The sequence below is a fragment of the Fretibacterium sp. OH1220_COT-178 genome, from assembly GCF_003860125.1.
Lineage (GTDB): Bacteria > Synergistota > Synergistia > Synergistales > Aminobacteriaceae > CAJPSE01.
On sequence record NZ_RQYL01000010.1, the window covers coordinates 1 to 57,671 of the forward strand.

Annotated in this window: 45 protein-coding genes, 2 tRNA genes and 2 CRISPR repeat arrays (1 of these 49 running past the window's edge); of the genes, 28 read left to right on the forward strand and 19 right to left on the reverse strand. The window is 62.4% G+C overall.

Features of this window, described 5'->3' with window-relative positions; genetic code table 11:
• Nucleotides 1–137: 137 nt before the first annotated feature.
• A CRISPR array of direct repeats spans nt 138–566; the repeat unit is 30 nt; unit sequence CTTTGAAACCTTCCTTTGAGGGATGGAAAC.
• Nucleotides 567–686: 120 nt separating this feature from the next.
• From EII26_RS05485 to EII26_RS05500, 4 genes are all read left to right on the forward strand, one after another.
• A protein-coding gene (locus EII26_RS05485) for an IS3 family transposase (protein WP_446718752.1) occupies nt 687–1,827 on the forward strand; the annotation gives its coding sequence in 2 pieces (ribosomal slippage) (nt 687–968 and nt 970–1,827; 1,140 coding nt in all).
• A gap of 65 nt (nt 1,828–1,892) precedes the next feature.
• Nucleotides 1,893–2,458: direct repeats of the CRISPR family, unit length 30 nt; unit sequence CTTTGAAACCTTCCTTTGAGGGATGGAAAC.
• Nucleotides 2,459–2,631: 173 nt separating this feature from the next.
• Complete coding sequence (miaA, locus tag EII26_RS05490; RefSeq protein WP_124888146.1) at nt 2,632–3,633, forward strand: tRNA (adenosine(37)-N6)-dimethylallyltransferase MiaA; 1,002 nt, start codon at nt 2,632–2,634, stop codon at nt 3,631–3,633.
• Between the two features lie 28 nt (nt 3,634–3,661).
• Nucleotides 3,662–4,504 (forward strand): 4-hydroxy-3-methylbut-2-enyl diphosphate reductase, encoded by an 843-nt coding sequence (ispH, locus tag EII26_RS05495; protein WP_233572621.1) that lies wholly within the window; start codon nt 3,662–3,664, stop codon nt 4,502–4,504.
• 21 nt (nt 4,505–4,525) lie between these two features.
• Nucleotides 4,526–6,052 carry a S1 RNA-binding domain-containing protein gene (locus EII26_RS05500; protein WP_124888147.1) on the forward strand — a complete coding sequence of 509 codons (1,527 nt, stop codon included), beginning with the start codon at nt 4,526–4,528 and terminating at the stop codon, nt 6,050–6,052.
• A gap of 117 nt (nt 6,053–6,169) precedes the next feature.
• Here the strand turns inward: EII26_RS05500 and glgC are convergent, their stop codons facing one another.
• The 5 genes from glgC to EII26_RS05525 form a co-directional block, all read right to left on the reverse strand.
• Nucleotides 6,170–7,501 (reverse strand): glucose-1-phosphate adenylyltransferase, encoded by a 1,332-nt coding sequence (gene glgC / locus EII26_RS05505; protein WP_342447300.1) that lies wholly within the window; start codon nt 7,499–7,501, stop codon nt 6,170–6,172.
• Nucleotides 7,502–7,685: 184 nt separating this feature from the next.
• Nucleotides 7,686–9,143, reverse strand: a complete 1,458-nt coding sequence (locus tag EII26_RS05510) for a glycogen synthase (RefSeq protein WP_124888148.1) — start codon at nt 9,141–9,143, stop codon at nt 7,686–7,688.
• A 4-nt stretch (nt 9,144–9,147) separates the two neighbouring features.
• Nucleotides 9,148–10,893 (reverse strand): alpha-glucan family phosphorylase, encoded by a 1,746-nt coding sequence (gene glgP / locus EII26_RS05515; RefSeq protein WP_124888149.1) that lies wholly within the window; start codon nt 10,891–10,893, stop codon nt 9,148–9,150.
• Nucleotides 10,894–11,010: 117 nt separating this feature from the next.
• The gene (malQ, locus tag EII26_RS05520; protein WP_124888150.1) at nt 11,011–12,501 is read right to left on the reverse strand and encodes a 4-alpha-glucanotransferase; all 1,491 of its coding nucleotides are present in this window, start codon (nt 12,499–12,501) and stop codon (nt 11,011–11,013) included.
• A 102-nt stretch (nt 12,502–12,603) separates the two neighbouring features.
• Nucleotides 12,604–14,220 carry an amidohydrolase gene (locus tag EII26_RS05525; RefSeq protein WP_124888151.1) on the reverse strand — a complete coding sequence of 539 codons (1,617 nt, stop codon included), beginning with the start codon at nt 14,218–14,220 and terminating at the stop codon, nt 12,604–12,606.
• A gap of 386 nt (nt 14,221–14,606) precedes the next feature.
• Here EII26_RS05525 and ileS point away from each other — a divergent pair, with 386 nt between their 5' ends.
• Nucleotides 14,607–17,411, forward strand: coding sequence for an isoleucine--tRNA ligase (ileS, locus tag EII26_RS05530; RefSeq protein WP_124888152.1), 2,805 nt, complete (start codon nt 14,607–14,609; stop codon nt 17,409–17,411).
• 69 nt (nt 17,412–17,480) lie between these two features.
• On the forward strand, nt 17,481–18,437 hold the full coding sequence (locus EII26_RS05535; RefSeq protein WP_124888153.1) for an RluA family pseudouridine synthase: 957 nt from the start codon (nt 17,481–17,483) through the stop codon (nt 18,435–18,437).
• A 77-nt stretch (nt 18,438–18,514) separates the two neighbouring features.
• Here the strand turns inward: EII26_RS05535 and EII26_RS05540 are convergent.
• From EII26_RS05540 to lepB, 11 genes are all read right to left on the reverse strand, one after another.
• A tRNA-Gly gene (locus EII26_RS05540) sits at nt 18,515–18,590 on the reverse strand.
• Nucleotides 18,591–18,680: 90 nt separating this feature from the next.
• Nucleotides 18,681–18,755 (reverse strand) — tRNA-His (locus EII26_RS05545).
• Between the two features lie 61 nt (nt 18,756–18,816).
• The gene (locus EII26_RS05550; protein ID WP_124888154.1) at nt 18,817–20,313 is read right to left on the reverse strand and encodes a YifB family Mg chelatase-like AAA ATPase; all 1,497 of its coding nucleotides are present in this window, start codon (nt 20,311–20,313) and stop codon (nt 18,817–18,819) included.
• Entirely contained in the window at nt 20,310–20,813 is a 504-nt protein-coding gene (locus tag EII26_RS05555) for a Fic family protein (protein WP_124888155.1), read from the reverse strand. Before EII26_RS05555 ends, EII26_RS05550 begins: the two co-directional genes overlap by 4 nt.
• Complete coding sequence (locus EII26_RS05560) at nt 20,814–21,794, reverse strand: hypothetical protein (RefSeq protein WP_199735083.1); 981 nt, start codon at nt 21,792–21,794, stop codon at nt 20,814–20,816.
• Nucleotides 21,795–21,920: 126 nt separating this feature from the next.
• Nucleotides 21,921–22,307, reverse strand: coding sequence for a YraN family protein (locus tag EII26_RS05565; RefSeq protein WP_124888157.1), 387 nt, complete (start codon nt 22,305–22,307; stop codon nt 21,921–21,923).
• Nucleotides 22,304–22,576, reverse strand: a complete 273-nt coding sequence (locus EII26_RS05570) for an EscU/YscU/HrcU family type III secretion system export apparatus switch protein (RefSeq protein WP_124888158.1) — start codon at nt 22,574–22,576, stop codon at nt 22,304–22,306. The genes EII26_RS05565 and EII26_RS05570 overlap by 4 nt, the downstream gene beginning before the upstream one ends.
• Entirely contained in the window at nt 22,576–23,664 is a 1,089-nt protein-coding gene (locus EII26_RS05575; RefSeq protein ID WP_124888159.1) for a hypothetical protein, read from the reverse strand. Before EII26_RS05575 ends, EII26_RS05570 begins: the two co-directional genes overlap by 1 nt.
• 4 nt (nt 23,665–23,668) lie before the next feature.
• The gene (locus EII26_RS05580) at nt 23,669–24,385 is read right to left on the reverse strand and encodes a ribonuclease HII (protein WP_342447301.1); all 717 of its coding nucleotides are present in this window, start codon (nt 24,383–24,385) and stop codon (nt 23,669–23,671) included.
• Between the two features lie 8 nt (nt 24,386–24,393).
• Nucleotides 24,394–25,236: a YlqF/YawG family GTPase gene (locus tag EII26_RS05585; RefSeq protein WP_233572622.1), complete on the reverse strand. Its 843-nt coding sequence runs from the start codon at nt 25,234–25,236 to the stop codon at nt 24,394–24,396.
• Nucleotide 25,237: 1 nt separating this feature from the next.
• Nucleotides 25,238–25,771, reverse strand: a complete 534-nt coding sequence (lepB, locus tag EII26_RS05590) for a signal peptidase I (protein ID WP_255415935.1) — start codon at nt 25,769–25,771, stop codon at nt 25,238–25,240.
• Between the two features lie 431 nt (nt 25,772–26,202).
• Between lepB and moaA the strand changes: the two genes are divergently transcribed.
• The 10 genes from moaA to EII26_RS05640 all read left to right on the forward strand — a co-directional run bounded on the left by moaA (nt 26,203) and on the right by EII26_RS05640 (nt 35,066).
• Nucleotides 26,203–27,144 carry a GTP 3',8-cyclase MoaA gene (gene moaA, locus EII26_RS05595; RefSeq protein WP_124888200.1) on the forward strand — a complete coding sequence of 314 codons (942 nt, stop codon included), beginning with the start codon at nt 26,203–26,205 and terminating at the stop codon, nt 27,142–27,144.
• Nucleotide 27,145: 1 nt separating this feature from the next.
• Nucleotides 27,146–27,652 (forward strand): cyclic pyranopterin monophosphate synthase MoaC, encoded by a 507-nt coding sequence (gene moaC / locus EII26_RS05600; protein WP_124888162.1) that lies wholly within the window; start codon nt 27,146–27,148, stop codon nt 27,650–27,652.
• Nucleotides 27,640–28,107, forward strand: coding sequence for an MOSC domain-containing protein (locus EII26_RS05605; protein WP_124888163.1), 468 nt, complete (start codon nt 27,640–27,642; stop codon nt 28,105–28,107). Before moaC ends, EII26_RS05605 begins: the two co-directional genes overlap by 13 nt.
• The gene (locus tag EII26_RS05610; RefSeq protein ID WP_124888164.1) at nt 28,094–29,089 is read left to right on the forward strand and encodes a molybdopterin-binding protein; all 996 of its coding nucleotides are present in this window, start codon (nt 28,094–28,096) and stop codon (nt 29,087–29,089) included. The genes EII26_RS05605 and EII26_RS05610 overlap by 14 nt, the downstream gene beginning before the upstream one ends.
• A 79-nt stretch (nt 29,090–29,168) precedes the next feature.
• Entirely contained in the window at nt 29,169–29,960 is a 792-nt protein-coding gene (gene modA / locus EII26_RS05615; protein WP_124888165.1) for a molybdate ABC transporter substrate-binding protein, read from the forward strand.
• 85 nt (nt 29,961–30,045) lie between these two features.
• Nucleotides 30,046–30,714, forward strand: a complete 669-nt coding sequence (gene modB, locus EII26_RS05620; protein ID WP_124888166.1) for a molybdate ABC transporter permease subunit — start codon at nt 30,046–30,048, stop codon at nt 30,712–30,714.
• Nucleotides 30,715–30,818: 104 nt separating this feature from the next.
• Nucleotides 30,819–31,874 (forward strand): sulfate/molybdate ABC transporter ATP-binding protein, encoded by a 1,056-nt coding sequence (locus tag EII26_RS05625; protein WP_124888167.1) that lies wholly within the window; start codon nt 30,819–30,821, stop codon nt 31,872–31,874.
• Nucleotides 31,875–31,904: 30 nt separating this feature from the next.
• Nucleotides 31,905–32,423: a MogA/MoaB family molybdenum cofactor biosynthesis protein gene (locus EII26_RS05630; protein WP_124888168.1), complete on the forward strand. Its 519-nt coding sequence runs from the start codon at nt 31,905–31,907 to the stop codon at nt 32,421–32,423.
• Between the two features lie 279 nt (nt 32,424–32,702).
• Complete coding sequence (locus EII26_RS05635; protein WP_124888169.1) at nt 32,703–32,942, forward strand: hypothetical protein; 240 nt, start codon at nt 32,703–32,705, stop codon at nt 32,940–32,942.
• 324 nt (nt 32,943–33,266) lie between these two features.
• The gene (locus tag EII26_RS05640) at nt 33,267–35,066 is read left to right on the forward strand and encodes an alpha-amylase family glycosyl hydrolase (protein ID WP_199735084.1); all 1,800 of its coding nucleotides are present in this window, start codon (nt 33,267–33,269) and stop codon (nt 35,064–35,066) included.
• Nucleotides 35,067–35,106: 40 nt separating this feature from the next.
• On the opposite strand, the gene EII26_RS05645 is transcribed toward EII26_RS05640, so the two are convergent.
• Nucleotides 35,107–36,036: an AEC family transporter gene (locus tag EII26_RS05645; protein ID WP_158612177.1), complete on the reverse strand. Its 930-nt coding sequence runs from the start codon at nt 36,034–36,036 to the stop codon at nt 35,107–35,109.
• Between EII26_RS05645 and EII26_RS13110 the strand changes: the two genes are divergently transcribed.
• Nucleotides 36,031–36,354, forward strand: a complete 324-nt coding sequence (locus EII26_RS13110; protein WP_158612178.1) for a hypothetical protein — start codon at nt 36,031–36,033, stop codon at nt 36,352–36,354. The genes EII26_RS05645 and EII26_RS13110 overlap by 6 nt on opposite strands.
• A gap of 59 nt (nt 36,355–36,413) precedes the next feature.
• On the opposite strand, the gene rd is transcribed toward EII26_RS13110, so the two are convergent.
• A complete protein-coding gene (rd, locus tag EII26_RS05650) occupies nt 36,414–36,572 on the reverse strand; it encodes a rubredoxin (RefSeq protein ID WP_124888171.1) in 159 nt (52 codons plus the stop codon).
• A 220-nt stretch (nt 36,573–36,792) separates the two neighbouring features.
• On the opposite strand from rd, the gene dnaX reads away from it, so the two are divergent.
• The 7 genes from dnaX (at nt 36,793) to galU (ending at nt 48,403) form a co-directional block, all read left to right on the forward strand.
• Nucleotides 36,793–38,592, forward strand: a complete 1,800-nt coding sequence (gene dnaX, locus EII26_RS05655; protein WP_158612179.1) for a DNA polymerase III subunit gamma/tau — start codon at nt 36,793–36,795, stop codon at nt 38,590–38,592.
• A 1-nt stretch (nt 38,593) separates the two neighbouring features.
• Nucleotides 38,594–42,052, forward strand: a complete 3,459-nt coding sequence (gene dnaE, locus EII26_RS05660; RefSeq protein ID WP_124888173.1) for a DNA polymerase III subunit alpha — start codon at nt 38,594–38,596, stop codon at nt 42,050–42,052.
• Nucleotides 42,053–42,180: 128 nt separating this feature from the next.
• Nucleotides 42,181–43,935, forward strand: coding sequence for a pyruvate kinase (gene pyk / locus EII26_RS05665; RefSeq protein WP_124888174.1), 1,755 nt, complete (start codon nt 42,181–42,183; stop codon nt 43,933–43,935).
• 56 nt (nt 43,936–43,991) lie between these two features.
• On the forward strand, nt 43,992–44,798 hold the full coding sequence (gene cdaA / locus EII26_RS05670; RefSeq protein ID WP_342447302.1) for a diadenylate cyclase CdaA: 807 nt from the start codon (nt 43,992–43,994) through the stop codon (nt 44,796–44,798).
• A 58-nt stretch (nt 44,799–44,856) separates the two neighbouring features.
• Entirely contained in the window at nt 44,857–46,098 is a 1,242-nt protein-coding gene (locus EII26_RS05675) for a CdaR family protein (RefSeq protein ID WP_124888176.1), read from the forward strand.
• 7 nt (nt 46,099–46,105) lie between these two features.
• The gene (gene glmM / locus EII26_RS05680; protein ID WP_124888177.1) at nt 46,106–47,455 is read left to right on the forward strand and encodes a phosphoglucosamine mutase; all 1,350 of its coding nucleotides are present in this window, start codon (nt 46,106–46,108) and stop codon (nt 47,453–47,455) included.
• A gap of 75 nt (nt 47,456–47,530) precedes the next feature.
• On the forward strand, nt 47,531–48,403 hold the full coding sequence (gene galU, locus EII26_RS05685; protein ID WP_124888178.1) for a UTP--glucose-1-phosphate uridylyltransferase GalU: 873 nt from the start codon (nt 47,531–47,533) through the stop codon (nt 48,401–48,403).
• Between the two features lie 142 nt (nt 48,404–48,545).
• Here galU and gyrB read toward each other — a convergent pair whose 3' ends face one another.
• Nucleotides 48,546–50,462, reverse strand: coding sequence for a DNA topoisomerase (ATP-hydrolyzing) subunit B (gyrB, locus tag EII26_RS05690; RefSeq protein WP_124888179.1), 1,917 nt, complete (start codon nt 50,460–50,462; stop codon nt 48,546–48,548).
• 267 nt (nt 50,463–50,729) lie between these two features.
• Between gyrB and EII26_RS05695 the strand changes: the two genes are divergently transcribed.
• The 4 genes from EII26_RS05695 to argS form a co-directional block, all read left to right on the forward strand.
• Nucleotides 50,730–51,632 carry a YitT family protein gene (locus EII26_RS05695; RefSeq protein ID WP_233572624.1) on the forward strand — a complete coding sequence of 301 codons (903 nt, stop codon included), beginning with the start codon at nt 50,730–50,732 and terminating at the stop codon, nt 51,630–51,632.
• 139 nt (nt 51,633–51,771) lie between these two features.
• Nucleotides 51,772–54,612 (forward strand): preprotein translocase subunit SecA, encoded by a 2,841-nt coding sequence (gene secA / locus EII26_RS05700; RefSeq protein WP_124888181.1) that lies wholly within the window; start codon nt 51,772–51,774, stop codon nt 54,610–54,612.
• A gap of 46 nt (nt 54,613–54,658) precedes the next feature.
• A complete protein-coding gene (locus EII26_RS05705) occupies nt 54,659–56,491 on the forward strand; it encodes a hypothetical protein (RefSeq protein ID WP_124888182.1) in 1,833 nt (610 codons plus the stop codon).
• 64 nt (nt 56,492–56,555) lie between these two features.
• Nucleotides 56,556–57,671, forward strand: partial view of an arginine--tRNA ligase gene (gene argS / locus EII26_RS05710; RefSeq protein ID WP_124888183.1) — the 5' portion only. Its footprint extends 600 nt past the window's final position; 1,116 of the gene's 1,716 nt are visible here — the first part of the coding sequence; its start codon is at nt 56,556–56,558; the stop codon falls past the right edge of the window.

Genomic DNA, 57,671 nt, shown 5'->3' on the forward strand with positions numbered 1-57,671 from the left:
GCGATTTCAAACACTTGAATGTCTTTCATAATGTCTCTACTATACCACTTCTGACAATTTCGAACTCATCCTTACCCACACAGAATAACGAGGAACCAAACTTTGTCTATCGAACTGGACGTATGACGATGACCGCGCTTTGAAACCTTCCTTTGAGGGATGGAAACCGTTTCAGAGTCGTCGAACGGCAGGAGCCTTTGTGCTTTGAAACCTTCCTTTGAGGGATGGAAACTCAATGACTGAGGCGTGCTGTATTCGCGAGTGCATCCTTTGAAACCTTCCTTTGAGGGATGGAAACTCGATGGCAAGCGCAAAGAATGGCAGGCGCTGAAGGACTTTGAAACCTTCCTTTGAGGGATGGAAACTCTTCAGGTCCGCGTGCCCCAGCAATTCCCTGACGGTCTTTGAAACCTTCCTTTGAGGGATGGAAACGAAAGGGACATTTTTTGTTGTGCAATGAACGCACCGCCTTTGAAACCTTCCTTTGAGGGATGGAAACAGGAGCATATCGTCAAACCGCAGGGAAAGCCTGCATCTTTGAAACCTTCCTTTGAGGGATGGAAACGTGCTGGACGGCGCTTTATGGTTTAGCGCTGTATAGTGGCCCCCAAATAGCGAACCACGTGTAGTGTTAGAGACAGGTAAGGTCAGGATTGAAGGAAGGAGGAGAAAAAAGGAGAATAGACCTGCGAGGTGGTTCTGCCGTGAAAAACAAAGGGAATCGGTACAGTTCAAAATTGAAGGCCGAAGTTGCCCTGAGAGCCTGTCGCGAGGATCGGACGCTGGCGGAGCTCTCCTCGGAGTACGGGGTCTCCGCCATGCAGATTAGCCGCTGGAAGAAGACCCTGCTGGAACGGGCCGGAGAGCTTTTCGAGAGCAAGTCCCCCCTGGACATTGAAAAGGTCACGGATCCTCTGTACAAGGAGATTGGCCGTCTGAAGATGGATGTAGAGTGGCTTAAAAAAAAACGGGGAGGAATTGAACGCCGCTGAGAGACGCAGTTTCATAGACCCCTCCGATCCAGAGTTCAGCCTGAGACGCCAGTGCAGCCTTTTGGGCTTGAGCCGTTCCGGGTATTACCAATCGCTTTTACCGAGTCTGGAGAGTGATGCCAACGAAGAACTGATGAAGCGAATAGATCAGCAGTACACCCGAACGCCATTTTACGGGAGCCGCAGGATGACGCTTTGCCTTCAGGGGCAGGGTTACAGGGTGAACCGGAAGCGCATCGTGCGTCTGATGAGGAAGATGGGACTGGAAGGTCAGTCTCCGGGGCCGTCGACCAGCAAAGCTCAACCGGGTCACAAGGTCTATCCCTACCTGCTTCGAGGATTTGAGGTCACCTCGGTGAATCAGGTTTGGAGCACGGATATCACATATATTCCGCTACGGCAAGGTTTCATGTATTTGTCCGCCGTTATGGATTGGTATAGTCGCTATGTGCTGTCATGGGAGCTTTCGAACACGCTTTGTATCGGTTTTTGTATGAGAGCCCTGGAAAGGGCATTGAGACGCGGCAAGCCCGAGATCTTCAACACGGATCAGGGAAGTCAGTTCACGAGCAAGGAATTTACGTCAAGGCTTGAGAGTCAGTCGATTCGGATCAGCATGGACGGTCGTGGACGCGCCTTGGACAATATTTTCGTGGAGCGCCTGTGGAGGAGTCTGAAGTACGAATGCATTTATCTGAATGCGTATGAAAACGTGCCTGAATTGCTGGAAGGGCTGAGGTGTTGGTTCAGGTTTTATAACGAGGAGCGGCCTCATACGTCCTTGCCGGGAAAGGCAACGCCCCTCATGATATATGAAAAGCGCCTCATTTCTTGATTTTTGACCTTAACTCTTCTTCGATATTTTTTGGTCCTTGACATGGGGGCCACTTTACTGTGTGCCTTTGAAACCTTCCTTTGAGGGATGGAAACGGATACGCGGAGGATTGCGGAAGCTGAAGCGGCTGCGCTTTGAAACCTTCCTTTGAGGGATGGAAACGGGGTTGTTCGGAGACCAGTGGGGCGAGATGGCGGAACCTTTGAAACCTTCCTTTGAGGGATGGAAACACGGGATACGGTACACCTGGAGCGAGATCATGGAAATCTTTGAAACCTTCCTTTGAGGGATGGAAACGCAAGGACCGGTTGGCTCCGATGATCCGGGACACTCCCTTTGAAACCTTCCTTTGAGGGATGGAAACGGGTTGCCCCCCTGAAAGACGCTCGCTACGCAGTTCACCTTTGAAACCTTCCTTTGAGGGATGGAAACTGGGCCACCGTGTAGAGTTCGCCCCTGACGACCTGCCTTTGAAACCTTCCTTTGAGGGATGGAAACTCTTGGTGCAGATCACCTCACCGATCCCCGGAACCGCTTTGAAACCTTCCTTTGAGGGATGGAAACCAAAAACCTGTTTCTCTACACGAAGATGCAGAACGTCCTTTGAAACCTTCCTTTGAGGAGTGGAAACAGCACTACGTGGAGCGGTTAAACAGCGGATTCGCGAGTTTTGTACCTCCCATCGAGATGCAAGCGGGAGGTCCGCCACTTTTCTTGACGCCCTTGAACACACGGTTTGATACGCGGCTTTGTGCTATACTCGGGGCATTCTTTTTGTCTTTTGCGTCCAAAGGGGCTTGAGGTATGGATTTTTCGAGGTGCAGGGAAGCTGTGGATATTTTTCCGGTCGGGACTCGGCGTCCCGTCGTAGCGCTGATCGGACCTACGGCCATCGGCAAGACTGCGCTGAGCCTCGATCTTGCCGAGAGACTGGGGGCCGAGGTCATCTCGGTGGATTCCCGTCAGGTCTATCGCTATATGGACGTGGGGACCGATAAAATCGCCGTCTCCAAGCGCCGCAGAATTCCGCATCACGCCGTGGACGTCGTGGACCCCGATGAGGTGTTCACGGTGGCGGATTTTGTTTCTCTCGCCCTCCAAGCAGTGTCTCGGATAGGGGCACGCGGCCGGGTGCCCCTCTTCGTGGGCGGTACCCCCTTCTACTACAACGCCCTTTTTCATGCCGCCCTGAACGCTTCGCTTCCTCACGATCCCGAAGTACGCCGGCGCTACGAGGAGTTGGCCTCTCTGGAAGGGGCCGGGGCACTCCACGGCCGTCTTGCCGAGGTCGATGCGGCTACTGCGGGGCGGCTGCATCCCAACGACGTCCGCCGTGTCGTGCGTGCGCTGGAGCTCTGGACATTGACCGGGACGCCTCCCTCCCGGCTTTATGATGAGGGGAAGAAAAAGGACTCGGGACTGGACGTGCTCTATATCGGCCTGAACCGTCCGAGGCCTGAGCTGTTCGAGAGGATCGCCCTTCGCGTCCGGCAGCAATTCGCCTCGGGCTATCCCGAGGAGGTCACGTGGTTGATCGAGCATGGTTTTGATGAACGCTTCCCCTCCATGCAGGGCTTCGGGTATCGGGAACTGGCGGCCTGGTATCGCGGCAAACTGACCCTCGACGCGGCGCTTGAAGGGGATATCAGCCGAACCCGCGCATTTTGTCGCCGACAGATGACCTGGTTCGGTAAATTTAGGCCTGCCTTGTGGTATGATACATCCACTCTCTCCGCTTCAGATTTGGAGGGGCGGGTCGTGGAGGCGGCGCTGCGCCATCTCGAGGGGGCTCGCGGCGCCGAGTGAAAGGTCTGTCCGCAAGGGTTGATTTGACTTGAAGCAGATAGTGATGGCCGAACGCGCCGGATTTTGCTTTGGTGTGAAGCGGGCCGTGGACGCAATTCTGGAGGCTCTGACGGGAAACCCCGAGCGGGAGGTCTGGACGATCGGGATGCCGATCCACAACCCTCAGGAAGTTGCTCGTCTCAAGAACATGGGGTTGAGGGTGGCCGAGGAGGTCTCAGAGGTTCCCCCCGGGGTGAAGGTGCTGATCCGGGCCCACGGGGAGTCCCGGGCGGTACTCAGGGAGCTGCGGGAAAAAAATGTCTGTGTCATCGATACGACCTGTCCCTTCGTCCGTAGGGCACAGGATCTGGCGAATTCTCTGTCGGACGAGGGCTATCACATCGTTCTGCTGGGGGACCGGAACCATCCGGAAATTCGCTCGATCATGGGCTATGTTGACGGAGGGCTTGATGTTGTTGTAGACGAGGCCGAGGCGATGCTTCTTCCCAAGAGGGGGCGTGTGGCGTTGATCTCCCAGACGACCCAGCAGGAGGAACGCCTGGCCGCGGTGGCCGCCATTCTGGTGCGCCGGGCCGGAGAGTTGCGCGTCTGCAATACGATTTGCCGTGCTACGATGGAGCGGCAGGATGCGGTGCGTGCGCTGGTGGGCCGCGTCGATGGGGTGGTCCTGATCGGCGGCCGGGAGAGCGCCAACACGGGAAAGCTGAGAAACATCGCTGAGATGAGCGGCTTGGACGTCCTTTGGATAGAGAGCACCGAGGAGCTCGACAGGGGGTGGTTCGAGGGCCGGGAAAGGATTGGTATTGCTGCCGGGGCCAGTACGCCCGAGTGGCTTATCACAGAAATAAGCAACAAAATTGCGAGAATGTAGGCAGTCAAGGGGGCTATGGGTATGGATCAGATGATGGATAAGGATATGGATCAGGTTTTGCAGGGCGAAGGACAGGAGTCTGCCGCTCAGGAAACGATGGAGAGCATGATGGAGCAGTACGACATCTCCGGGCTTCGCAAGGGTGATGTCCGGACCGGTACCGTGATCGCGGAGACGGAGAACGGTTGGCTGGTCGATGTCGGCTACAAGTGCGAGGGCTACCTTCCCGGCAAGGAATGGACGCACCGCATTTTGGTGGGGGATGCGGAGAAACCCCAGAAGGGGGATGACATCGAAGTTCAGGTCATCAATCTTCGGGAGGGCGAGGAGGCGCAGCTCCTGCTCAGCCGCTGGCGGCACGAGTTCGACCGTCGCTGGGCCGAATTTGAAGATTTGCTTGCTCAGAACGAGATCCTTCAGGTCAAGGGGCTCCGCAAGGTCAAGGGCGGCCTGATGGTCGACTGCAATGGCCTTGAGGGCTTTATCCCCATTTCCCACCTCTCCGCCGACGGCAGAGGGGTCAATCTGGGGAATTTCGTTGAGCAGGTTTTTGACGTTAAATTGCTTGAAAAGGATCGCAGAAAGCACCGCATCGTGTTCTCGCGCAAGTCCCTTGTCGAGAAGGAGGCTGCGGAGCTCCGGGCCAAGTTCTACGAGGAGGTCCACGAGGGCGACGTTATCGAGGGAGAGGTCAGCAGCCTGACCGACTTCGGGATCTTTGTCAACGTCGGTGCCGTCGACGGTCTGGTCCACATGAGCGAGATCACCTGGAAGCGCAACGTACGTATCCGGGATACCTTCAAAAAGGGCGACAAGGTCACCGTCAAAGTCATCGGGATCGACAAGGAGAACGACCGTATTTCCCTGAGTATCAAGCAGGTGGAGGGGAACCCCTGGCTGACGGTGGGAGAGCGCATTCATAAGGATGACGTGATGACCGGCGTCGTGACGAACGTCACCGATTTCGGCGCTTTCGTCGAGCTGGAGCCCGGGATCGAGGGGCTCGTGCATATCGGCGACATCAGCTGGGCCCGCATCCGTCACCCCAAGGAGGTCTTCCGCAAGGGACAGGAGGTCCGCATCCTGGTGCTGGATGTGGATACCGAGAAACGCCGAATCAGCTTGGGCTACAAACAGCTGAACGATCCCTGGAAGGACATCGATCAGCGTTACGTCAAGGGCGCCGATATCACGGTCAAGGTGGTTCGCTTGGCGGACTTTGGAGCCTTTGTCGAGGTCGAGGAGGGGGTCGAGGCCCTCATCCACATCTCCCAGCTCAGCACCAAGCGTGTGGAAAAGCCCGGCGATGTTTTGCAGGAGAAGCAGGAGGTTCTGGCCCGAGTCATCGAGGTCAATCCCGAGCAGCGCAGGATGCGCCTTTCCATCAGCGCGCTTGAGGAGCAGGAGCAGCCTGTCCGCCGCAGCGAGGAGCCCCGCAAGCGCGAGGAGCACCGGGAGGACCGGCAGCAGAAGAATGTGCTCGACGAGGTTCCGCAGTACAATCCCTTTGCGGATGCCTTCAAGAACCAGGAGTTCTCCGACAACTAAACCCGGATTGGGAGTACCCCAAAAAGGAGGGAGCGGCCGAGGCCGCTCCCTCCTTTTTGGGGTACTGCGTTCTTGGGCGACTGTAAAAGCCGAAGACGTGCCCTTGGGAATTGCGGATCAGCTGAAGGTACTCCAGGAGAAGCTGTCCATGCCCTTTTCGTCGCTCTCTTTCTGGTAGAGGATACGGGGCATTCCCAGGGTCACCAATCCGGAATGAGGGTCGACGAAGTAATTGCGGGCATCCTCCTCCGGGTCCTCGCCGATGACTGTATTGTCCGGAATATAATTGTGCGAGTCGATAATTGCCCTTTTGATGCGGCAATTTCTGCCGATGACCACGCCTTGGCCGACGATGCTCTCCTCGATGACGCTGCCGGATTGGATAACGCAATTTCGGGACAGGACGGAGCCGGAGACCGTTGCCCCCAGAATACGGCTGCCCTCGGCGGCCAGCACACGGTTGACCGTGCAGTCGTGTCCGCTGGACGGGTAAGAGTAGGAGGGGGGGTCGGCGAAGGACACGGTGCGGATCGGCCAGAGAGGGTTGTAGAGCGTCATCTCGGAGGCGGGGCTCAGCAGTTCCATGTGCGCCTGCCAGTAGGCCTTGAGAGTCCCCACGTCGCGCCAATAAGGCTTGTCCATGCGCCATTGGTGCAACTGCTCGATCTGCGCCGTGGAATGGGGCAGGACGTTGGTGGAGAAGTCGTAGGCGTAGACGCGGGCGTTCTGGGCCACGAGGTTCGGGATGATGTCGCGGCCGAAGTCGTGGCTCGTCGGCTGCTGCGAATCGTCGATAAGCGAGTCCTCAAGAATGTCCCGTTCGAAGATGTAATTTCCCATGGAGACGTAGCTGAACCCCGGCTTGTCGGGAATTTCCGGTGGAATGGCAGGCTTTTCGAGAAACTCGATGATGCGTCCCGTGGCGTCGGTCCTGATGCAGCCGAACTGGCTGGCCTCGAAGACGGGGACGACATTGGCGGCGAGGGTCACGTCCGCCTTCTGCTCGATGTGCCAGGCCAGCATCTGTTCGACGTCCATCTTGTAGATGTGGTCGGCGGCGAAAATGCAGACCCGATCCGCCTTGAAGAGGGAGACGAGGTGCATGTTCTGGAACACGGCATCGGCCGTGCCCTGAAACCAGTGCTCGCCCCGCCACATTTGGGCGGGGACCAGGGTGACGAAGAAATCGCGCCCCCTCAGGGCTCCGCCGAATTGCCAGCCCCGTTCGATGTGCTCGTTCAGGGATTGGCTTTTGAACTGGACCAGGACGTAGACGGCAAAAATCCCGCTGTTGATCAGGTTTGAGAGGGCAAAGTCGATGATGCGGTACTTGGCGGCGAAATAAACGGCCGGCTTCGCCCTGTAGCGCGTCAGCGGCATCAGCCTTTCCCCTTTTCCGCCTGCAAGGACGATCCCCAGCACTCTTCCGTACTTTCCTCCATGCATCATAATCTACCTCTCCTTCCGAGGGAAGATTTCCCTGCCGCATTGCTTACGTAGCTTTCGCCCCACGTGGGAACTTCTCTGCAAAATGTGCGTCCTTATGCCGCCCGTCCCGAAGGGGAGGCGGTGTGTGGGAGGGCGGAGATGCGAAGCGGGAGCCCCACGGCGGGTGCCCGTACCCCAGGTAGGGCTAAAGCAGCGTTTTCCGATAGAGGGCTTTGTAGAGCAGGGCGGACTTGCTCCAGGTAAAATCCTCCTGCATCGCACGAACGCGGATTCTGTCCCAGTCCTCGGCGTCTCGGAAGCGGGCCGTCGCCCTTTGCAGGGCCCAGAGCATGCCGACGGTGTCGCAGGTCTGGAAGGTGAATCCGTTTCCCCCCTCGGGCGAGTCGACATCCGTCACCGTATCCTTGAGGCCTCCGACCTCGCGGACGACCGGTATGGTGCCGTACCTCATGGCGATCATCTGCGACAGCCCGCAGGGCTCGAATACCGATGGCATCAGGAAAATATCTCCTCCTGCGTAGAGGAGGTGGGAAAGGGGCTCGTCGTAGCCCTGGAAGAATCGGAAGATATCGGGATGACGCTCGTTTGCCTGCCGGAGCGCGTTCTCGATCCAGCCGTGCCCGCTGCCCAAAAAGACGAATTTCGCTCCAAGCGTGGGAAGGGTCTCGAGTGCGGACAGGATAAGCGTGAAGCCCTTCTGCTCCACGAGCCGGGATACGCAGACCACCACGGGCTCCTGCGATTGCGGGGCGAAGCCGGCCCTATTCAGCAGTTCCTCGCGTGCCCGGGCCTTGCCCTTGAGGTTTTTGGCCGAGAACCTCTCGGGGAGGTGCCGGTCCGTGTCCGGATTCCAGTAGTCCGTGTCGATTCCGTTGAGAATGCCGGACAGCTTGTGGCGCTGTTTGTAGATGACCCCGGAGAGCTCTTGTGTGGATTCGTAGGTCTGAATCTCCTGGGCGTAGCGCGGCGACACGGTCGTCACCGCGTTGGCGGCGACAATGGCCCCCTTCAGCAGGTTGACCTGACCGTAGAACTCCATGGCCTCCATGTTGAAGCTCCAGGGTTCGAGCCCGGAGGCCTCCATGAAGGGTTCCCGCTCGAGAATCCCCTGGTGGGCGACGTTGTGAAGTGTGATGATGCTTCTGCCCCCGACGTGCCGATAATGACGGTGCCAGGCCAGAGCGCAGGGCAGAAAGGCGCTGGTCCAGTCGTGGCAGTGGTAGAGATCGGGCTTCCACTTGAGGATCCGATGGAGCTCCAGGGCCTGCATGCAGAATATGGCGAAGGGGGACGCGGTCCGGGAGTCGAGATGCCAGGGGTACATGTCCCCCATGTAATCCTCCGACCTCAAAAAATAGACGGGAACGTCCTCCACCTCGGTCTTGACGACCTCGGCGTCCCGGATCCTCCAATCGTGGGCGGCACAAACCCGCTCCGGCAAAACGGTCGTCTTGAGGCCGGAGGCGAAGACTCGGTCCAACACCCCCGGCCACGCGGGAGTTACGACGCGAACGTCCACCCCCGCCCGCCGCAGAGCCTTGGGCAGGGAGCCGGCGACGTCGCCCAGGCCGCCGACCTTGGAGAAGGGGGCGTACTCCGTCGAGACGAAGAGCACCCTGATCGTGGTGCCGGTCTCGCCCATGTCCTCACATCCCTCTGAAATCGATGGAGTAGGCTTTGGATGCGTACTCGCGCACCACCCGATGCGTGTTGAAGAAACTGGCGTTCAGCGCGATGGTGTGCCGCATCATGTCCACCCACTTGTCGTGATTCTCGTAATAGGTGGGGATGATCTTCCGCTCCAGTTTGTTGTAGAGGTCGATGGCGTCGAGCGATTCATCGTAGTGCTCGAAAGGGGTCTCTCCGTTCGGTTCGGGGCCGATGGACCAGCCCGTTACGTCCTCGATCCAACCCTCGATCCACCATCCGTCAAGCACGGAAAAATTCATGATCCCGTTCATGGTGCATTTCATCCCACTCGTGCCGCTGGCCTCGCGCGGGCGTATGGGGGTATTGAGCCAGAGATCGACGCCCTGGGTGAGCAGGGAGGCAATCTCCATGTTGTAGTTGTCGATGAAGACGATGGGAATGGACTCCTCCAGGTCGCGCGCCACCTTGCGGATTTTCTGGAGCAGCGCCTTCCCTCCGTTGTCGCTGGGATGGGACTTCCCGGCGAAGATGAACTGCACTTTGTTCCCCCCGGCCACCTCCATGAACCGCTTGAGGTCGGAGAAGAGCAGGTCGGCCCTCTTGTAGGTGGCGGCACGGCGCGCAAAGCCCAACGTGAGCACCTCGGGGTCCAGCTGTTTGCCGGTCGTCTCCAGGACCCGTGCGAACAGACGCAGCTTGGAGGCCTGGTGTGCGGCCCAGAGGTCCTGCTTGGGGATCGTCAGGGCCTGGACCAGGCGGCCGGGGTCCTGCTCCCAGCCGGGAATATGACGGTTGTAGAGCTTCCGCATTCCGGAGCTGACCCAGGTCGTGGGGTGGATTCCGTTGGTGACCCAGTCCACGGTCTCCATTCGGAACATGGCGTTGCTCACCTCGGCGTGCTTTTTTGCGACGCCGTTGACGTAGCGGCTGTACTTCAATCCCAGCTCGGTCATGGAGACCCCGGGGACATCGGGCATCATGCGCCTGAGCGTGCTCAGCGCCTCCGCGGGAAAGACCCTGTCGATCAGGCCGAACTCGAAATAATCGTGTCCCGCCGGGACCGGCGTGTGCGTCGTGAACACGACCTGCTCGCGAATCTTGTCGGGATCGTAATAGCCCTGTTCGCGCATGAGTTCGAGGGTGAGGAATCCCGCGTGTCCCTCGTTGAGATGGAAGGTCTCGATGTTCATGTATCCCAGGTCCCGCAGCATACGCAGCCCGCCGACCCCCAGGATGAACTCCTGACACAGGCGGTAGCAGTTGTCCCCTCCGTAGAGATACCAGCAGAGCTTGCGGTCGTCGGGGTGGTTGGGTTCGAAGTCGGTGTCCAGAAAGTAGACGGGCAGAGGGTAGCCGGTCGCTCCGATGATCTCGTAGACCCAAACGCCCACCTGAATCTCTCTCCCCTGCAGGTTGATCAGGACGCGGTTTGGCAACAGGGTCAGTTCATGGGAGGGGTTCCACTGTACGGGCTTCTCCTTCTGCCAGTCGTCGGCATTGAACTCCTGAACGAAGTAGCCCTTGCGATAGAGCAGCGTGACCCCCGCCATGGGGACGCCGAGATCGGCCGCACTTTTCAGGATGTCTCCTGCAAGGACCCCCAGGCCCCCCGAATAGGTGGGGATGGACTCCTTCAGTCCCACCTCCATGGAAAAATAGGCCAGCGGCCTGAAGGCCGGATCGTTCTCCATCAGGCTTCTGAGGGAATAGCCGAGGTCGCTGCGATGCAGTCGTTGTATCATCTTACGTGTTGCTCCTTTCCGGGTACGGGTGCGGCCCGTCGGCCATGCTCTTCGTACTGAATTATCTCATAAATATGCTTTTCGGGACAACCTGCGTGGAATCTCCGCGGCTTGGGATCATGCCCTGCCGTAGAGATCGGTCAGCGTGCGGATGCGGGCCGCGAGGCGCTCGTCGGCCTGAGCGGGCGTCAGGCGCCACGTCCAGTTGCCGGTGGGGGTCGAAGGGACGTTGATTCGCCCGGACGAGTTCAGCTCCAGGTGGTCCTGCATCGGCACCACGGCGGTCTCCGCGACGGAGGCCATGGCCATGCGGACCATGTCCCGCGCGACGGTCTGCCGATTCGCCTCGTGCCCGAGGTAGAGGGACAAATTGGCGAGCTCCCGGGACGAGGCGTCCTCCTCGAACCAGCCCAAGGAGGTGTTGTTGTCGTGCGTCCCCGTGTACACGACGTTGACCGGCGTGTGGTTGTGGGGGGCGTAGGGGTTTCCGGCGGGGTCGCCGAAGGCGAAGTGCAGGACCAGCATGCCCGGAAGCCCCATGTCCCGACGCAAGGCCTCGATGTCGGGCGTGAGCACGCCCAGGTTCTCCGCCAGGAAGGGCAGCGTCGGAAAGTTCCTTTTCAGTTCGGCGAAAAAGCGTTCGTAGGGCACGCTTCGCCAGCAGCCGATCTCGGCGGTCTTCGCGTCCGCGGGCAGGGACCAGTAGCCGACAAGCCCTCTGAAGTGGTCGATGCGCACGCGGTCGAACAGGGTCAGGAGGTGCCTCAGGCGTTCCATCCACCATCGAAAGTCCGATTCGAGCATGGCATCCCAGTTGTAGAGAGGGTTGCCCCAAAGTTGTCCCGTTGCGCTGAAGTAGTCCGGCGGCACCCCCGCCACGGAGGTGGGGGCGAGCGTCTCGTCCAGCTCGAAAAGATGGGGGTGCAGCCACACATCGGCGCAGTCCCGGGTGACGTAGACGGGGACGTCCCCGACCAGTTCGATGTTCAGGTCCGCAAGGCGGGAACGGAGCTCGGCCATCTGGGAGGCGAAGAGGTATTGGACGAAGCGGTGGAATTCGATCTCGTCGCCCATTTCGACCCAGGCACGATGAAGTGCCTCGTGGTGCCGAAACTTCAGATCTTCGGGCCATTCGTACCAAGGCTGACCGCCCCGGCATCCCTTGAGGGCGGCGAAGAAGCTGTAGCCCTCCAGCCAGTGGCGATTGTCCGAAAAGAAACTTTCGTACTCCGACCGGGTCCCCGCGCGCTTGAAATTCGCCCACGCCTTGCGCAGCAGGGTATCCTTGAAATCGCGCACGCGGTCGTAGTCCACTCGGGCGGCCTCGAAAACGGGGGCCTCGCCCAGATCCTCCCTGCTGAGCAGGCCCGATGACGCCAGTGCATCCGGGCTGATGAGCAAGGGGTTCCCCGCAAAGGCGGAGGTGGGGCTGTAGGGTGAGTTCCCGCAGCCTCCGTCAATGGCGGTCAGGGGGAGAACCTGCCAGACCGCCTGCCCCGCGTCCCTGAGAAATTCGGCAAAAGCGAAGGCCTCGGGGCCCAGATCCCCTATCCCGTACCGCGAGGGCAGGGAGGTGACGGGGAGCAGTATGCCGCTCTTTCTTCTCACTCCGGAGAACCTCCCTTGGCCCCGTAGAGGGCGTTGGTTCGTTTGGGGCTCCGTGCGGCGCCGCACGGAGATTTCGGCGTCCTCATGGGCGATGCCGGTCCGCTACGCGAGCGCTTCCGAGGCGTGGGTAACGCGGCCCCCGCACAGGGTCATGGCGATGCCGATATCGGCCAGGTCGCTCGCGGGCACCATGAAGGGATCCTGTTCCAGGACCACGAGGTCCGCGTCGCGTCCCGGGAGGATCTCCCCGCGGCGCTTCTCGTTGTGTCCGTTCCAGGCCCCGTTCCACGTGTAGGTACCGATGGCCTCGGCCACGGAAAGGCGCTCCTCCGGGACCCAGCCCGCCGCCTCAAAGCCCGGCGCGGCGCGGGTCACGGCCGCATGGATTCCCCGCATCGGGCGGAGGGACTCGATAGGCGCGTCGGAGCCGGAGGAGAGCACGATGCCCTTGCGCAGCATCGTGTGCCAACGGTAGCTCCGCTCGGCGCGCGCCCTGCCCAGCCGCTCCACGGCCATGGCGTGGTCGGACGGGACGAAACACGGCTGAACGGCCGCGCCCAGACGAAGCCGCTTCATCCGCTCGAGTTGCTGGTCGTCCGCGATCTGGGCGTGGACGATCAAGTGGCGTGCCGACAGAGGACGCTGTTCCGCAGCACGTTCGAAGGCGTCCAGACACATCTCGAGGGCCCCGTCTCCGATGGCGTGAATCGCGATCTGCATCCCCGCGAGGTGGGCGGTGAGGACCAGGTCGTTCAGCTCGTCCCGATCGAACAACGCCAGGCCCCTTTCGCCGGCGGCATCCGTGTAGTCGTCCTTGAGAAAAGCGGTGCGTCCGCCCAGGGATCCGTCGCAGAGCAGCTTCAGGGGGCCGATCTGGCACAGAGGTACCCCGTCTCCGGAACGCCAGCCCTCGGACAAAAAGTCCAGCAACAGCTGCTTGTCGGAGAGAAGAAGCTGGCGGCGGACCCGGAAGGGGAGGTCGCCGCTTCGGGCTGCCTCCATGAAGAACTCCTGAGATCGTCGGAAATCGAAGCCAAACATCGAGAGATCGTCGGAATGAATCTCGGTCAGACCGTAACTTGCGGCTTGTGGCCCGTAGAGGCGGAGCAGGCGGAACAGCTCCCCGTCATCCAATCCCGGGATGCAGCGGGCGATCAGGTCGAGAGCGTCCTCCTTGAGGATGCCGTTGGGCTCCCCGTCGTCGCCGATCTCGATCACCCCGGCCTCCACACGGGTGTTGCGCGTGATGCCCGCGGCCCTCAACGCGGCCGAATTGACGACGGCGATGTGGCCGCAGATCCGCCTCAGATAGACGGGGGTGTCGGGGATGACGGAATCGAGGTCGTGCTTCGTGGGCATGATGTTGTCCATGAGGGTGTGGTTCCAGCCGTGCCCCTGATACCAGCCGCCGACGGGGCTGGGGTGTTGCCGGGCGAAGGACCGAAGCGCCTCTCGAAGCTCGAGCGCGGAGCGGCAGCCTCCCAGCCGGATCGCCTCTCGGGACTGTGCCCACGCCAGGAAGTGTGCGTGAGAATCGCTGAACCCCGGAAAGACGGAGCGTCCCTGGAGATCGATGATTTTCGTGTCGCAATGAAGCCCGATAGTCGAAGTCGCTCCGACCGATGCGATGCGGCCGGCCTCTATCAGCAGCGCCTCCGCAGGTCCTGCGGGGCTGTGGATTCTTCCATTGATCAATGCCGTCTGTTCTGCCTGTGGCATCCGCGCTCAGCCTCCTTGATCTCGTCCGTGTGGGGGACAGACCCCTTCATGAGCTCAAATCAATTATAGCGTAAACGGGCTTTGCGTCGGAGCACTCTTATCCGTTCGAGGGGCTCGGCCCGGATTCCATTGCCGGGGCGGATAATCCCGCCCCGCTTTCCGGGTACGGCCCCGGAGGAGAAGCGATGGCGGATTTGAGGGCGTTTTTCGTTTCTTTTTTCGGTTATTCGTGGTAATATTACAAACTATCCCCGCGCAATCGCGGGGATAGTTGTATGAGGAACAACGGCGCCGGAGTTCGTGCTTCGGAGGTCGGGGCATTTCGGTCCGGGGTCGTATGCGGACGGACAAATCTTCAGAGGTGGAATCACCAGGGGGCGGATTTGATGTGCAAGGATTGCAAGGACTATAAGGATACGTTGAATCTTCCCGTCACGAACTTCCCCATGAGGGCCAACCTGGCGAAGCGGGAGCCCGATTTTTTGAAGTTCTGGCGGGAGAACGACACGTACCATAAGGCCGTGGAGGCCAGAAAGGGCTCGGGCGAGCGTTTTGTCCTGCACGACGGGCCGCCCTACGCCAACGGCAACATTCATATCGGCACCGCCTTCAACAAAATCCTGAAGGATTTCATTCCCAAGTTCAAGACGATGACGGGCCGCTATGCGCCCTACGTTCCGGGATGGGACACGCACGGCCTGCCCATCGAGCTGCGGGCGCTGAAGGACGCGGAGCTCTCCCAGGAGGGCCTGGACCCCGTGGAGCTCCGCAGGAAGTGCACGGAGACGGCGTGGCACTACCTGGACGTCCAGCGCGAGGAGTTCAAGCGGCTGGGCGTCTTCGGGGAGTGGGAAAAGCCCTACGTCACCCTCGATCCCGGCTTCGAGGCTCTGGAGCTGAACGCCTTCGCCGACATGGTGGAGAGGGATCTGATCTATCGGGGGCGCAAGCCCGTCTACTGGTGCATCGACTGTCAGACGGCCCTGGCGACGGCCGAGATCGAGTACTGGGACGAATCCTCGCCCTCCGTCTATGTGGCCTACCCCATGCCCAAGGCGGCCGAGAAGTTTCCCCGGCTTGCGGGCCGGGACGTCAACGTCGTCATCTGGACGACGACGCCCTGGACGCTCGCCGCGAGCATGGCCGTGGCTCTGCATCCGCAGTACGAGTACGGTTTTTACGACTGCGGGGACAAGGTTTACCTCCTCGCCGTCGGCCTGAAGGATGCGGTCTTCGCCGCGACGGGGCTGAAGGGCGGCGAACTGCTGTTCTCGGTCAAGGGGGCGGAGCTGGAGAACCTTCCGGCCGTCCATCCCTTCTACGACGATCGGAACGTCCCGCTCGTCCTGGCGGACTACGTCATGCTGGACTCCGGTACGGGCTGCGTCCACACGGCGCCGGGGCACGGCGTTGAGGACTACGAGACCGGCGTCCGCTGCGGCATCGACATCTACAATCCGGTGGACGATGCGGGGGTCTACCTGAAGGACACCCCGCTCCTCGGCGGCCTGTCCATCGAGGAGGGGGGCAAAAGGGCTCTGGCCATGATCGAGGAGCGCGGCCGCCTTCTGGGCAGCGGATCGATCATGCACAGCTATCCTCATTGCTGGCGCTGCAAGAAACCGGTGATCTTCCGCGCGACCGACCAGTGGTTCATCGCCGTCTCCAAATTCAGGGACAAGGCGCTCGAGGTGATCGACGGCGAGGTCCGGTGGATCCCCGACTGGGGCCGCGACCGCATCTACAACATGGTGCGCGACCGGTCGGACTGGTGCATCAGCCGCCAGAGGATCTGGGGGGTGCCCGTCCCCGCGCTCAAGTGCCGGGACTGCGGGGAGCACAGCCTGACTCCCGACCGCATCAGAACCTTTGCCGAGCGTGTGGGGGAGAGTCCCGAGGGCTCCTCCATCTGGTGGAGCCGGACGATGGACGAGCTCTTCGGCGACCGTGCCGTGTGCGATGCCTGCGGTTCCCGCAACGTGGAGCCGGACGGCAATATCCTGGACGTGTGGTTCGACTCCGGCGTGACGCACATGGCCGTGCTGAACGACCGTTTCGGGCTCAGCTGGCCGACGGAGATGTACCTCGAGGGCAGCGACCAGCACCGCGGGTGGTTCCAGTCCTCGCTCCTGACTGCCGTTGCCGTGAAGGAACATGCGCCCTACCGGAACGTCCTGACCCACGGCTTCATCCTGGACGGCGAGGGACGCAAGATGTCCAAATCGCTGGGGAACGTCGTGCTGCCCCAGGAGGTCGTGGACAAGTACGGGGCGGACATCCTGCGTCTGTGGGTGGCCTCCACCGATTATCGCAACGATGTCCGCATCTCCGAGACCATCATGAAGTCCCTGTCGGAGACGTACCGGCGCATCCGCAACACGGCCCGCTTTCTGCTGGGCAACCTGCACGGATTCGATCCCCGCAAGGACGCTCTGCCCTACGACAGGCTCCTCTCGATGGACCGCTGGATTCTGGACCGTCTGCACCGCGTGATCGGAAAGACGTTCGAGGCCTTCGAGGAGTACGAGTTCCACATTCCGACGAGCGCCATCCATTCGCTGTGCGTCAACGAACTGAGTGCGTTCTATCTGGACGTCAGCAAGGATCGGCTTTACGTGGAGGGGCAGAACTCCCTGACGCGCCGCAGCGCTCAGACGGCGATGTGGGAGGTCCTCTCGGCCCTCACGCGGATGCTGGCTCCGATCCTGAGCTTTACTGCCGAGGAGATCTGGCAGGAGATGCGCACCATCGATGCCTCGCTGCCCGAGAGCGTGTTCCTGGCGGATTTCCCGGTGGCGGATGCCTCCCGCGTCGACGATGCGCTGGCCGCCCTCTGGGAGGAGGCCCTGAAGCTTCGCGGGGCGGTGAGCCGGATGCTCGAGGGGCTGCGCGCCGCGAAGACCATCGGCACCTCCCTGGAGGCCACCGTTCAGGTCAAGCGCTCGGAGTCGGTGGAGCGGGTCGCCTCTGCGTTCAGCGGTCAGGAGCTGGCGGACCTCGTCATCGTCTCCCGGTTCGAGTGGGTGGATTCGCCGAACCTCGGCACCCCCTTCAAGGACGAGGAAACGGGGCTGGAGATGGCTGCGGCCTTCACCTCCGGAGTCAAGTGCCCGCGGTGTTGGAAATACTCGGAAAGTACGGTCGAGGATGGCCTCTGTCCTCGCTGCGCCGAGGTCCTTCGGGACGCGTAGACGCGTCGTCTCCTTTTCGTCGATCGGGCTCCCCTTAAAAAAAGGGGGGCCTTTTTGCAGGAGGCTGCGATGGACGTTACAGCGGAGCTTCGAGGGACGAACATTGTCGAGGGGACGGATGTTCCCGAGGGGGTCGAGGAGAGGCTCGTGGCGGAGGCTTCGGGCGAAAGGCTGGACGTTTTCCTCGCGCGCCGGTTGGGCATTACGCGCTCCTTCGCCCAGAGGCTGGTGCGGGAGGGACGTGCCCGGTGCGAGGGGCGGAAGCTGAAACCCTCCTTCAGGGTTGCCGAGGGAATGGCCTACGGCGTGGAGCTGCCCCCCCCGGAGACGCTGGAGATCGAGCCGGAACCGGTCGAATTTCGGGTCGTCCACGAGGACGAGGACCTTCTGGTGGTGGACAAGCCGGCGGGGCTCGTAGTGCATCCGGCGCCGGGCCACTGGCGCGGTACGCTCGTCCATGGGCTGATGTGGCGCTATCCGGACATGGGGCCCTTCAACAACGTGCGACGTCCGGGGATCGTGCACCGGCTGGACGCGACGACCTCCGGGCTCATGGTGGTGGCGCGCCGTCAGGACGCGATGGAGAGGCTTCAGTCGGGTTTCCGTGAGCGCTCCGTGGAGAAGACGTACCTGGCCCTGGTCCATGGCACTCTCGAACGTACCGAGGGGACGCTCTCCGGGCCGATCGGTCGCGACCCCGTCAACCGCTTGCGAATGGCGGTGGTCGAGGGTGGACGTCCCGCCCTCACGGGCTACCGCGTCCTCTGGAGCCACGGGGGGGTCTCGCTGGTGCGTTGCGCGCTCTTCACGGGACGGACGCACCAGATTCGGGTGCATCTCTCGGCCCTGGGACACCCCCTGGTGGGGGACGGGCTCTATGGGGCCCCGGGGGAGCCGGAGTTCGCACGAGTCTTTCTGCACTCCTGGAGGCTGGCCTTCGAGCATCCGAGGACGGGCGTTCCGATGACGTTTCGGTCCTGCCTGCCCGGGGAGCTGCGCGGGTGCCTGCGGAAAGCGATTCGATGAGGCCAGCGTCTCCTGATGCAAAAACCCCGCCTCGAGGCGGGGTTTTCAATTTGACCGGCTCCGGCCGGATTGAACTCTGGAGCGGACAACGGGATTCGAACCCGCGACCCTCAGCTTGGGAAGCTGATGCTCTACCAACTGAGCTATATCCGCGCTACTGCCACGGGGGGAATTATAGCCTAAAAACTTTTTTCTGGCAAGCGCGGCTTGGTCTGCCGCAGCGGAAACTGGTGAAAGGAGATCTGGGGCGGCCGACAGGAATCGAACCTATACCTTACGGATCCACAATCCGCCGCTCTGCCGTTGAGCTACGGCCGCCGTACGGCAACAGTATAGCACGGTGAAGTGACGCCCGCGCCGCTGCAGTGAAGCTGAAATCTCAGGCCCCCGAGCTTTTTCGGTACATCAGGGCCTCCGCCAGATGCGGCGTCCGGATGGCGGGGTCGCCTGCGAGGTCGGCGATGGTACGGGCCACCTTCAGTACCCGGCTGATCCCGCGGCCCGAGAGCTTCAGCCTGCCCGCCATTCCGGAGAGGTAGCTCCGGGATTCTTCGGAAAGCGTCAGATGGCGCCGGACCAGCTTCTCGGGCAACTCGGCGTTGCAGGAGAGACCGAAGGGGGCCCAACGCCGTTGCTGCTCCTCCCGCGCGCGCACGACGCGCGCGCGGATGGCCGCGCTGGACTCGGCCTCCCCGGAGAAGGAGAGCAGCTCCTCGGGCGTCAGGCGCGGGACGGCGATCTGCAGGTCGATGCGGTCGAGGATGGGGCCGGAGAGCTTGCGACGGTAGCGGTCCAGCTCCGTCGCGGAGCAGACGCATTTCTCCACAGGGTCGCCCGCAAAGCCGCAGGCGCAGGGGTTCGCGGCGAGGATCAACAGGACCCGCGAGGGGTAGGAGACGGTCCCGGCCGCGCGGCTGACGACGATCTGACCATCCTCGAGGGGGGCTCGGAGGCTCTCCGTGAGGTCGCGCCGAAACTCGGTAAATTCGTCCAAAAACAGAACCCCTCGATGGGCGAGCGAGACCTCTCCCGGCCTCAAAGAACTGCCTCCCCCGCAGACGGAGACGGTGCTCGCGCTGAAGTGAACCGTCCGGAACGGGCGCTGTCGGCCCGGCTCCACCGGCATCCCCAGCGTGCTCCGGACGAGCAGCGTCTCGACCAGCTCCTCGTCGGTCAGAGGCGGCAGAATGCCGTTGATGGCCCGGGCGATCAGGGTCTTTCCGCTCCCGGGCGAGCCGATCAGCAGCAGATTGTGGTGTCCGGCAGCGGCTATTTCCGCCGCGCGGCGCGCGGCCGCCTGCCCCTTGACGTCGGCAAAGTCGGGGTCCGCGGCAAAGGAGGCGTGGGGCACGGCGGCGTGCGGCACCGACGTGGGGGCGGCCTCCCCGCGCAGCACCGCCGTCAGCTCCCCCAACGTCTCCGCGCAGTAGGCCCGGATGCCGCGGACCAGCGCCACCTCCTCCGCGTTCTCGCGCGGGACGTAGAGCGGCAGGCCCATTTTTCGTGCAAGAAATGCGGCGGGAACGGCCCCACGGACGCGCCTCAGACGTCCGTCCAGCGCCAGCTCGCCCATGTAGAGGGCGGGCTCCGTGGATTGCAGCGCCCCTGCGGCACGCATCATGCACAGGGCGATGGGCAGGTCCAGCAAAGCGCCCTCCTTGGGGATGTCCGCGGGGGCCAGATTAACCGAGACCCGCCCCTTGAGCCCCAGTCCCAGGGCCCGCAGTGCGGCCCGGACCCGCTCCTTGGACTCGCGCACCGCCACGTCCGGGAGCCCGACGATGGTGATGGCGAACAGGCCGCCCGCCATCTCGACCTCGACCTCTACGGGCACGGCCTCCATTCCCTTCAGGGTGACGCCCAGCGTGGCGTTCATCGGGAGGTCTCCTCTCCGTCGTCCGAGGACGTTTTTTTCAGCTTGAACGATTCTCCTCGACGCGTATCGATGGCATCGATGATCCTCAGCTTGAGTTCCTCGTTGTCGAGTTCCTCGTAGATCGTGTTGACGACGATCGCGTGCAGCAGCTCCTTGTCGATCGAACCAGCCGCTACATGCCAGCAGACATTCTCCATTTTCGCGATGAACCGCTTGGCGCAATAGACGTATCCGTTCAGCAGAAGCATGTGAGTACACAAAGCGATGGCAAATCGCTTGTTGCCGTCCAGAAAGAAATGGTCTCGGCACAGAGAAAAAAACAGGTGCGTCAACTTCTTCTCGAAGGTCGGGTAGTACCCGTCGTCCTGAATAAAGGCCAGGACGCTCCGGAATCGAGCCTTCCCATCGCCGATGAACCCGCAGGCGCCCCCGCCGCTTACGGCGATGGTCTTGGCATAAACCGACAAAGCATCCTGGAGCGTAGGGTACAGGATACCCATTTAGCCCCGATCCCTCAGGCGTTTCAGCACATCCTGCGCGTCTTCGATGCGCTCCGCCAATTCCTTGCTCTTTTCCCCCAGAAAGCGCTCGAAGTCCTCGACCGGCAGGGCGCGGATGTATTCGGAGATGTTCTCGTGCAAGGCGTCACGAAACGCCAGATCGCGGCTGGCCATCTTCATTCGGGCTTTTTCGATCAGAGGTTTCCAGTGCGGAAGGGCGGCCAGTTCGTCAAAAACAGAGTCCACCTCCCAGGGCTCCAGCTTTCTCCCCAGTGCCGCGCTGCGATTTGCCAGCTCAGAGGCCAGTCCGCTTTCAAAAGCCGTGATCAGATCGAGTACCTCGGAATAAAAAGTATGGCGGGTTCGATCTTTCTGGGCAAGCCTCAAGATTTTTCGATACTCCTGGTTCCTTTCCCTGAAGATGGCGAGGTAGATTTTGTTGGTATAATTGGCGTACTTGAAGTTGCCCCCGCTTACAAAATCCCTGAGTGCATCCGTGAACTGCCTGTGGTAATCCTCATCCTGATAAAGCGAAAAGATGAAGTCCTCATCCCTTTGATTGATGTATTTCGTCGAACCGCCGCACCGCAGGTTGATGGTGTCGATCACGATATCCAGGATCATCTGACGCATCAGGCGAGCACGATTGCCCTCCACCACCAGCATCGCGAGGTTCAGGAAGGCGCGGAAATCGAAGATGCCCAGCTGAGGGCTCCTGAGAATGTTCCCGACATCCATTTCGGGAACATGCGTTTGAGAAAGTATTTTTTTCAGTGATTGCAAGATCTCGCCCCGCAAAACCACATACCCGTTTCGAACCAGTTCCTCGTTGTGGCTTTCAAGATAGCGCTCCACGGTCCGGGGTGCTATCTCCAGGAAGGAGGCGACTTGCTCCTTCAGAAAGACGTACCGGCCCTGAAACAAAATGCCCCGGAGCCCGACGGCTTTTTCAATCTCTCCCATCGCAACAGCGTTATTCAAAATATTACTGCGATCGAGGTGAGATTCCGTTAGGTTTCGACTCATTCCCTTCCCACCTCCTGACAATCCGCATACTTATAACGGGCACGGCCTCCATTCCCTTCAGGGTGACGCCCAGCGTGGCGTTCATGAGGGCACGTCCATACCCGCCGTGATGTCGCGGACGTGCTCCAGGCGCCAGTCCTTCTCCCGGGCGTCGCGGTCCGCCGTCACCCCGATCAGGTCTATACGCCATGGGCCGTTCCAGCCGATCCGTTCCATATGGGCCCGCCCCGCGTTGACGAGCGTCCGCAGTTTCCTGGGGCCGACGGAGTCCAAAGGAGACTGGACCTCGCCGAGCGTGCGGTAGCGTACCTCCGCGATCACCAACTCCTTCCGGTCGTCCTTCGCGACGATGTCCAGCTCCCCGTAGGGGTTGGCGACGTTGCGATCCAGGACCCTCCAGCCCAGGGATTTCAGGTAAGATTCGGCCAGGTCCTCGGCACGCCGCCCCAGTTCCAGGTGGCGCGTCATGTCCGTTCCCCCTTGTCGAGGCGATAGACCCATGCCAGTACTCGGGCCACGACCTGATAAAGTTCGGCCGGGATCTCCTCTCCCAGCTCCAGGGAGAGAAGGGCGGAGACCAGCGCCGCGTCCTCGACGACCGGGACCTCCGCCTCCCGGGCCAGCTCCAGAATCCTGTGGGCGACAAACCCCTCGCCCTTCGCGACTACAGTCGGGGCGTCCATCGCCTCCCGGTCGTACTGAACGGCAACGGCCTTGTCCCGTTTTCGGGCGTTCATCAGACGGTCAAGTCCAATCCGCGTCCGGACAGGAGTTGGTCGCGGAGTCCCTCGACGGCGGTGCGGGAGATTCCGATGTATTCGACGGGCAGGGCGGTTCCTTCCAGCTCACGGCGGATGGAGCCGCGTTGCTGCCGCAGAAGCTCGCAGGTCTCGGTGCGCTCCGCGTGCAGATTGAGGTTGCAGGCCCGGCCATCGCTCTCTACGGTGCCGCCGATGAAGCCCAGTCCCGAGCCGTCGACGCCAAAGCCGACCTGCCAGTAGCGCCGGCCGTTTGCCTGACGGGCCCGCCCCACGAAAACGCGCGCGGTGAGGTCCTGGGCATCCTCCGGGACGGGCCAGAAGGGGGCACTCAGCAACAGGGGGTTGATCTCCTCCTGCGGCGAGCGCATCAAAAGGGAGTGCGCACGAAGGAAACGGGCGATCTCGCCCTCCCCCTCCTTCATGGCACGCAGGATCTCGACGGGATTCTCCCCCTTGCGGGCACGCTCCCGAAGCTCCCTGCGGATGCGGTTCCACAGCACCGTCGCCGCGGGGCCGTCAAGGGCCGCATATTCCGACAGAAGGCCGACGTTCTCGGCCGTCATGGGGGCTCCCCGGGCCCAGAGCTCGATCAGGGGGAAAAGTTGTCTCGGCGAGGCCCCCATACGGCGCCAGGCCTCTCGGATCGTTGACAACACCTCATCCGAGAGGGGCAGACCGCGCGACAAGAGCACCGTGGCCAGCTCACGGTCGGAGGCGGGAACCCGAGACAACAGGGAGAGCTCTTCCGCGTAGAGCCTCAGGACGGGAATGCCGTCGGCCGAGGCATCCCATACGGCACGAAAATGCTCCCCGGCGATCAGGGGCAGGGTCGCCCTCGCCGAAAGGTTCAGAGCCGTCCGTCCGCCCTGAGCCTCGATGCGGACGGTATAGCTGCCGTCGGCATTTCTGTCGAGCACCTGTCCCTCCACCACGGTTCCCGTAGGGATGGCGCCGGGCGGTGAAGCCGGGGCGGGCCTCGCCGCCTGAGCGGGGGCCGTACCGACCTGCCCGGCCCCCGTCTGGTTGGGGCCGATCTGTACGTTGAGGTTGGAGATTGGGGGCATGTGCCTATCCCTCCGTGTCGGTTCGAGTGACGGGTGTGAAGCCCTTGCAGAAAGAACGCCGGTGTATGGGAGAGGGGCCGAGCCGAGCCACCGTCTCGCGGTGCTCGGCGGTCGGGTATCCCTTGTTTCGGGCGAAGCCGTAAGTCGGATAAAGAGTGCCCAGGGCGGTCATGGCTCTGTCCCGCAGGACCTTCGCGACGATGGATGCCGCCGACACCACTGGGACGAGGGCATCCGCGGAGGTCAGGAGCCACTGTCGAAGGGGCAGCCCCGGAACGGCCAGGAGCCCGTCGACCACCACACAGAGCGGATCGCCCCACAGCAAGGAGCGCAATCGGAGGACGCTGCGCCCCATGGCCCAGAGCGAGGCCCGGGAAATGTTCTCCCGATCGATGCGCGCCACGCTTGCGGCCTGGGCGCGCCAAAGCACGCCGAGTTCCGCCATCGCCTCCCAAATGCGCTCCCTTCCCCGGGCCGTCATTTTTTTTGAGTCCCGCAGCCCCAAGGCCAGAAGGGACTTTTCCTGTTCCTGGGTCATAAAGACGGCGGCTGCGACGACGGGACCCGCCAGAGGTCCGCGCCCGGCCTCGTCCGTCCCTACGATCACGCCGTTCCCCGAGTCCCGGAGCGCGCGCAATCGTTTCATGACCTCGCCGGGTTCGAGACGGACGGAGGACAGCAGCTCCCCGGCAGCGGACTGTTCCCGGCTCCGCAGGATCATCGGCGCCCCTAGGACGAGGGGGAGGTATCCCCCCACAGAGGGTCGCCCGGCAGCTCGAGGGTGACCGCCCCCAGCTTTCCGGACGAAAAGGCATCCAGGAGTCGGCGTCCGGAAAGCTCCCGGTCGACCGCTCCTCCCGCGACGAGGCAACCCAGCCGACGTCCCAGGCGCTCCAGGGTCCATTCCTCGGGCTCGTCCCGTTCCTCGATCTCCCACTTTTTGAGGAGGGGACCGAAGAGTCCGCGTGCCCTCAGGAAGCGGATGAAGTCCAGAGCCGCGGCCTCAAAGCCGCCCAGCACCTCCGCCTTGGCACAGCCCAGCCAGGAGAGCATGCGGTGTACACCCGGCTCCGCATGAGGGTCCAATATGCCGGGCGAATCCACGATCAACAGATCGCCGCTGCGGTACCAGCTGACCTCCCGCGTCAGGCCGGGAATCCCGCCGACGCGCGCCTGTGCCTTTCCCACCAGAGCGTTCAGGAGCATCGATTTGCCGACGTTGGGTATACCCATAACGGCCATCCGCAACTCCCGATGCCCCGGCTTGCGGGCCGAAAGGGCCTTGCGGAGGCCCGTCGGCCTCTCCTTGCGAAGGTCGAGAGCCCAGACCTCCCGCCCGCGCTCCAGTTCCCGAATCCAGAGCCGGGTCCGCTCGGGGGCCGCCAGATCCTTCTTGGCGAGAACCAGCATCACCGGTTTTGTCCGCGCAAAGGAGGAGACGAGTGGGGCGGATGTAGAAAAAGGCGCGCGAGCATCGCGCACCTCTACAATCAAATCCAGCTTCTCCAGAAGCTCGGCCAGCTTGCGTCCCCCGCGGGCCATGTGCCCGGGGTACCAGACGGTCCGTCCCACGTCAGCGCGGAAACCCGATTCGGGACAGGGGCCAGTAGCGGAAGAAGACCGGACCGTGGATGTCGGAAGCAGGGACGAAGCCCCAGAAACGACCGTCCTGAGAATTGGGCCGGTTGTCGCCCATGGCGAAATAGCTGTCGGGCGGCACCGTGAAGGGACTCTCGGGAAATATCCGGCTGGGACGGAGGGTGTAGTGGTCCCGATTCTTGACGTACGGCTCGTCGATGGGAGAACCGTTGACGTAGACGACCCCTTCTTGAATGTCCACGGTGTCGCCCGGGACGGCGACGATGCGCTTGACGAAATCCCGGCTGCGGTCCTCCGGGTATCGAAAGACGTAGATCGTTCCCCGCGAGGGCTCGAAGAACCAGTTCCAGAACTTCGCCACCAGAACCCGATCGCCCACCTCCAGTGTGGGAATCATGGAACCGCTGGGGATCCAAAAGGCCTGCACGATGAAAGTACGTATGACCATTGCGAGGGCAAACGCCCAGACTATGGTTTCGATAGTCTCTCTCCACCAGGGTTTTACCACTTCAGAAGCCAACTCTATACGTCCCCCGTTCCCGACTCTGTCATGCTCAACGTACGTAACTATAACGCGAATGCCTGTTTCAATCAAGAGAGGAGGCCCCGCCCAATTTTGTGGGACAAAAACGGCGTCTGACAGGGAGCGGCCGTGGAGCGGCATCCAATTTGAGCGGTCGCCAGCTAAGAAAAACTGCGGATTTTTATCTCGTTCCGCCGGTGCGCTCGTTCGTCCCGGTCCGTTTTGGCGAGTGGGGACGGGGCCAGGGGAACCCCGCGGCTTGCGCTGCCTGGTCTGCCGTTGTCAAAGGCAGAGGCGGAGGTTCGCATTCGAATTGACAATTCCTGTTTTTTAACCTATTCTTCATGGAGATTTATCGAGTTGTTTTTTAAAGTAAGATGATTGTCTTTGTCATGAATGACGGTCGGAGAATGGCCATGAAGGATGCCTATGGGCGCAGGATCGATTACCTGCGGCTTTCCGTGACGGATTTGTGCAACTATCGCTGCATCTACTGTATGCCGGATTCGGGTGTTCCCAAAAGGGATCACTCGGAGATCCTGTCGGTGGAGGAGCTTGTGGATGCGGCCGCCCAGGCGGTCCGGTGCGGGGTTCGGAAGGTGCGTGTCACGGGCGGCGAGCCGCTGGTCCGGCGCGGCATTCTGGACATTTGCCGGGGCGTTGCCTCGCTTGACGTGGAGGAGCTCTGCCTGACCACGAACGGCTCTCTTCTGAGCGGATACGCGCAGGCGCTCCGGGATGCCGGGGTCAACCGGCTCAATATCAGCCTCGATACGCTGAGGCCGGAGCGGTTCGTGCGCCTTACCCGGCGCGGTTCTCTGTCCGATGTGATGGAGGGGGTCGAGGCCGCGTCTCGCGCGGGATTCGATCGCCTCAAGTTCAACGTGGTGCTGATGGGAGGCGTCAACGACGACGAGATCGCCGATTTTGTCGCCCTGACCCGGGATCGGCCTGTCGAGGTGCGTTTTATCGAGCTGATGCCGGTGGGGGAGTGCGCCGGGTGGGACCGTTCCCGGTTCGTCGGGGCGCAGAGGGTCCTCGAGGTCTGTCCGGGGCTGATTCCAATGAGGAGGGATGGTGTGGCGGATCGTTACCGCGTTCCGGGATACGCGGGAACGGTGGGGCTGATCCGGCCCCTCAGCCACAAGTTCTGTGGGGATTGCAACCGCATCCGGATCACGGCGGACGGCAAGTTGAAGCCATGCCTCCACTCCGGGACGGAAATCCCGTTGAAGGGGTTGAGGGGCGAGGCTCTGTACCGGGCCATCCGGGAGGGAATCCTGCAGAAGCCCATGCAGCACGAGATGGAGCGCCTGGGCAGCCGGAGTGCACGCACCATGAACAGGATCGGGGGTTGACATGAACGCACTGACGCACTTCAACGACGAAGGACGGGCGCGGATGGTGGACGTCTCGGAGAAGGAGAGGGCCGATCGCGTCGCCTGCGCCGCCGGGGTCGTGCTCATGAACGAGGATACGCTGCGGCGGATCGAGGAGGGACGGATCGGGAAGGGGGATGTGCTGGCCGTGGCCCAGGTCGCGGGGGTCATGGCCGCCAAGCGGACGTCAGACCTGATCCCGATGTGCCATCCCCTCATGCTGACGGGGGTCGACATCGCGTTCCGCCCCTTCAGGTCCGACGGCCGTTGTGGCGTCGAGATCGCCTGTACGGTGCGCTGCCGGGAGCGGACGGGGGTGGAGATGGAGGCCCTGACAGGGGTGTCCGTCGCGGCCCTGACGATCTACGACATGTGCAAGGCTGTGCAGAGGGACATCCGCATTGACGGGATCCGTCTTTTGACGAAGTCCGGGGGCCGCAGCGGGGACTATCGGGCGGAGGAGGGAGCGGGGCCATGCCTCGTGTGACGAGCGTCAATATCAGCGTGGCCAAGGGAACCCGCAAGAACGAGGTTCCGTCTATACGTCTGATTCGGGATCACGGCATAGAGGGCGACGCCCATGCGGGAAACTGGCACCGCCAGATCAGCATGTTGGCGGAGGAGAGCGTCGACACCATGCGCGCCGAGTGCGCCTTTCCCTTGACGGCCGGGGCCTTCGCGGAGAACATCAACACCGAGGGGATCGACCTGAAATCGCTTCCCGTCGGCACGCGGCTTCGGGTGGGAGAGGCCGAGGTGGAGGTCTCCCAGATCGGCAAGCAGTGCCATAACGACGGCTGTGCCATACAGAGGTCGGCGGGCCGTTGCGTCATGCCCACCGAGGGAATTTTTGTCGTCGTGGTCCGGGGCGGGGTCGTCCGGAAGGGGGACCCGGTCGAAATTCTGAGTGGTGGGGTGGAGGTCGGAGATGGAACGGATTGAGGTTCGTGATGCCGTGGGGCAGGTGCTCTGCCACGACGTCACGAGGATCGTGAAGGGGGACAACGCCACCAAGACCGCCGGATTCAAGGGCGCTCGGTTTCGAAAGGGGCACGTGATTCGGGAGGAGGATATCCCCGTGCTGCTCTCGATGGGCAAGGAGCACGTCTACGTCTGGGAGCTGGGCGAGGGGATGATGCACGAGGACGACGCGGCGCAGCGCCTGTGCGCCCTCTGTCGGAACGCGCACATGCGTCCCACGGAGGTTCGCGAGGGGAAGATCGAGCTGGTGGCGGAGATCGACGGGCTGTTCCGGGTGGACGCGGAGCGTCTTCGTGCGGTCAACGGGGTGGGCGAGATGATGATCGCGACCCGGCGCGGCAACGCCCACGTCTCGGCGGGCGACCGACTGGCCGGGATGCGCGCGATCCCCCTGGTGATCGAGGAGCGCAAGCTGGAGGAGGCCCGCCGTGCTGCGGGGCCCGAGCCGCTGTTGGAGCTTCTGCCCTACCGGCTGAGGCGTGTGGGTATCGTCACCACGGGGAGCGAGGTCTACCACGGAAGAATCGTGGACACCTTCACGCCCGTGATCGAGGAAAAACTGGAGCGTTACGGGATGGGGAAGGTGTTCCATCGCGTGGTGGACGACGGCCTGGAGAACATCGCCGCGGCGGTCCGTGCGGCGCGGGACGAGGGCGTCGACCTCGTCCTCTGCACGGGGGGGATGAGCGTGGATCCGGACGACAACACCCCCGGAGCCATCAAGGCCTCGGGGGCCGAGATCGTCAGCTACGGTGCGCCGGTGCTTCCGGGTGCGATGCTGCTGATGGGATACTTCACAGACGGCGTCCCCGTCATGGGCCTGCCGGGCTGCGTGATGTACGCCAGGACAACGGCCTTCGACCTCGTACTGCCTCTGGTGGCGGCAGGGGTGCGGGTGACGCGCGAACATATCGCCTCCTTGGGCGAGGGCGGCTTGATGTAGCCCTCGAGTCGTGCTGAGCGAGGCTTGACCCTCGATGTGTGGAATGTTGTCGATGTCGATCTTTGAGGAGGTCTTGGAGATGAAGGAATTTGCCGTTTTCGCTGCGTTGGTGTTGTCCGCGTTTTGCGTCGCCGGCCGGGCCACGGCTGCGGAGCCTAAGGAGTTGGTGGTGTTCGGAGCGGCCTCCATGACGGAGACCCTCACCAGGATCACCGACCTCTATAAGAAGGCGGAACCCGATGTGAAGCTGACGTTCAACTTCGATTCGTCCGGCACCCTCAAGAGCCAGATCGAGGAGGGGGCCGTCTGCGACGTCTTCGTCTCCGCGTCCCAGAAGCAGATGAACCAGCTGGATATCGCGTCCGAAAAAAACGAGAAGAAGCTGGACTTCGTCCTCGAGGGGACGCGTGTCAACCTGCTGGAGAACCGGGTGGTGCTGGTCGTCCCCGAGGGAAATCCCGCCAAGGTGACGCAGTTCAAGGATGTCGGGACGGACGCGGTGCGTCTGGTCGCCCTGGGGAACGACGACGTGCCCGTGGGGCAGTACTCGCGCGAGATCTTCACCAACATGGGCCTTTGGGACGGGATGCAGAAGAAGGTCACCTTCGGAAGCAACGTCAAGGAGGTTGCCGTTCAGGTCCAGGAGGGGGCGGTGGACTGCGGCGTCGTCTATGCGACGGATGCGGCTTCTGCGGGGCTGACCGTGGTCGCCTTGGCCCCCGAGGGGACGCTCAAGACGCCGGTCGTCTACCCGGCGGCGGTCGTTAAGGCCGGAAAACACCCGGAGGATGCGAAGAAATTCTTGGCGTTCCTGCGGACGCCGGAGTGTGCCGAGGTCTTCGAGGCCGTGGGCTTCACTGTAGTCCGCTGAGGCGGACAGGCGTAGCGACGGAATTCGGCTGCGGGCGGACTGCGCGTTCGCCCGCTCTTCGCGGTCGGGCTTCGGGAGGATCGCCTTGGACTGGTTCCCGCTCTACAACTCGCTTCGCATCGCCGCGATATCGACGGTGCTCTCGTTCTTTCTGGGCATTGCCGCGGCGTATCACATCGCCCGCCTGCCCCGGTCCCTGAAAGGGGTTCTGGACGTCGTCCTGACCCTTCCTCTGGTGTTGCCGCCCACGGTTGTCGGGTATCTGCTGCTGTGCCTCCTGGGGCCGCGCCGTCCCCTCGGTTCGTGGATGCTGGAGCACTTCGCGCTCCGCCTGGTGATGAACTGGTGGTCGGCCGTTTTCGCCACGACGGTCGTGGCCTTTCCCCTGATGTACCGCACCGCGCGGGGCGCCTTCGAGTCCTTCGATGCCTCCCTGGCCCAGGCGGGACGTACCCTCGGCCTTTCCGACACCGTCATCTTCTGGCGCATCCGCATGCCCTGCTGCAGGCAGGGGCTTCTGGCCGGGATGGTGCTTTCCTTCGCCCGTGCACTCGGCGAGTACGGGGCCACCAGCATGATCGCCGGCTACACCCCGGGGCGGACCGCCACGATCTCCACGACCGTCTATCAGCTCTGGCGGACGAACAACGATGCCCTGGCTCTCCGGTGGGTCTGGGTCAACATCGGCATCTCCTTCGCGGTGCTCATGGCGGTGAACCTCCTGGAACGGCGGCGGGAGAGGGGCGCTTGGTAGACGTGCTCCACCCTCGTCTCGTTTTTTTGCCGCGCGTCCGAAGGTTTAGCTGCGAAGGCCGGCAGAAATCCGACGGCGTTGCCTTACGGGAGGATCCTTAGAGAATGACCCTGTCCGTGTCCATAAAGAAGCATTACGGGAAATTTCGTCTGAACGCCTGCTTCGAGGCGGATAGCGAGGCGCTGGCGCTGCTCGGCGCGTCGGGGTGCGGCAAGAGCCTGACGCTGCGGTGTATTGCGGGCATTGAACGTCCGGACGAGGGCCGCATCGTCCTGGACGGCCGGGTGCTGTTCGACAGCCGGGCGCGGATCGACCTGCCCCCGCAGAAACGCAGGGTGGGCTATCTGTTCCAGCAGTATGCCCTCTTTCCCAACATGACCGCATTGCAGAACATCGCCATCGGTGCCCGCGTTCCCGAGGGGAGAAAACGCCGGGATATCGCGATGGAATTCGTCGAGAGGCTCCGGCTCAAGGGGCTGGAGCACAAACGCCCCTCCCAGCTCTCGGGAGGACAGCAGCAGCGCGTGGCCCTGGCGCGCATCCTGGCCTCGGAACCCCAGGCGATCCTTTTGGACGAGCCCTTTTCGGCGCTCGACAGCTACCTGAAATGGCAGCTGGAGCTGGAGCTCGCCGACACGCTCTCGGGCTTTTCCGGGACACTGCTGTGGGTCTCGCACGACCGTGCGGAGGTACTCCGCAACTGCGACAGGGTCTGCGTGATGGAGAACGGGGAGATCGATCCCCCCGTCTCCGTGGCGGAGTTCCTGGACGGGCCCCGGACGCTGCGGGCGGCGCAGTTGTCCGGCTGCAAGAACTTCGCCCCTGCGGAGATGACGGGCGATCCCTCGGTGCTCCGCGTTCCCGACTGGGGAGCCACCCTGCGGTGTGCCGGTCCCGTCGGGGAGGAAACGCGGTTTATCGGCGTTCACGCGCACCGGCTGCGGCCGGCGGAGGCGGAGGACCGCAACCGCGTGGTCTGCCGCGTGGTGCGGACATCCGCGGATCTGAACCGCACGACGCTGGTCCTCCTGCCCGAGGAGGGGAGGGAGGATGCCCCACCACTGCGGATGGAGACGCCCGGGAGAGGACACCCCCTGCCGAAGGTCGGCGAGAGGCTTGTGGTGTCGGTTCGCCCGGAGGACGTGTTGCCGCTCCGTTAGCGGGAGCGGAGAGAAGGGAGTCGATCGGGTGTGTTTACGGCTGCGGTGCTTACGGTGAGCGACCGCGGGGCGCGCGGTGAACGGCAGGACGCGAGCGGCCCGCGGATCGAGGCGATTCTGAAGGGGTGCGGTTACGAGGTCGTCCACAGGGAGGTCGTCCCCGACGAGACGGAGATGGTTGAAGAAGCGCTCGTCCGTCTCTGTGACGAACGGGATGTCGCCCTGCTTGTCACGACCGGCGGGACGGGATTCTCCCCGCGCGACGTGACGCCCGAGGCCACGGAACGGGTCTGTGAGCGGATGGCGCCGGGGATTCCTGAGGCCATGCGTGCGGCCAGCATGAAAATAACGCCGAGGGGCATGCTCTCGCGCGGTGTGGCGGGGATCCGGGGCCGGACCCTGATCGTGAATCTCCCCGGCAGCCCCAAGGCTGCCGCGGAGAACCTGGAGGCCGTCGCTCAAACCCTCGGGCACGGGCTGGAGATGCTTCGGGGCGGTCCCGCCGACTGCGGTGCGCATTCAGGGGAAGGCTGCACACGCCAACCTTGATCGTATTTTATTTCATCGGCATTTCAGGTCACCAGTCTTTTGTTTAGCTGCTTATTTAAAATTAGCATATTAGGTAAATATATCTAGGGATGATTAGGCATATCCTCCCATACAGAATCCTCTGTATAGACGGTACAATATTTAACCGAAGAAGGGGAAAGGTGGAGCTGGTTCGTTGGGGGATGATAAGGTGTGTATCGTCCAGGGTGTTTTTGCTTTGCCGGCTCCGATCTGTTGTGCCCGTTCCGTACCACCACTCTAAAGAGGGAGGACTACACAATGAAGTTGACCAGCTTTTTGTTCTTTGGCGCGGGGGTCGCCTTTGGCATCGGTGTCATGTATGCGGTCAAGAGCGACACCGGTAAGAGGATAGCCTTGGCCCTTGCGAGTAAGGGGTACGAGCTTAAGGGACGCCTCGCTTCCATGGCGGACGAGGTGAAGGATACTGTGGGCGACGTCGTTTCCGAAGCCCGTAATGCTGTCAAGAAGCAGGATGCCCAGGCCTTCGGCGCTCAGTAAATCAAGGACTTTTTAAACCGGACCCAAACGAGAGGGCCTTTGCTCGAGCAAGGGCCCTCTCGTTTGGTGTTACCGGGAAGATGAACGGTGCGGGCTCTGTGCGTTGCTTCATTTTTTTCTTCTTCCTGGGAATCTGCTGTTTGGATCTGAAATCTTTATGGGCACAATCTCGTTTTACCGGCCGAGAACAGGAAGATGGAAAGTCTGTTTTGATATAAAATAAGATTGAGTCAAACCTAAACTGTCTTTTTATTGAATACGCGGCCATTGATGGACGTGTCATTCATTCGCTTTTTTCAGCATTTGTCCGGGGGAGGCGGAAACATGGCAAAACAAAAGAAAAACAGAAGCGGTATGGGCGCTGTTCCCTATGAGGGCGGGACCGCGTTTCGCGTCTGGGCGCCTCATGCGGAACAAGTTTGGGTCATGGGGGATTTCAACGGCTGGTCCAGGACAAAGGATGCCTTGAAAACGGAGAACAACGGATATTGGTATCTGGACGTGCCGGGGGCCCGCCCCGGGCAGGAGTACAAATACCTGATCAAAAACGGCGATAGGGAACTGGAACGTATCGACCCCTATGCCCGTCAAGTCACCAATTCGGTCGGCAACGGAGTCATTTACGACCACCAGCACTTTGACTGGCAGGGCGACGATTTTACCCCGCCGGCGCACAACGCACTTGTCATCTACGAAATGCACATAGGTTCCTTTTTCGCGGATGAGGAGGGAAAACCGGGGGATTTCGACAGCGTGCTCCTCAAGTTCGAACATCTGGTCAAGCTTGGGGTGAATGCGGTCCAGGTGATGCCGATAGCCGAATTCGCCGGGGACTATTCCTGGGGCTACAACCCGGCCCACATCTTTGCGGCGGAGAGCGCCTATGGTGGTCCGGACGGGTTCAAACGCTTTGTGCGCGAAGCCCACAAGCGGGGCATCGCCGTCATTCTGGATGTGGTCTACAATCACTTTGGACCGAGCGACCTGGATCTCTGGCAGTTCGATGGCTGGCAGGAGAACGACAAGGGGGGCATCTATTTCTACAACGACCATCGGTCGCAGACCCCATGGGGCGACACGCGCCCGGACTACGGCCGTGGCGAAGTCCGGCAGTTCATCCACGACAATGCCCTGATGTGGCTTGAGGACTACCGCGTGGACGGCTTGCGCTACGATATGACCCTCTATATCCGCAGCGTCCATGGTGACGGGGGGGAGGAAATTCCCGAGGGCTGGGGCCTGATGCAATACATCAACCGCACGGTTCGGGATCGTTTCCCCGGGCGGATTCTCATCGCGGAGGACCTGAACGACAACAGTGCGGTCACCGCCGATACGGAGCATGGAGGTGCGGGGTTCCACACCCAGTGGGATGCCCAATTTGTGCATCCCGTCCGCGCCATGGTCATTGCGGCGGAGGACGCACAGCGCTCCATGGAGGCGGTCGGCAGGGCCGTCGCATTTCGCTATGGGGAGGATGCCTTCAATCGGGTGATCTACAGCGAGTCTCACGACGAGGTTGCCAACGGCAAGGCCCGCGTCCCGCAGGAGATCAATCCCGAGGACCCCACGGGCTGGTATGCGCAGAAACGTTCCACCCTGGCCGCCGGACTGGTCTTTACTGCGCCGGGCATCCCCATGATCTTTCAGGGGCAGGAATTCCTCCAGGGGGAGTGGTTTCGCGACGACGTCCCTCTGGATTGGGACTTGAAGGAGGAGTTTCACGGACTGGTCCGGCTTTATCGCGACTTGATCCTGCTCCGTCTCAATCGCCGGGAACACACGCGAGGGCTTTGCGGCCAGCATATACACATCACCCATCTCAACGAGGCGGAGAACGTTATCGCGTTCCAGCGGTGGGACGAGCATGGGGCGGGGGATGACGTCATGGTCGTGGTGAATTGCAGCGGCGCGGCCAAGGAAGACTACCTCCTCGGCTTCCCCGAGAAGGGCGTCTGGAAACTGCGCCTGAACACGGATGCCGGCATCTACAGCGACGATTTTTCCAATTGCGCCAGCCGGGACGTCGAGGCCCTGGAGGGGGAGCGCGACGGTTTGCCGGTACAGGCTCCGGTGACGATAGGCCCCTATTCCGTACTTATTTACAGCCAGGACAGGCAATAGACGGGGCGGTTTTTATTTTGATCGCGGTGGCCGAGACTCTTTATTGCACTGCGCCCAGCAGGTGAAGCCACAGGGGTAAAGAGACCATGGAGAGCAGCACGGAGGCCGTCGTGCCCAGCGCACAGAAGTCGCTGTCCATGCCCATTTCCTGGGCAATGATGGTGGTGTTGACGGCCTCGGGCATTGCGGCCAGCAGCGTTCCGGCCTGAATAAAGATCGGAGGAAGCCCGAAGAAGGTCAGCACCGTATAGGTGACGATGGGATGGACGACCATTTTGAACAGCAGAAGCTTCCAGGTCGAGACAAGGGTACGGCCGGCGTTCCTCAACTCGATTTTTGCCCCGAGCATCAGGAGGGCCAGCCCCGTTCCGATATCCGCGACCATTTTGAGGGACATGTCCAGCCATTGAGGCAGGCGGCTCAGGTCCAGCAGGACGAGGAACAGAGCCAGGATGCAGGTCATGAAAAGAGGGTTCCTCAGCAGTTGGCGCCCCGTTTTTTTGAGGCTGTCGAACGAGAGTTCGCCGAAGAGGGCCAGCTGTCCGCTGCCGATCGACAGAAACTGCATGAAGGCCAGGGAAAAGGCAAGAAGCATGGAGCCCGCGGCAACGCCGGGCTCTCCCAGGGCAAGCCCCAGTATGGGCAGGCCGGCAAAGAAATGGTTGCCTCGGATGGACGTCAGGGAAAGGGTTGCGAAACGTTTGGGGGGCTCTCCTCGGCGGGCCAGGAGCCAGACGGAGAGGACGGTGACGAGGTAGGGGGTACAGGCCGCCAGGGCGAAGGACCAGGGGTTCGGAATCCGGGTCTGGGCCCCCAGAATGCCTCGGAGCAGGATGGCGGGCATGGCGAAGGCGTAGAGGAGGGCGTTGTTCTCCTTCAGGGTCTGAGGGGTGAAAAATTTCCTTTGGCGCAGAAACCATCCAAGGGCGATGATCAGAAAAATGGGAAGGACGATCAAAACGGCTTGCATTCCATTATCACTCCAAATGGCAACGAGTTTATGGGGCCGGGACGGACGGGCGACGCGCTTCTGGGGCCGTCCGGGAGGTTCGCGGGCATCGCCGCAGCATTCGCAGGTTACACCTGCGAAGAGCTGGGCGCCTGCGCCTTCCTCTCGCGATATCCGCATCGCGAGAGGAAGATATCGATCGCCGCAGCATCCGCAGGTTACACCTGCGAAGAGCTGGGCGCCTGCGCCTTTCTCTCGCGATATCCGCATCGCGAGAGAAAGATATCGATCGCCGCAGCATTCGCAGGTTACACCTGCGAAGAGCTGGGCGCCTGCTAAAATAAAAACGATTGACCGGCGGTCAATCGTTTTTTGTGCGCTTTTCCGGGAGGCCGTTTCTACTCCGGCTCGAACATGTCCTTCGTCACGGCGCAGACCGGGCAAACCCAATCGTCCGGAATATCCTCGAACGCGGTACCCGGAGCAATTCCAGAATCCGGGTCGCCCGTTTCGGGGTCGTAAACGTACCCGCAGACGGTACAGACATATTTCTTCACTATGAGATCTCCCCTTCCCTCTCTATTGTCGGCGAGAAAGTCGACTCTCTCCCCTTTAAGCACTTATTATAACGCGATACGGGGCTTTGTGGCAAATTTCGTGGCCTTCTGTGCCGGAGATCGGGAGTCCATCGGTTGATGGTACAATTGAAAAGTTCTGCGGGCTCGCGAGTCGACGCCGCGGAACTTTTGCTCTTAAACGATATCGGGGGGCGAGGTTGTGGGTGTTTCACTGTATCGTCAATATCGTCCTCAGAGGTTTTCCGAGGTGTCCGGCCAGTCGGCGGCGACGGAGATCCTGACCCGTTCTCTGGCTGGATCTCGAGTCGGCCACGCCTATCTCTTCTCGGGACCCAGGGGCTGCGGCAAGACCACCGTCGCGCGCATATTGGCGAAGGCTTTGAACTGTCTTGCACCCGTGGCCGAGGAGCCGTGCTGCGAGTGCCGAAATTGTCAGGCGATCTCGGCGGGCGAGAGCCTGGATGTGGTGGAGATCGATGGAGCGTCGAACAACAGCGTCGACGAGGTCAGGGAGCTCAAGACTCACGTGGCCCTGGCCCCTTTTTCCTCGAAGTACAAGGTCTACATCGTAGACGAGGTTCATATGCTGTCCACAGCGGCCTTCAACGCCCTGCTCAAGACACTGGAAGAGCCGCCCTCCTATGTGGTGTTCGTCCTCGCGACCACGGAACCCCATAAGGTGCCTGTAACAATCCGCTCGCGCTGTCAGCATATCCCGTTTCACAGCATCGGCACCCGCCAGATTTGCGATCGTCTCCTGAAGGTCGTGGAGTGGGAGGGGGCGGAGGCTCAGCCCGAGGCTCTGTGGGAGATCGCCCGCCAGGCCGATGGGGCCCTCCGGGATGCGCTCTCCATGCTGGAGCAGGTGGTCTGCAGGGGGGAGGGATGCGTCCGCCTGGAGGATGTCGAGGCGACCCTGGGCGGGGGAAGTCGTCCCGCTCTGGAGCGCTGGTTTTCGGGCCTCCGCAGGCACGAAGGGGCCTCCTTCACGGAGATGGAGCGGATGATGGCCGAGGGGGCGTCGCCCCAGCGGATTTTGGAGGAACTCTTTGCCCTGGTGCGGAACCTGTGGCTTGTTGCCCGCTGGCCGGACCTTCTTGCTTCCCTGGACGTCTCGGAGCAGGAACGGGAATTCCTGAGGGCGGAATCCCCCCAGTGGACGGAAGCGGTCCTCAGGGCGCTGATGTCCCGTCTGGTGGAGCTGATCGGGCAGTCACGCACGGGGCTGCGCTCCGACGTTCTCATGGGGCTTTTGATGTTGGACGTCTCCCGGACGCTTGAGCCCGCTGCGGAAAGGGGCCTCCGTCCCGGCCCTCTCGAGCCGTCTCGGGGGAAAGCGAGGGCATCTTCGGCCCGCACCCCGCCGAGCGAGTCCAAAGAGGAGTTGGCGTCGGCGGAGGCGGCAACTCCGGTCCCCGTTGTCGCGTCGGAGCGCGCTCTGGAGCCTGCGGCGCTTCGTGAGGAGGGGGGGGCGAACGCCTCGGCCCTGCCCGGAGCGGACTGGGTGCCCTTGGCGCAGGATGTCTGCGAGGATCTGCTGGCCGTCGCGCACGGCAGGGACTTCGTCCTGTACTGCGCGCTTTTGCATGGGGAGTTCCGGGAGTCGGAGGGGCGTTTGCTGCTGGGCGTTCCGTACCGCTACGTCTATGAGGTGCTCGCCCTGAGCCGTAATCGTTCGCTCCTTGCGGAACTTTTTGCCCGCTACGAGGGAGGCGTTTTTCTGCGCTGCGGGGAGCGCATGACCTCCTGCTCTCCGGCCTCCCGGGAGGAAAGGCCGGGCGATTCGGCCTCCGATTCCGGGGAGGAGGCCGAGCCCCCTCGAACCCCGCTCTCCGAGGCCGGGGAGGACCCTTCCGACGACGGGGGCGGATCCCTTCCCTTCGACGGACTGGTGCGGGAGGTATCCCGCTGGATGAACGGCGAGGTCGTCCTGGTGAAACGCGGGCTCGACGAGGCGGAGAACGGGACGATCCCTGACGAGGACAAGGACAACGAATGATATGACGAGACCTTTCGTTCATTTGCACGTGCATACGGAGTACAGCCTTCTGGACGGGGCCATCCGAACCAAGGATCTTGCCCGCAAGGTTTCGGGATGGGAGGTCCCCGCCGTCGCGATGACGGATCACGGAGCGATGTACGGCGCGGTGGAGTTTTACGAGAATTGCCGGGCCAACGGGGTGAAGCCCATCCTGGGGTGCGAGATCTATGTGGACCCCGATGGACACAGATCCCGGGAGAAAAAGGGGAAGAACAATCATTTGATCCTTCTTGCGGAGGACGACGAGGGATATCGCAACCTCATCAAACTGGTGTCGATCGCCAACACGGACGGTTTTTACTACAAGCCGAGAATCGATCACGACCTGCTGGCCCGGCACGCCAAGGGCCTGATCGCCTCGTCGGCCTGTCTTGCCGGAGAGATTCCCCAGCTGATCCTCGGCGGCAGGGAAACGGAGGCGGCCGATCGGGCTCTTCTGTACCGCGATATCATGGGCGAGGGCAATTTCTTCCTGGAGATCATGTCGAACACGCTTCCCGAGCAGGCCCTCGTCAACAAGGCTCTGGTCCGGATCTCGCGGGAAACGGGAATTCCTCTGATCGCGACGAGCGACGCGCATTACCTCGACGCCGAGGATTTCGGCTGGCACAAAATTCTGCTGCGCGTCAACACCCGGGCCGACGACACCGACGACGCTTTCGGCTTCAGCGCCAACGACTTCTATCTGAGGTCGCCGGAGGAGATGAACGCCTTCTTCGGAGCGGAGCTGCCGCAGGCGCTGGACAACACGGTGGCGATCGCCGAGCGCTGCCGCGTCGAGCTCGACCTGAAATCGGGATCGTACCAGCTGCCCAGCCTGGACCTCGCCGACGGCGTTACCCTGGAGACGCATCTCGAGGAGGAGGCCCGGGCCGGGCTGCGCAGCCGCCTGCGTGCGGAGACGCCTCCGGCGGAGTACTCGGAGCGTCTGGAGTACGAGCTGGGCGTAATCAACTCGATGGGGTTCGCGGCGTATTTCCTGATCGTGGCGGGCATCATTCAGGCGGCGAAGGACCGGTCCATCCCGATCGGGCCGGGACGGGGGTCGGCCGCGGGGTCCCTGGTGGCCTGGAGCCTTCGCATCACGGACCTCGATCCGCTGAAGTACCGCCTGCTGTTCGAGCGATTCCTGAACCCGGAACGGATCAGCATGCCCGATATCGACACCGACGTCTCGGACAAGGGCCGGGACGAGGTCCTGAAGTACATCGTGGAGCGCTACGGCAGCGACCGGGTCTCCCAGATCATCACCTTCGGGCGAATGAAGAGCCGTCAGGCGGTCAAGGACGTCGGGCGGGCGACGGGGGTGGAGTACGCCCTGATGGATCGGGTGGCGAAGCTGATCCCCGCCGACGCGAAGAGCATCGGGGAGGCCCTGGAACGGACGCCGGAGCTTCGGCAGGCCGTTCAGGAGGAGCCCCGCATCCGAGAGGTCCTGGACGTCGCGGCGCACATCGAGGGGCTGGCCCGTCACGCCTCGCAGCACGCCGCCGGCGTCGTGATCACTCCCGTTCCCATGACGGACCTAGTGCCGATCCGTCGCATCAAACCCGCGACCTCGCTCGCCTCGGACGGCGGCCTCGACATCAGCCAGACCGTCACGCAGTTCACGATGGAGCCCATCGAGAAGCTGGGATTGGTCAAGATGGATTTCTTGGGGCTCAGCACCCTGTCGATCATCGAGGAGGCTCTGGAGAACATCCGGCTCAACGGCAAGCCCGTACCGGACCTGGACAGGATTCCCATGGACGACCCGGCGGCCTACTCCCTGCTTCAGGAGGCCGACACGATGGGCATCTTCCAGTTGGAATCGTCGGGGATGCGGGCGATGCTCCGGAAACTGCGCATCGACTGTTTCGAGGACCTGATCGCCGCGCTGGCCATGTATCGTCCCGGTCCGCTGGAGAGCGGGATGGTGGACCAGTATATCGACTGCAAGCATGGAAGGGCCCGTCCGCACTATCCTCATCCGCTCCTGGAGGACGTGCTGCGGGAGACCTACGGGGTCATCCTGTACCAGGAACAGGTGATGCAGTGTGCCTCGGTCCTGGCGGGCTATACGCTGGGCGAGGCGGATCTCCTGCGGCGCGCGATGGGCAAGAAGAAGGTGGAGGTCATGCAGGAACAGAGGGCCAAGTTCCTGGACGGCGCCGCCCGCAAGGGCATCGAGGCCAAGACGGCCGAGGGCATCTTCGACCTGATCGAGAAGTTCGCGGGCTACGGATTCAACAAGTCGCACAGCGCGGCGTATGCCGTGATCGCGTACCATACCGCCTACCTCAAGGCAAACTACAAGGCGGAGTTCATGGCAGCCTACCTATCCAGTCAGATGAAGGCCAAGAAGGAGGTTCTGGCGCACTACGTGCGCGAGGTGCGTCGCGGCGGCCTGTCCGTATTGCCCCCGGACATCAACTCCTCAATGGAGAGCTTCACCGCGGTGGGCGATCTCATTCGTTTCGGCCTGGGGGCCGTGTCCCGGGTGGGGCACAACGCGGTCGACGCCATCGTTGCGGCTCGGAGAGAGGGGAAGTTCAAGTCCCTTTGGGATTTTGTCCGGCGCGTCGATCTGCACGTCGTCAACCGGGCGACGATCGAAAATCTGGTGAAGGCGGGTGCCTTCGATGAAATACTGCCGAACCGCAGGCGCCTCGTCGAGGTCCTGGCCGAGTTCGTGCAGGGGGCCCAGAGGCTGGAGGCGGGGGGGAGCCAGCTCTCGCTCTTCGATCTGGCGGAGGACGACCCCGCCGGCGAGGAGGGCCCCGACATTCCGGAGGTCGAGGACTACGCGCTTTACGACAGGCTGGACTACGAGAAGGAGGTCACGGGGCTCTACATCTCGGGCCATCCCTTCGACGGCTGCGAGGAGGCGATCGGCAGGTTCACCAACTGCTCCATCGCGGACCTGCCCTATTGGCAGGGGCGGACGGCCCCGAAGGTGGGGGGGATCCTCCTCTCCGTGACGGAGAAGACGACCAAGAAGGGGGCGGCCATGGGCCAGATGCTTCTGGAGGATTCCAACAGCAGCATCGAGATGGTGGCCTTCCCCAGAACCTGGGAGGCCGTCAAGCCCCAGGCCCGATTGGGGGTGCCCTGCGTGGTCGAGGGCAGGATGGGGGACAGGGAGCCCAAGAACTTTATCGTCGAGAGGCTGACACCGCTCTCGGAGGCCGGGGATTCGGGGATCGTCCGTATTCGTCTGAGGTTGAATCTCGTCCCCCGGGAGTTGAACGTCCGGGATTTCGCGAAGGCCCTGAGGGATTGTCGAGGCGCCTCCCCCGTCCTGCTCGAGTTTCTGGACGACAGGGACTCCTGTGTCGTCTATCTGAACGATTTCAGGGTCGATCCCTCCGTACCGTCGCGCCTCGAGACCCGGCTCTCCGAGATCGTTCCCTTGGAGGCCTTGGAGGTCGTCTGCTGACGGGTTTTCTCCGGGCGATCGAGAGGAACCCCTGAGGGGAAGGATTGTGCGGAACCGACGGCTTCGTATGGCCGTTGTCCCCATGGCGTATCTGGAAAGGTTACAATACGTTCCGAGGTGATTAGGACATGTTCGTGAAGATCGTTTGCACGATAGGGCCGGCCAGCGAGAATTACGGGACCCTCAAGGCGATGGCCAGGGCGGGGATGAACGTCGCGCGCCTCAACTTCAGCCATGGCGACTACGAGGGGCACGAGAGGAAACTGGGCCTGATCCGGCGCGTCGAGCGGGATATGGGTTCGCCGATCGCCGTTCTGCTGGATACGAAGGGCGCGGAGATCCGCACCGGGCAGATGGAGAACGGGGAGGTTGTGCTGGCCAGGGACAGCACGGTGATCCTCACCGGAGCGGGCGAATCCTTTACTGGGACCTCCGAGCGCATCCACATCAACTACCCCCTGCTCGCACAGGAGGTCGCCCCCGGTCAAAGCCTCTATATCGACGACGGGACCCTGCACCTGGAGGTCGAACGGGTGGAGGGAGAGGATGTCCTGTGCCGCGTCGTCGTCGGCGGCCCCCTGAGGAACACGAAGGGGGTCAACATCCCCGGGGCTACCCTGTCGCTTCCGGCGCTCTCGGAGAAGGACAAGGAGGACATCGCCTGGGGCATCCAGCACGGCATGGAGTACCTGGCCGTCTCCTTCATCAAGACACGAGGGGACGTCCTCGAAGTGCGCAGGCTGATCGAGAGCCACGGGGGCGCGATGAAGATCATCGCCAAGATCGAGACCCATCAGGCCGTCCAGAACCTGGCGGAGATCGTCGAGGTGGTGGACGGCATGATGATCGCCCGAGGCGACCTGGGGGTGGAGATCCCCACGGAGGATGTCCCGCTCGTCCAAAAGCACATCATCGAGATGTGTCGCTCGCGCGGCAAGGTCGTGATCGTGGCGACGCAGATGCTGGATTCGATGATCCGAAACCCGCGTCCCACCCGTGCTGAGGCCAGCGACGTTGCCAATGCCGTCCTGGACGGTACGGATGCCGTCATGCTGTCGGGGGAGACGGCGTCGGGGGCCTATCCGGTGGAGGCCGTGAGCACGATGCGGCGCATTGTCGACCGGGCGGAGGAGGAGCTGGGGATATGGTGCCTGCCCTGCCGCGAGCGCAGCTCGGTGTTCGGTGTCCCGGATGCGGTGAGCGACGCGGCCGTGCTGATATCCAAGCAAGTGTCGGCCTCGGCCATCCTCTCGCTGACCAAAAGCGGCTCCACGGCCAGGATGATCAGCAAGCATCGTCCTTACTGCCCGATTCTCGGGGTGACTCCCTCCCAGCAGACGTGGCGTGAGCTTGCGCTGTGGTGGGGGGTGCAGCCCGTTCGCCTGGCGGAGCTCTCGGACGTGAACGTCGCGGCCCGGGAGGCGATCAACGCCTGCGTCTCCGGAGGGTACGTTCCGGAGGGCGAGCTCGTCGTCATTACGGCGGGCATTCCTCTGGGACAGCCGGGATCCACGAATATGGTCGAGGTGCTTACGACGGGCAAGATTTTGCTCTCCGGAACGCCTTTGGTACGGAGGAACGCCACGGGCAAGGTCTGCCTCGCACGGACGCCCCAGACGGCCCTGGAGAAAGGGCATGAGGGGTGCATCCTTGTCGTTCGCCAGATCGAGGAGGCGCATCGTCCCGTCATGGAGAAGGCGGCGGCGGTACTCGTAGAGAGCGGGGCGCTGGTGGCCGAGGGCAACGCCATGGCCCTGGACTACGATCTGCCCTGCGTCATCGGCGTTGCGGATCTCTTCTCAACCCTTTCGGACGACGATATCGTAACCGTCGACGGAATGCGGGGACTGATTTATGCCGGAGACGTCAAGCTTGTCGTCTGAGGGGCCAAGCCGAACCCCAGGGCCGAGGCGAAGTGGAGTGCGCCATGTGGGCTGACGTGAGAACCTTTTTCGATATCTTCATCGTCTCTCTGGTCATCTATCGCATTCTGGTGCTGATGGTCGGAACGCGGGCGATTCAGCTGCTGAAGGGGGTGCTGATGCTTCTCCTCTTCTATCTGCTGGCCTCGATGCTTCAGCTCCGGCTCGTCTCCTGGCTGTTGGGCAAGGGGCTTTGGGCTCTGAGTTTCGCCATTCCCATCGTCTTTCAGCCGGAACTTCGAAAGATGCTGGAGGAGATCGGGCGCGGGAACCTGTGGCGTCACAAAATCCCTCTGGACGAGGCGAAGAACCTCAGCCGTCAGGTTGCAGGGGCGCTGAACTACATGAAGATCAACCAGATCGGGGCCCTCCTGGCCCTGCAGCAGGAGACCGGGCTGGGGGAGTACTGGCGCACGGCCGTCCATCTGGGGGCGGAGGTGTCTCAGGAGCTCCTCATATCGATATTTTGGAAGGACAATCCCCTGCACGACGGGGCCCTGATCATGGACAGGGAGAATCTGATTGCGGCCGGCTGCTATTTGCCCTTGGCCGATGCGCCGGAGATCTCCCGATGGTACGGAACTCGTCATCGTGCGGCTTTGGGGCTCTCCGAGGTCTCCGACGCGTTGGTTCTGATCGTCTCCGAGGAGCGTGGGGAGGTGTCCCTGGCCTTCAAGGGGCACCTTTCGAAAAATTTGAAGGAGCCTCAGTTGGAGAAGTTGCTGCTGCACTATTTCTCGGGACGGGAGGCCGTGCGCAGGACCTGGAGAGACCGCTTCCAGCGACTGGTACAATTGTTCTGGGAGTCCCCGGCGCAGCTCTGAGAAATGCCGGGGCGGGCGCGTTGGACGCGCCTCCCTGAGAGAGGGATGACTTAATTTCATGATCTCATCGAAGAATTTTGACGAAATCCTGACGTCCCCTTGGAGCCTTTGGGCCATCTCCGTCACGGCCGCGCTGTTGATGTGGTTCTACGTCATGGAATCGGATGAAAGCGGCTATGTGACGAGGCGTTTTTCGTGTCCGCTGGAGTATGAATCCCTCGACGCCCAGGCGACGCTGCGCAACAAGGTCTCCGAGGTCGATGTGGAGATTCGGGGACTGGAAGAGGTCCTGGCCCGTTTCGATTACGATTCCGTCTCCTGCGTCGTGGACCTCAGAAACCTGTCTCCGGGCAAGAAGTACACGCAGGACGTGAGGGTGAACCTGCCTCCCAACGTATCGCTGGTCTCCTGCACCCCGTCGCAGGTCGTCGTCGACCTGCTGCGCCAGGTCGTGCGCCTCATGCCCGTCGAGGTCGTCCTGCCCCAGGACATCCCCGACGGACAGTATCTGGAGGGGGTGGAGATCGTCCCGAAGGAGATCGCCATCCGCGGGGGGGAGAAGGATATCTCCAAGATCGGAGCGATCCAGATTCAACCGACCGTTCAGGAACTGCAGTCGGGCAAGGAGCTGCTCCTGCCCGTGAAGCTCTCGCAGTCCGAGCCTTTCGACGAGGAGGTCGCTCTGGAGCCCTCTCAAGTCCGGATGCGTGCCTCGTTGGTGCGCGGGCTGCCGAAGAAGAAGGTGCCCGTCAATCTGCGTCTGAGCGGTAAGCCCTCCTCGGACTACGAGCTCAAGGCCGTGGTGACGGACCCCTCCGAGGTGTACCTCGAGGGGCCGGCTTCCAGGCTGTCGCAAATTTCCTCGGTCGAGACCGAGACGGTCGATATCTCCTGGCTATCGGCCGATCAGATGCTGGTCGTGCCCCTGAAAGCGCCCAACGTGAAGGGGGTGTCCATCCTGAACGTCAAGTCGGTCCGTTTGTCGGTTCATCTGGAGCCCGCCAAGGCGACCACCCAGTTTTCCAACATCCCTGTCGCCATAAGGGCGGGGTCGGGCGAATCGGAGTGGGCCGCGGCCCCTTCGGTCGTCGTCGTGACGGTCGAGGGACTGCCCTCCAGAATAGCCGATATACGGCCCGAGGATGTCGGGCTCCAGGCTTATGTGGATCTCTCCAATATTTTTGTGGACTCCGCGGCTCTGCCGGTCAGGGTGGAGATCGCCTCGGAGGATCTGAAAGTGGTAAAAATTGAACCTCCCACCGTGACTGTGAGCACGGCGGAGGGCTCGGTGGGACGGTGAAGGCGTCATGAGGAACAAAAGAGTTCTGTTTGGGACGGATGGGGTCCGGGATGTCGCGAACCGCGGCGGGATGACTCCGGAGATGGCCCTGCGCCTGGGGAGGGCGTTCATCCTGTTCCTTGCGGAACGGGGAGTGCCGCGTCCCCGAATCGTTCTGGGGCGGGATACCCGACGCTCCGGTATGATGTTGGAAGGAGCCTTGTCGGCGGGGATGACCTCCGCCGGAGCCGAGGTCCTCTCCGTAGGAATCATCCCCACCCCCGGGGTCAGCTACGCGGTGCAGCACCTGGCGGCGGATGCGGGGGCGGTGATCAGCGCCTCTCATAACCCTGCGGAGTACAACGGTATCAAATTTCTCGATCGGGACGGCTGCAAACTTTCCGACGAGTCGGAGCTGAGCATCGAGGAGTATTTGGGCGACAATCTGACGGACGACTGGCGTCCGACCGGAGCTTCCATAGGAGAGATCCGCCAGATGCCCCACCTCGTGCACAGCTATGCGGAGCACTTGGCCTCCCTTCTGTCCTACAAGGACAACCTTCCTTCCAGGGTCGTGTTCGACTGCGCGCACGGAGCTGCCGGAGCGGTCATGCCGGCCCTTCTGGAACGGCTCGGGGTCAAGTGGTCCCTCATCGGGGCGGACCCGGATGGGCTCAACATCAACGAGGGGGTCGGGGTCATCCATATGCGCCACCTCGGCAATTACGTCAATGAGTTCTGCTGCGACCTGGGCTTTGCGTTCGATGGGGATGCGGACAGGGTTCTGATGGTGGACTCGAAGGGCAGGCCTATAGACGGCGATATCGCGATCTGGGTGCTGGCCCGCTGGCTTTCTGCCCGGGAGATGCTGGGGAATGGGGTCGTCGTGACGGTGATGAGCAACATGGCGCTCGAGGAGCACCTGAACAACGAGCAGATTCCGGTCTTTCGCTGTCCCGTGGGGGACCGCTACGTCCTGGAGACCATGAGGCGCCGTCAGGCCAGGCTCGGGGGCGAACAGTCCGGCCACATCATCGCCGACGCCTTCACCCGTACCGGGGACGGTCTGTGCACGGCGCTCGTCCTCCTGAATGCCCTGAGGGAGCTTGACGAGGACGTCGATACCTTGGTGGACCGCTTTGGCCGCTACCCACAGAAGCTCTCGAACCTGGTCCTGAGCCCGAAGTGCGTCTTGGATATGGAGCGCGTGGATGCGATCGCCGAGGAGGCCCAGCAGGGCATCAGGGGACGCGGGCGCGTGCTCGTGAGGCCCTCCGGGACCGAACCCCTGCTGCGCATCCTGGTCGAGGCCAAGGAGGAGCCCCTCGTCGATGAAATCTCCGCGCAGCTCATGGAACAGCTGAAGGCCTATTGCTGAGGAATTCGGGGCTGTCCCTGCGGGGGGAGCGGCGCTGAGCGCTGTTTTGAGGTAAGAAAGCGAGAACGAGATCTTATGAAACGTCAGTCGAAAGTAACGAAATGCCTGTTTCCCGTCGCCGGGCTGGGCACTCGTTTTTTGCCGGTGACCAAGGAGCTCGCCAAGGAGATGCTGCCCCTGGTGAACCGTCCGATCATCTCTTATGGCGTCGAGGAGGCTCTGGCCTCCGGGTGCTCGGATATCATCATGATCACGGGACGGGCCAAGCGTTCGATAGAGGACTACTTCGACCGGTCCTTCGAGTTGGAGCACCTGCTGAAGGCACGGGGAAAGGATGAGCTTCACGACCGGATGGTGGCGATCTCGAACCTGGCGGAGATCCTCTACGTCCGTCAGAGGGAACCCCTGGGGCTGGGGCATGCCGTGCTCTGCGGGGAGCCCTTCTGCCGTGGGGAGTACTTCGGCGTCGTCCTGCCGGACGACGTGTTTCTGGGCGAACAACCGATCATGTCGCAGCTGATCGACGTCCATGATCGGCTGGGGGGGACGGTGATCGCGCTCGAGCGCGTGGCGCGCGAGGACGTCTCCCGCTACGGCATCGTCCGGTCGGAGCCGCTCGAGGGGGATATCCACCGCATCCTGGACATGGTGGAGAAGCCCTCCGAAGAGGAGGCGCCCAGCGACTATGCCATCATGGGACGTTATGTGCTCTCCCCGTCCATTTTTCCTCTGTTGGCGGAGGGGCAGCTGGGGGCGGGAGGGGAGATTCAGCTCACCGACGCGCTTCGGCGTCTGGCTGCCGTGGAACCGGTCTGGGGGGTCGTCTATCGGGGGCGACGGTTCGACTGCGGAACCCAGAGGGGATGGCTTGCGGCCAACGTTCAGCTGGCCCTGGAGGATCCGGAGCTGCGTGACGTCGTCCTGAACGCTGTGAAGGCGGCACTGTGAGGGGGAGCGGACTTTCCTCTCGCGAACGCGTTGCAAACGAGGTTGCAAACGAGAACGAATCGCATGCGGCGGGCTTACGTCCCTTCAAAGGGGATGTGTAAGCCCGCCGCGTTGCAATCCATCTCGCCTTGGCGGTTCCCGATCAGATGTCCAGGTTCTTGACCTCGTGCGCGTAGGATGTGATGAAATCCCGCCTGGGCTCGACCTTGTCGCCCATCAGGATGTCGAAATATTCGTCGGCCAGGAGGTCGTCGTTGAGGTCGATTCTCCTGAGCACCCGGTTTGCGGGGTCCATCGTCGTCTCCCAGAGCTGGGAGGGGTTCATCTCTCCAAGCCCCTTGTAGCGCTGAACTCCGATCTTGGATGATTCCGGAGCTTCATCCACGTACTGACGCAGTTCCTTGTCCGAATAGCAGTACTGAACCTGCTTGCCCTTCTGGACCCTGTAGAGCGGGGGCTGTGCCAGGTAGAGATAGCCCTGGTTGATCAGCTCCGGCATGTGGCGGTAGAAGAAGGTCAGAAGCAAGGTGCTGATATGGGCACCGTCCACGTCGGCGTCCGTCATGATGATGATCTTGTGGTAGCGCAGCTTTTTGGCGTCGAACTCGTTGCCGATGCCGCAGCCCAGCGCCTGGATGATCGTGCGGATCTCGTTGTTGGAGAGCATCTTGTCGAGCCGCGCCTTCTCGACGTTCAGGATTTTGCCCCTCAGGGGAAGGATGGCCTGAAACGAGCGATCCCGCCCCTGTTTGGCGCTGCCACCGGCGCTGTCGCCCTCGACGATGTAGAGCTCCGTATTCTCCGGGGTCCTGGAGGAACAGTCCGCGAGCTTCCCCGGGAGATTCATGCCCGTCATGGAGCCCTTTCGGACAAGCTCCCGCGCCTTCTTGGCGGCCTCCCGGGCCTGTCGGGCCCGGAGGGCCTTTTCCACGATGGGGCGGAGGAGGTCGGGCGCGTCCTCAAACCAGGATAGGAGCCCCTCGTAGACGAAGGAGTCCACGGCACCCCTCACTTCGCTGTTCCCGAGCTTGGTCTTGGTCTGGCCCTCGAACTGGGGATTTCCCAGCTTGACGGACAGCACGCAGGTCAGCCCTTCCTTGAGGTCGTCGCCGGTGAGGTTCTCGTCCTTGTCCCGCAGAATCTTGTGGGTTCGGGCGGCCTCGTTGACGGCACGGGTCATGGCCGTCCGGAGCCCGGAGACATGCGTGCCCCCCTCGATCGTGTGGATGAGGTTGGCGAAGGAGAACACGCGCTCCAGATAGCTGTCGTTGTATTGGAATCCCATGTCGATGGCGATGCCGTCCCGTTCGCCGGAGAGAATCACGGGGGGGGCGAACAGCGCCGTCTTGCCCCGGTCCAGGTACTCGACAAAGGCCCGGATACCCCCGTCGAAGTGGTATTCCTTCCTCTCGCCGCTGCGTTCGTCGTCGACGGCGATGCACAGTCCCGGGTTCAGGAACGCGAGCTCGCGGAGGCGGCTTTTGAGCACGTCCAGGGAATGGCGGACCTCCTCGAAGATCGCGTCGTCGGGGAGGTAGCGGATCTGGGTGCCCCGCCAGTCCGCCGGAGTCCCGGGCGAGAGCTCGGTGACGGGAATGCCGCGCTCGAACCGCTGGGTCCGCTGGATTCCGTCCCGGGCGATGGTGACCTCAAGCCATCTCGAAAGCGCATTGACGACGGAGACGCCCACGCCATGAAGCCCCCCCGAGACCTTGTAGGCGCCATTTCCGAACTTGCCCCCTGCATGAAGGATGGTGAGGACGACCTCGCTGGTCGGACGTCCGTTGTAGGGATGGGGGTCCGTGGGGATGCCGCGTCCGTTGTCCCGGATGCTGATGCTCTCGTCGCCATGGATGGTGACCTCGATGCGGTCGCAGTGCCCGCCGATCGCCTCGTCGACGGCGTTGTCGACGACCTCGTAGATGAGGTGGTGGAGCCCCCGGGCTCCGGTGTCCCCGATGTACATGCCGGGACGTTTGCGTACGGCCTCGAGCCCTTCCAGTACCTGTATGCTTCCGGCGTCGTAGCCGCCTGTCGCGTTCTTGATGTCCTGCGTCATCTCGTAACCTTTTCCTCCCGGTGTGGCCTGCCGATTGCGGAAAAAACGCTCCCATTCCCTCGTCGAACGGGAAACGTGGAGCGTGGGGAGCTCTCGAGCCTTTTTCGGGGGCTCCCGGCGAGGGGCTTTCGTGGTATTTTTACTCTGCCCTCCCGCCCCGCAGGGCTGATATGATACATTGTCGTGTAAAACGTTTTGTGTCCAACCTGTTTATTATACCGTATTCGTCAGGGGTAAAAATTCCGAAGGGAAAGGTGCGTTCGAATCTTGAAGGTCCTGTCCGAACAAAGCATGCGCGTCAAGAATTTTCTGCTCTCCCTGCCCGGCCTCCTGCGCCGGGAGTGGAGGGCCGTCCTGGCGGTTCTGACGGCGAACGTCGTCTTCGCCTTCGCGGTCAGCTATTTCACCCTGCCCTACCGCTTTCCCGATCTCGGAATATCCGGTCTCGCCGTGCTCTCCAACTACGTGTTCGGCATATCGCCCAGCTGGATCATCTTTATCGGCAACGTGCTGCTGATCTTCTGGGGACGGAGGAGCCTGAACCTGCGTTTTTTGGTGCTGACCTTCTCCTCCATCGTCATCTTTTCGCTGTTCATCCCGATATTTCGGGACATCCCCCTGAACCTTCCGAGGGACAAGTTCATGGCCACGGTCATCACGGGGCTTCTGAAGGGCGTCGCCATCGGCATGCTCTTCAACATCGGAGGGTCCAGCGGCGGGCTCGACATCGTCGCGATGGTCCTGCGCCGGCGTCATGGAATAGAGGTGGGGCGTTTTTTCATCTTCGTCAACTTCTTCATCCTCGCGCTCTCGGTGGGGGTGGTGGGGCTGGAGCCCGTGGTCTATGGAGCCGTCGGCCTCTATGTCTTCGGCATCACTCTGGACAGTGTGACGCGCAGCTTCGACAAACGCAAACAGGCCTTCATCATCACGAACGTTCCGGACGAGGTCTGCCGATTCATCACCGCGAAGGGCAAGGGGGTGACGCGCCTCGAGGGGCACGGAGCCTACACGGGGCAGCCTCGTCCCGTACTGATCTCCCTGCTGGAGCCTCGGCAGGTGGTTCAGCTCAAGGCGTTTCTCAAGGAGAAGGACCCCAGGGCCTTCGTCTCCATCTGCGATGCGACCGAGGTGCTGGGACAGGGATTCAAGAGCTGGAAATCGCTTTAGGGGGCGGGCCGGAACGGTTGGTGCAGGGACGGTGGGCGGCGGCGCTTGCGCTATAATGACGTGAGCGTCTGGATTGGCGGAGAAAGACAACGGAAAACGCTCCCGCTTCCGAAGGGGCGTTGTCAGAGGTGAATTCTGAATGATATGGAACAAACTGAAGAAGGCGCTGGGGCTCGATCCCAACGAGCGTGCGCTGAGGAAGTACGAGGCCGTTGTGGAGCAGATCAACGAGCTCTCGGAGGAGCTGGAGGCCAGAGGCGAGGACGAACTGCGGGCCATGGGGGTCCGGCTGCGCGAGCGGGCAAGGGACGGGGAGGACCTCGCGGACCTGTTGGTGGAGGTTTTTGCGCTGGTGCGCGAGGTGTCCCGGCGGACGATAGGGCTTCGGCACTACGACGTGCAGCTGATCGGAGGCATGGCCCTGCACGACGGGCGCATCGCCGAGATGAGGACCGGCGAGGGAAAGACCCTCGTAGCCACCTTGGCGGTCGTCCTGAATGCTCTCTCCGGCGAGGGGGTGCACCTCATCACGGTCAACGATTACCTGGCCAAGCGCGACGCCGCCTGGATGGCCCCGATCTACAACTTCCTCGGGCTCTCCGTGGGGGTCATCTACCCCTACATGCCGCCCGAGGAGCGGTACGAGGCCTACAGGGCGGATATCACCTACGGCACCAACAGCGAGTTCGGGTTCGACTACCTGAGGGACAATATGGTGATGCACGCGCAGCAGATGGTCCAGCGCTCCCATGCCTACTGCATTGTCGACGAGGTGGACTCGATCCTCGTGGACGAGGCGCGGACGCCCCTCATCATCTCCGGGCCCTCCGACGACAACGTCGAGCTTTACGTCAAGGCGGACGGGGTCGCCCGTCAGCTGACGGAGGGCAGCGATTACGGGAAGGACGAGAAGGAACGCAACGTCGCCCTCACGGAGGCCGGCATTCAGCGTTGCGAGGACATCCTCAAGATGCCGGGGCTTTTCTCCGACGCGGCAAAGTCCGAGCTGGCCCACCGCATCGTGCAGGCCCTGAAGGCCCATCGCCTGTTCCAGCGCGACGTCGACTACGTGGTGAAGGACGGGGAGATCGTGATCGTCGACGAGTTCACGGGTCGCCTCATGGTGGGGCGCCGCTATTCGGACGGGCTCCATCAGGCCATCGAGGCGAAGGAGCGCGTGAAGGTCGGGCGCGAGAGCCAGACCCTGGCGACGATAACCCTCCAGAACTACTTCCGCATGTACCGAAAGCTGGCCGGCATGACGGGCACGGCGGCCACGGAGGCCGAGGAGTTCAAGGAGATCTACGGGCTCCAGGTCGTGACCATCCCGACGCACCGGCAGATGGTCCGCCAGGACTTCCCCGACGTGATCTACGGGACGACCCTGGAGAAGTTCGGCGCCGTCGCCGACGACGTGGAGGAGTGCCACAAGCGCGGCCAGCCCGTCCTCGTCGGCACGACGTCCATCGAGAACTCCGAGCGGGTCAGCAAGCTGCTCAAGGCTCGGAAGATCCCCCATCAGGTCCTGAATGCGAAGCACCACGAGAAGGAGGCTCACATCGTCGCACAGGCCGGACACCTCGGGGCCGTGACCGTGGCGACCAACATGGCCGGGCGCGGTACGGACATCATGCTTGGAGGAAATCCCGAGTTCCTGGCCAGGGAGAGGCTGCTCTCCGACCGCCCCTCGCTCGATTGGACCGTCAAGGGCCTGGATGAGGAGGACGTCTACGCCTACTTCGTGCGCTACTCGAATCTGCAGGCCGAGGATCTCGCGCGCAATTACCTGCGGGACCGCCGCCTTGCCGGCGAGGGAGGGAGCACCTTTGAGTTTTTGAGCGGTGTCTTCGGCCGCATCAAAAAGGCCTACGAGACTCATCTCGAGGTGTTCCGTTCCGATTGCCAGGGGGAACACGACAAGGTCGCCGCTCTGGGGGGGCTGGCGATCATCGGAACGGAGCGGCACGAGTCGCGGCGCATCGACAACCAGCTCCGGGGACGCTCCGGACGTCAGGGCGACGCGGGCATGAGCCGCTTCTACCTCTCGCTGGAGGACAATCTGCTGCGTCTCTTCGGCTCCGAGCGCATTCAGGGCCTGATGGGGCGGCTGGGCATGAGGGACGGAGAGGCCATCGAATCCGGTATGCTCTCGAAGGTCATCGAATCCTCCCAGCACAAGGTCGAGCAGATGCACTTCGACATCCGCAAGCAGCTGCTGGCCTACGACAACGTCATGAACCGTCAGCGCGAGGCCGTCTACAGCGAACGTCAGACCATCCTGAACGACGGGGAGATCGTCGACTACGGCTGGGGCGTTATCAACGGGGTCATCGCGGAGCTTCTGGACCGCTATTTCCCAGAGGAGGGGGAGCCGGACGCCGCGCGGGCGGCGGCCCGGATACGCGCCATTTTCGGTTCGGGGAGCGACGAGCTGGTGGCGAAGCTCGACAGCCGGGAGGGTCTTGAGCTGGTGCGGGAAGAGATCGTCTCGTTCCTGAAGGCCCGCTATGACAAGAAGGTCGAGGAGCTGACGCCCGAGATCGCTCAGGGCCTCGTCCGCTACGTGGTGCTCAACACTCTGGACGACGCCTGGCGCGACCACCTCCTGGCCATGGACGAGCTGAGGCGCGGCATCGGCCTGAGGGCCATCGGGCAGAAGGACCCCCTGTTGGAGTACCAGTTCGAATCCTACAATCTCTTTCAGGAGATGATGCTTCGGGTTCGGGAGTCCTTTGCGGAACAATTTTTCCGTGTCCGCGTGGTGACCGAGGACGAACGACACAGCAAACGCCACGTCTCCGAGGGGCGCGACTTCCAGCTTCCCGGCTTCGGACCGGGTGCGGGGACTCCGGAGGACTTGCCGCGCGGCGGGGAGGGGCGGCCGGAGCCCGTCCGGAAGGGGCCCCGGGTGGGGCGTAACGACCCCTGTCCCTGCGGGAGCGGGAAAAAGTACAAGCATTGCTGCGGCAAAGCCTCGTGAGGACCTCGCCGCCATCGAAGGGAGAGAGTTGCGGATGAGTCTGGGAATGAAGCTTTTTTCGAGAAGGCTCTTTTTCTCCGGGGCGGTGCTCGGCATTCTTCTCCTGCTTCCAACGGTGGTTGGGGCGGAGGCGCCCGGGTACGACCTCCCGCAGATGCGGCGGGTGAATCCCGATTTTTCGACCTATCCCGACGCTCGGGGCATCGTCTGGCTCAAGCGGATAGCCTATGAACCGGCCTCGGCCGGAGGCCTGCTGCGGACTCACCTCTGGGTGCTGCTGGGCCGCAGCGGGCTGGATCCGCGATGGCTGAACTGGGAGATCCCCGAGCCCCCGGGAGGAACCACCAGGATGCTGGAGGCGAGTGTCCACGCCTTCGACTCCGGGCGTAAGGTCGCGGATGTGGCTCCGATCGAGCGGGTCCAGGGCGGTGTTACGATGCACTCCGTTCGCTTCGGCGAACTTCCGGAGCCCTTCGTCCTGGTCCTGTCCTGGCAGGACGAGCTTCCTTCGGGACTCTCCTTGGAGGACATGGTCCGGACTCGGGAAGATCTCCCCCTGTGGGAGTCCGTCGTGGAAGTCGTGGTTCCCGACGGGCGTCCCTTCTTTCATCGTTCCCTTCCGGATGTTCGTCCCGAGGTCCGGAAGGACGCGGGAGGTTCACGGTACGTCTGGCGCGCCCTGAACACGCCCTCCTCGCTTTCGGGACGGCTGCGCGCCGTCTCCGGAGGCGGGGTGGCCTTCGGTATGCGTCATGGGGCGGAGGCTGTAGCCAGGATGATGCGGCACAGGGCCTCCGCGGCCGTTCCGTCGGCTCCGCCCGCGGCTCTCGAGGGCTTCCGAAAGGGGACGGAGGCAGGAACGTCCGCTCTGCTCTCCTGGCTTTATGGACAACCCGAGGCCGTCTTGCCCTCGGAGGGCCTTCGGGATCTGCCCTCGGAGGGGCCGTGGACGCGGGAGGAGAAGCTGCTGCTGGCTCACGCATGGCTTCGTGAGCGGGGCCTGAGCCCGCTCCTGCATTGGAGGCTGCCCTTCGAGCCCGACGGCGACACCCCCGTTTCTCCCGGGCTGCTGAGGGAAGCGGTTTTGGAGATCCCCCCTTTCAAGGGTTCCAAGTTCAAGGAAAGCTTTTTCTGCGATATGGAGGATGCCCCCAGAATCGGACGGACCTCCCCCCTGCTGATGGGGGAGAGGGTTTTCCGGGCGGCCGAGGACGGACGAATGGCGAGTCGAAAAATCCCCGAGTCGAAGGCGGCCGAAAACCGCCTGCGTGCGCTGCTCGATCTCAGGCTGGCCCCCGATGGCGCCCTGAGCGGCAGGGTGCGTCTCCAGGCGCGCGGGACTTGGCGCTCCATGCTGTTTCGCGACGAAGGGGCTGGAGAGGTCCACCTGAGGCATCCTCTTTCCCTTCTGTTTCCCAATATCAAGGGGTACCGGGATCTTCGATTCCGGGAATCCAGGGGGGAGACCGAGCTCTCCTTCGAACTCGGCGGGATGTCGGGCATTCTGGGGATGCAGGGCAAAAACCTGTTGGCGATTCCCCCGGCCTTTGTGCCCGAGGCACTGACCTCCCTGACGGATGGCCCCGTTCCCTTCGATCTGGCCTTTCCGTTTCTCCTGGAGCAGCGGCTGACCCTTCTGTTGCCTCAAGGGACAGCGAAGGTGATCCTGTCCGCCGATTCCGAACGGGCCTCCAGAAAGGTCCACTACAGCGACAGTTGCAAACTGACGAAATTGAAGAAACTTACGGCGGAGGCCCGGATTCAGGTCTCGGCGACGAGGATGGCCGAGGACGATGCATCCGCATTGAAGGCGGCGGTCGAGTTTTGGAGAAACTTTTCGACTCGGCCCGTTCCCGTTCAGATGAGGAACGGGAAGTAGGGAAGAGTCCTTCGGCTGGGCTCGGGAGGGCGAGACGCTCTATGTTTGGGGAGGTTGTTTGGGAATGTCGGACAATGTGTTGAGGACTTCGGCCGTTTCCTATCCGAAGGAGGCCCTCGTTCGGGCGGTCCGCTCCGTCGCGGAGAAGATGGGGAAGAACGTCCCGGAGGGGATGGCGTTCGAGCTGGAGCGCCCCAGGCACGAGGGACAGGGCGACCGGGCCGCCAGTGCCGCCATGCAGCTGGCCAAGGTCTTCGGCGTCGCTCCGCGGGAGCTCGCGGGCCGGATCGTCGAACGTCTTCAGGAGGACGAAAGCGGGTTTATCGAGAGGCTGGAGGTCGCCGGGCCGGGATTCGTCAACTTTTTCCTGTCCAGGAAGTGGTTTGCCGCCGTTGCCGAGGAGGTCCTCTCGCGTGGGGAGCGCTACGGAGCGCTGGATCTGGGGGAGGGGCGCAGGGTCCAGGTGGAGTTCGTCAGCGCCAATCCGACGGGTCCCCTGCACATCGGCCACGGGCGCGGCGCCGCCGTAGGGGATGTCGTCGCCAATATCCTCGCCTTCACGGGCTGGAACGTCGAGAGGGAATACTATATCAACGATGCGGGACTTCAGATGGAGATGCTGGGACGGTCCACACAGGCCCGATACTTCGAGCTTCTGGGACGCCCCGAGACGGTCCCCTTCCCTGAGAACGGCTACCGGGGGGCGTACATCGTCGATCTGGCCCGGGCGGTTCTCGATTCGGAGGGAGAGCGGTTCCTTGCGGAGACTCCCGCGGACAGCCTGCCCTGGTTCAAGCGATATGCGGGTGGGGTGATCCTCGGCCAGATCGAGGAGGATCTGCGGAACTTCGGGGTGAGCTTCGACGTCTGGTTCTCCGAGGCCTCCCTCTATGAGCGGGACTTGGTGCGCCTGGCGATGGAGGACCTTAAAAAGCGCGACTACGCCTTCGAGTCGGAGGGGGCCCTCTGGTTCAAGACGACGGATTTCGAGGACGACAAGGATCGCGTTCTGATCCGAAACAATGGGGCTCCCACCTATTTCGCGTCGGACATCGCCTACCATCGCGACAAATTCGTGACCCGGGGGTTCGATCGGGTCATCGACGTGTGGGGGGCGGATCATCACGGCTACATTCCGAGGATCAAGGCGGGGGTGGGGGCGATCGGCAAAAGCCCCGAT

Coding starts and splice junctions, on each gene's coding strand:
- miaA (WP_124888146.1), top strand. CDS start 2,632: ATGGATTTTTCGAGGTGCAGGGAAGCTGTGGATATTTTTCCGGTCGGG.
- EII26_RS05500 (WP_124888147.1), top strand. CDS start 4,526: ATGGATCAGATGATGGATAAGGATATGGATCAGGTTTTGCAGGGCGAA.
- glgC (WP_342447300.1), bottom strand. CDS start 7,501: ATGATGCATGGAGGAAAGTACGGAAGAGTGCTGGGGATCGTCCTTGCA.
- EII26_RS05510 (WP_124888148.1), bottom strand. CDS start 9,143: ATGGGCGAGACCGGCACCACGATCAGGGTGCTCTTCGTCTCGACGGAG.
- glgP (WP_124888149.1), bottom strand. CDS start 10,893: ATGATACAACGACTGCATCGCAGCGACCTCGGCTATTCCCTCAGAAGC.
- EII26_RS05525 (WP_124888151.1), bottom strand. CDS start 14,220: ATGCCACAGGCAGAACAGACGGCATTGATCAATGGAAGAATCCACAGC.
- ileS (WP_124888152.1), top strand. CDS start 14,607: ATGTGCAAGGATTGCAAGGACTATAAGGATACGTTGAATCTTCCCGTC.
- EII26_RS05535 (WP_124888153.1), top strand. CDS start 17,481: ATGGACGTTACAGCGGAGCTTCGAGGGACGAACATTGTCGAGGGGACG.
- EII26_RS05550 (WP_124888154.1), bottom strand. CDS start 20,313: ATGAACGCCACGCTGGGCGTCACCCTGAAGGGAATGGAGGCCGTGCCC.
- EII26_RS05555 (WP_124888155.1), bottom strand. CDS start 20,813: ATGGGTATCCTGTACCCTACGCTCCAGGATGCTTTGTCGGTTTATGCC.
- EII26_RS05565 (WP_124888157.1), bottom strand. CDS start 22,307: ATGACGCGCCACCTGGAACTGGGGCGGCGTGCCGAGGACCTGGCCGAA.
- EII26_RS05570 (WP_124888158.1), bottom strand. CDS start 22,576: ATGAACGCCCGAAAACGGGACAAGGCCGTTGCCGTTCAGTACGACCGG.
- EII26_RS05575 (WP_124888159.1), bottom strand. CDS start 23,664: ATGCCCCCAATCTCCAACCTCAACGTACAGATCGGCCCCAACCAGACG.
- EII26_RS05580 (WP_342447301.1), bottom strand. CDS start 24,385: ATGATCCTGCGGAGCCGGGAACAGTCCGCTGCCGGGGAGCTGCTGTCC.
- moaA (WP_124888200.1), top strand. CDS start 26,203: ATGAAGGATGCCTATGGGCGCAGGATCGATTACCTGCGGCTTTCCGTG.
- moaC (WP_124888162.1), top strand. CDS start 27,146: ATGAACGCACTGACGCACTTCAACGACGAAGGACGGGCGCGGATGGTG.
- EII26_RS05605 (WP_124888163.1), top strand. CDS start 27,640: ATGCCTCGTGTGACGAGCGTCAATATCAGCGTGGCCAAGGGAACCCGC.
- EII26_RS05610 (WP_124888164.1), top strand. CDS start 28,094: ATGGAACGGATTGAGGTTCGTGATGCCGTGGGGCAGGTGCTCTGCCAC.
- modA (WP_124888165.1), top strand. CDS start 29,169: ATGAAGGAATTTGCCGTTTTCGCTGCGTTGGTGTTGTCCGCGTTTTGC.
- EII26_RS05625 (WP_124888167.1), top strand. CDS start 30,819: ATGACCCTGTCCGTGTCCATAAAGAAGCATTACGGGAAATTTCGTCTG.
- EII26_RS05635 (WP_124888169.1), top strand. CDS start 32,703: ATGAAGTTGACCAGCTTTTTGTTCTTTGGCGCGGGGGTCGCCTTTGGC.
- EII26_RS05640 (WP_199735084.1), top strand. CDS start 33,267: ATGGCAAAACAAAAGAAAAACAGAAGCGGTATGGGCGCTGTTCCCTAT.
- EII26_RS05645 (WP_158612177.1), bottom strand. CDS start 36,036: ATGCAAGCCGTTTTGATCGTCCTTCCCATTTTTCTGATCATCGCCCTT.
- dnaE (WP_124888173.1), top strand. CDS start 38,594: ATGACGAGACCTTTCGTTCATTTGCACGTGCATACGGAGTACAGCCTT.
- pyk (WP_124888174.1), top strand. CDS start 42,181: ATGTTCGTGAAGATCGTTTGCACGATAGGGCCGGCCAGCGAGAATTAC.
- EII26_RS05675 (WP_124888176.1), top strand. CDS start 44,857: ATGATCTCATCGAAGAATTTTGACGAAATCCTGACGTCCCCTTGGAGC.
- glmM (WP_124888177.1), top strand. CDS start 46,106: ATGAGGAACAAAAGAGTTCTGTTTGGGACGGATGGGGTCCGGGATGTC.
- galU (WP_124888178.1), top strand. CDS start 47,531: ATGAAACGTCAGTCGAAAGTAACGAAATGCCTGTTTCCCGTCGCCGGG.
- gyrB (WP_124888179.1), bottom strand. CDS start 50,462: ATGACGCAGGACATCAAGAACGCGACAGGCGGCTACGACGCCGGAAGC.
- secA (WP_124888181.1), top strand. CDS start 51,772: ATGATATGGAACAAACTGAAGAAGGCGCTGGGGCTCGATCCCAACGAG.
- EII26_RS05705 (WP_124888182.1), top strand. CDS start 54,659: ATGAAGCTTTTTTCGAGAAGGCTCTTTTTCTCCGGGGCGGTGCTCGGC.